This window comes from Tepidicaulis sp., assembly GCF_965222285.1.
Lineage (GTDB): Bacteria > Pseudomonadota > Alphaproteobacteria > Parvibaculales > Parvibaculaceae > Tepidicaulis.
In genome coordinates, this window is sequence record NZ_OZ244942.1 from 3,509,401 (window position 1) to 3,565,381 (window position 55,981).

At 61.7% G+C, this 55,981-nt stretch carries 50 protein-coding genes (1 of these 50 cut by a window edge); 27 read left to right on the plus strand and 23 right to left on the minus strand.

Features of this window, described 5'->3' with window-relative positions; translation table 11 throughout:
• The 4 genes from ACOQOT_RS16845 to dnaK form a co-directional block, all read right to left on the minus strand.
• Positions 1-900 carry the 5' portion of an OprO/OprP family phosphate-selective porin gene (locus ACOQOT_RS16845; RefSeq protein ID WP_420560310.1) on the minus strand. It extends 381 nt beyond the left edge of the window, so the window shows 900 of its 1,281 coding nt (coding positions 1-900); it begins with the start codon at positions 898-900; its stop codon lies beyond the left edge, outside the window.
• A gap of 238 nt (positions 901-1,138) precedes the next feature.
• Positions 1,139-2,467, minus strand: coding sequence for an OprO/OprP family phosphate-selective porin (locus ACOQOT_RS16850; protein ID WP_420560311.1), 1,329 nt, complete (start codon positions 2,465-2,467; stop codon positions 1,139-1,141).
• A gap of 211 nt (positions 2,468-2,678) precedes the next feature.
• The gene (gene dnaJ / locus ACOQOT_RS16855; protein WP_420560312.1) at positions 2,679-3,830 is read right to left on the minus strand and encodes a molecular chaperone DnaJ; all 1,152 of its coding nucleotides are present in this window, start codon (positions 3,828-3,830) and stop codon (positions 2,679-2,681) included.
• A gap of 62 nt (positions 3,831-3,892) precedes the next feature.
• Positions 3,893-5,809: a molecular chaperone DnaK gene (gene dnaK / locus ACOQOT_RS16860; RefSeq protein ID WP_420560313.1), complete on the minus strand. Its 1,917-nt coding sequence runs from the start codon at positions 5,807-5,809 to the stop codon at positions 3,893-3,895.
• A 359-nt stretch (positions 5,810-6,168) separates the two neighbouring features.
• On the opposite strand from dnaK, the gene ACOQOT_RS16865 reads away from it, so the two are divergent.
• A complete protein-coding gene (locus tag ACOQOT_RS16865) occupies positions 6,169-6,885 on the plus strand; it encodes a hypothetical protein (protein WP_420560314.1) in 717 nt (238 codons plus the stop codon).
• 41 nt (positions 6,886-6,926) lie between these two features.
• Here the strand turns inward: ACOQOT_RS16865 and ACOQOT_RS16870 are convergent, their stop codons facing one another.
• Positions 6,927-7,982, minus strand: coding sequence for a sensor histidine kinase (locus tag ACOQOT_RS16870; protein WP_420560315.1), 1,056 nt, complete (start codon positions 7,980-7,982; stop codon positions 6,927-6,929).
• Positions 7,983-8,112: 130 nt separating this feature from the next.
• On the opposite strand from ACOQOT_RS16870, the gene ACOQOT_RS16875 reads away from it, so the two are divergent.
• Positions 8,113-8,772, plus strand: coding sequence for an alpha-ketoglutarate-dependent dioxygenase AlkB family protein (locus tag ACOQOT_RS16875; protein WP_420560316.1), 660 nt, complete (start codon positions 8,113-8,115; stop codon positions 8,770-8,772).
• Between the two features lie 114 nt (positions 8,773-8,886).
• On the opposite strand, the gene ACOQOT_RS16880 is transcribed toward ACOQOT_RS16875, so the two are convergent.
• Positions 8,887-9,132 (minus strand): hypothetical protein, encoded by a 246-nt coding sequence (locus ACOQOT_RS16880; protein ID WP_420560317.1) that lies wholly within the window; start codon positions 9,130-9,132, stop codon positions 8,887-8,889.
• A gap of 168 nt (positions 9,133-9,300) precedes the next feature.
• Between ACOQOT_RS16880 and gcvA the strand changes: the two genes are divergently transcribed.
• Both gcvA and ACOQOT_RS16890 read left to right on the plus strand, forming a co-directional pair.
• Entirely contained in the window at positions 9,301-10,245 is a 945-nt protein-coding gene (gene gcvA / locus ACOQOT_RS16885) for a transcriptional regulator GcvA (protein WP_420560318.1), read from the plus strand.
• 153 nt (positions 10,246-10,398) lie between these two features.
• Complete coding sequence (locus ACOQOT_RS16890) at positions 10,399-11,973, plus strand: sensor histidine kinase (protein ID WP_420560319.1); 1,575 nt, start codon at positions 10,399-10,401, stop codon at positions 11,971-11,973.
• A 23-nt stretch (positions 11,974-11,996) separates the two neighbouring features.
• On the opposite strand, the gene ACOQOT_RS16895 is transcribed toward ACOQOT_RS16890, so the two are convergent.
• From ACOQOT_RS16895 to hrcA, 4 genes are all read right to left on the minus strand, one after another.
• Positions 11,997-12,701 carry an NnrU family protein gene (locus ACOQOT_RS16895; protein WP_420560320.1) on the minus strand — a complete coding sequence of 235 codons (705 nt, stop codon included), beginning with the start codon at positions 12,699-12,701 and terminating at the stop codon, positions 11,997-11,999.
• A gap of 183 nt (positions 12,702-12,884) precedes the next feature.
• Positions 12,885-13,541 (minus strand): TetR/AcrR family transcriptional regulator, encoded by a 657-nt coding sequence (locus tag ACOQOT_RS16900; RefSeq protein ID WP_420560321.1) that lies wholly within the window; start codon positions 13,539-13,541, stop codon positions 12,885-12,887.
• 119 nt (positions 13,542-13,660) lie between these two features.
• Entirely contained in the window at positions 13,661-14,314 is a 654-nt protein-coding gene (gene grpE, locus ACOQOT_RS16905) for a nucleotide exchange factor GrpE (protein ID WP_420560322.1), read from the minus strand.
• Positions 14,315-14,424: 110 nt separating this feature from the next.
• The gene (gene hrcA / locus ACOQOT_RS16910) at positions 14,425-15,516 is read right to left on the minus strand and encodes a heat-inducible transcriptional repressor HrcA (protein ID WP_420560323.1); all 1,092 of its coding nucleotides are present in this window, start codon (positions 15,514-15,516) and stop codon (positions 14,425-14,427) included.
• Positions 15,517-15,708: 192 nt separating this feature from the next.
• Between hrcA and rph the strand changes: the two genes are divergently transcribed.
• The 3 genes from rph to hemW are packed head-to-tail and all read left to right on the plus strand — an operon-like array spanning position 15,709 to position 18,252.
• Positions 15,709-16,428: a ribonuclease PH gene (gene rph / locus ACOQOT_RS16915; RefSeq protein WP_420560324.1), complete on the plus strand. Its 720-nt coding sequence runs from the start codon at positions 15,709-15,711 to the stop codon at positions 16,426-16,428.
• A 41-nt stretch (positions 16,429-16,469) separates the two neighbouring features.
• Positions 16,470-17,084, plus strand: coding sequence for an RdgB/HAM1 family non-canonical purine NTP pyrophosphatase (rdgB, locus tag ACOQOT_RS16920; protein ID WP_420560325.1), 615 nt, complete (start codon positions 16,470-16,472; stop codon positions 17,082-17,084).
• Complete coding sequence (gene hemW / locus ACOQOT_RS16925) at positions 17,059-18,252, plus strand: radical SAM family heme chaperone HemW (protein ID WP_420560326.1); 1,194 nt, start codon at positions 17,059-17,061, stop codon at positions 18,250-18,252. Before rdgB ends, hemW begins: the two co-directional genes overlap by 26 nt.
• A gap of 17 nt (positions 18,253-18,269) precedes the next feature.
• Here hemW and ACOQOT_RS16930 read toward each other — a convergent pair whose 3' ends face one another.
• A complete protein-coding gene (locus ACOQOT_RS16930) occupies positions 18,270-19,643 on the minus strand; it encodes a penicillin-binding protein activator (protein ID WP_420560327.1) in 1,374 nt (457 codons plus the stop codon).
• Between the two features lie 225 nt (positions 19,644-19,868).
• On the opposite strand from ACOQOT_RS16930, the gene rsmI reads away from it, so the two are divergent.
• Complete coding sequence (gene rsmI, locus ACOQOT_RS16935; RefSeq protein ID WP_420560328.1) at positions 19,869-20,744, plus strand: 16S rRNA (cytidine(1402)-2'-O)-methyltransferase; 876 nt, start codon at positions 19,869-19,871, stop codon at positions 20,742-20,744.
• The gene (locus ACOQOT_RS16940) at positions 20,741-21,112 is read left to right on the plus strand and encodes a YraN family protein (protein ID WP_420560329.1); all 372 of its coding nucleotides are present in this window, start codon (positions 20,741-20,743) and stop codon (positions 21,110-21,112) included. The genes rsmI and ACOQOT_RS16940 overlap by 4 nt, the downstream gene beginning before the upstream one ends.
• Positions 21,113-21,121: 9 nt before the next feature.
• Here the strand turns inward: ACOQOT_RS16940 and ACOQOT_RS16945 are convergent, their stop codons facing one another.
• Complete coding sequence (locus ACOQOT_RS16945) at positions 21,122-21,781, minus strand: class I SAM-dependent methyltransferase (protein ID WP_420560330.1); 660 nt, start codon at positions 21,779-21,781, stop codon at positions 21,122-21,124.
• A 134-nt stretch (positions 21,782-21,915) separates the two neighbouring features.
• Here ACOQOT_RS16945 and ACOQOT_RS16950 point away from each other — a divergent pair, with 134 nt between their 5' ends.
• Positions 21,916-22,602, plus strand: a complete 687-nt coding sequence (locus ACOQOT_RS16950; RefSeq protein ID WP_420560331.1) for a DUF4336 domain-containing protein — start codon at positions 21,916-21,918, stop codon at positions 22,600-22,602.
• A 12-nt stretch (positions 22,603-22,614) separates the two neighbouring features.
• On the opposite strand, the gene ACOQOT_RS16955 is transcribed toward ACOQOT_RS16950, so the two are convergent.
• The 3 genes from ACOQOT_RS16955 to ACOQOT_RS16965 form a co-directional block, all read right to left on the minus strand.
• Positions 22,615-23,016: a SirB2 family protein gene (locus ACOQOT_RS16955; protein ID WP_420560332.1), complete on the minus strand. Its 402-nt coding sequence runs from the start codon at positions 23,014-23,016 to the stop codon at positions 22,615-22,617.
• A gap of 47 nt (positions 23,017-23,063) precedes the next feature.
• Positions 23,064-25,358, minus strand: a complete 2,295-nt coding sequence (locus tag ACOQOT_RS16960; protein ID WP_420560333.1) for a nitric-oxide reductase large subunit — start codon at positions 25,356-25,358, stop codon at positions 23,064-23,066.
• Positions 25,359-25,702: 344 nt separating this feature from the next.
• Positions 25,703-26,899, minus strand: a complete 1,197-nt coding sequence (locus tag ACOQOT_RS16965) for an NnrS family protein (protein WP_420560334.1) — start codon at positions 26,897-26,899, stop codon at positions 25,703-25,705.
• A 156-nt stretch (positions 26,900-27,055) separates the two neighbouring features.
• On the opposite strand from ACOQOT_RS16965, the gene ACOQOT_RS16970 reads away from it, so the two are divergent.
• Positions 27,056-27,529 carry a hypothetical protein gene (locus ACOQOT_RS16970; protein ID WP_420560335.1) on the plus strand — a complete coding sequence of 158 codons (474 nt, stop codon included), beginning with the start codon at positions 27,056-27,058 and terminating at the stop codon, positions 27,527-27,529.
• A gap of 6 nt (positions 27,530-27,535) precedes the next feature.
• Here the strand turns inward: ACOQOT_RS16970 and ACOQOT_RS16975 are convergent, their stop codons facing one another.
• The 4 genes from ACOQOT_RS16975 to ACOQOT_RS16990 form a co-directional block, all read right to left on the minus strand.
• Complete coding sequence (locus tag ACOQOT_RS16975) at positions 27,536-27,982, minus strand: bacteriohemerythrin (RefSeq protein ID WP_420560336.1); 447 nt, start codon at positions 27,980-27,982, stop codon at positions 27,536-27,538.
• A gap of 28 nt (positions 27,983-28,010) precedes the next feature.
• Positions 28,011-29,222, minus strand: a complete 1,212-nt coding sequence (locus ACOQOT_RS16980) for an acyl-CoA dehydrogenase family protein (RefSeq protein ID WP_420560337.1) — start codon at positions 29,220-29,222, stop codon at positions 28,011-28,013.
• 112 nt (positions 29,223-29,334) lie between these two features.
• Entirely contained in the window at positions 29,335-30,375 is a 1,041-nt protein-coding gene (gene nirK / locus ACOQOT_RS16985; protein ID WP_420560338.1) for a copper-containing nitrite reductase, read from the minus strand.
• A gap of 239 nt (positions 30,376-30,614) precedes the next feature.
• Entirely contained in the window at positions 30,615-31,052 is a 438-nt protein-coding gene (locus tag ACOQOT_RS16990) for a pseudoazurin (protein WP_420560339.1), read from the minus strand.
• A gap of 160 nt (positions 31,053-31,212) precedes the next feature.
• Between ACOQOT_RS16990 and ACOQOT_RS16995 the strand changes: the two genes are divergently transcribed.
• The 10 genes from ACOQOT_RS16995 (at position 31,213) to ACOQOT_RS17040 (ending at position 40,501) form a co-directional block, all read left to right on the plus strand.
• Positions 31,213-31,929: a Crp/Fnr family transcriptional regulator gene (locus ACOQOT_RS16995; RefSeq protein WP_420560340.1), complete on the plus strand. Its 717-nt coding sequence runs from the start codon at positions 31,213-31,215 to the stop codon at positions 31,927-31,929.
• A gap of 88 nt (positions 31,930-32,017) precedes the next feature.
• Positions 32,018-32,248, plus strand: coding sequence for a DUF1858 domain-containing protein (locus ACOQOT_RS17000; protein WP_420560341.1), 231 nt, complete (start codon positions 32,018-32,020; stop codon positions 32,246-32,248).
• 172 nt (positions 32,249-32,420) lie between these two features.
• Positions 32,421-32,999, plus strand: coding sequence for a BON domain-containing protein (locus ACOQOT_RS17005; RefSeq protein ID WP_420561965.1), 579 nt, complete (start codon positions 32,421-32,423; stop codon positions 32,997-32,999).
• Between the two features lie 86 nt (positions 33,000-33,085).
• Complete coding sequence (locus ACOQOT_RS17010; protein WP_420560342.1) at positions 33,086-33,922, plus strand: SirB1 family protein; 837 nt, start codon at positions 33,086-33,088, stop codon at positions 33,920-33,922.
• 148 nt (positions 33,923-34,070) lie between these two features.
• Positions 34,071-35,009: a glutathione synthase gene (gene gshB / locus ACOQOT_RS17015; protein ID WP_420560343.1), complete on the plus strand. Its 939-nt coding sequence runs from the start codon at positions 34,071-34,073 to the stop codon at positions 35,007-35,009.
• Between the two features lie 46 nt (positions 35,010-35,055).
• Positions 35,056-35,460, plus strand: a complete 405-nt coding sequence (locus tag ACOQOT_RS17020) for a VOC family protein (RefSeq protein ID WP_420560344.1) — start codon at positions 35,056-35,058, stop codon at positions 35,458-35,460.
• Between the two features lie 175 nt (positions 35,461-35,635).
• Positions 35,636-36,187: a hypothetical protein gene (locus ACOQOT_RS17025; protein ID WP_420560345.1), complete on the plus strand. Its 552-nt coding sequence runs from the start codon at positions 35,636-35,638 to the stop codon at positions 36,185-36,187.
• 26 nt (positions 36,188-36,213) lie between these two features.
• Positions 36,214-36,345 carry a hypothetical protein gene (locus ACOQOT_RS17030; protein WP_420560346.1) on the plus strand — a complete coding sequence of 44 codons (132 nt, stop codon included), beginning with the start codon at positions 36,214-36,216 and terminating at the stop codon, positions 36,343-36,345.
• Positions 36,346-36,656: 311 nt separating this feature from the next.
• Complete coding sequence (locus ACOQOT_RS17035) at positions 36,657-38,246, plus strand: YifB family Mg chelatase-like AAA ATPase (RefSeq protein ID WP_420560347.1); 1,590 nt, start codon at positions 36,657-36,659, stop codon at positions 38,244-38,246.
• A 173-nt stretch (positions 38,247-38,419) separates the two neighbouring features.
• A complete protein-coding gene (locus tag ACOQOT_RS17040) occupies positions 38,420-40,501 on the plus strand; it encodes a response regulator (protein ID WP_420560348.1) in 2,082 nt (693 codons plus the stop codon).
• Here ACOQOT_RS17040 and ACOQOT_RS17045 read toward each other — a convergent pair.
• Positions 40,498-40,974 carry a GNAT family N-acetyltransferase gene (locus ACOQOT_RS17045; RefSeq protein WP_420560349.1) on the minus strand — a complete coding sequence of 159 codons (477 nt, stop codon included), beginning with the start codon at positions 40,972-40,974 and terminating at the stop codon, positions 40,498-40,500. The two genes, ACOQOT_RS17040 and ACOQOT_RS17045, sit on opposite strands and share 4 nt — an antisense overlap.
• 58 nt (positions 40,975-41,032) lie before the next feature.
• On the opposite strand from ACOQOT_RS17045, the gene ACOQOT_RS17050 reads away from it, so the two are divergent.
• Together ACOQOT_RS17050 and ACOQOT_RS17055 are read left to right on the plus strand one after the other, a co-directional pair.
• A complete protein-coding gene (locus ACOQOT_RS17050; protein ID WP_420560350.1) occupies positions 41,033-42,421 on the plus strand; it encodes an AmpG family muropeptide MFS transporter in 1,389 nt (462 codons plus the stop codon).
• Positions 42,422-42,572: 151 nt separating this feature from the next.
• On the plus strand, positions 42,573-43,448 hold the full coding sequence (locus ACOQOT_RS17055) for a GNAT family N-acetyltransferase (RefSeq protein WP_420560351.1): 876 nt from the start codon (positions 42,573-42,575) through the stop codon (positions 43,446-43,448).
• A gap of 73 nt (positions 43,449-43,521) precedes the next feature.
• Here ACOQOT_RS17055 and ACOQOT_RS17060 read toward each other — a convergent pair whose 3' ends face one another.
• Together ACOQOT_RS17060 and ACOQOT_RS17065 are read right to left on the minus strand one after the other, a co-directional pair.
• Entirely contained in the window at positions 43,522-43,956 is a 435-nt protein-coding gene (locus tag ACOQOT_RS17060) for a DUF4399 domain-containing protein (RefSeq protein ID WP_420560352.1), read from the minus strand.
• A 100-nt stretch (positions 43,957-44,056) separates the two neighbouring features.
• Positions 44,057-46,339, minus strand: coding sequence for an NADP-dependent malic enzyme (locus ACOQOT_RS17065; RefSeq protein ID WP_420560353.1), 2,283 nt, complete (start codon positions 46,337-46,339; stop codon positions 44,057-44,059).
• Positions 46,340-46,800: 461 nt separating this feature from the next.
• Between ACOQOT_RS17065 and ACOQOT_RS17070 the strand changes: the two genes are divergently transcribed.
• The 3 genes from ACOQOT_RS17070 to ACOQOT_RS17080 all read left to right on the plus strand — a co-directional run bounded on the left by ACOQOT_RS17070 (position 46,801) and on the right by ACOQOT_RS17080 (position 53,583).
• On the plus strand, positions 46,801-47,427 hold the full coding sequence (locus ACOQOT_RS17070) for an NYN domain-containing protein (RefSeq protein WP_420560354.1): 627 nt from the start codon (positions 46,801-46,803) through the stop codon (positions 47,425-47,427).
• 92 nt (positions 47,428-47,519) lie between these two features.
• The gene (gene mutS / locus ACOQOT_RS17075; RefSeq protein ID WP_420560355.1) at positions 47,520-50,273 is read left to right on the plus strand and encodes a DNA mismatch repair protein MutS; all 2,754 of its coding nucleotides are present in this window, start codon (positions 47,520-47,522) and stop codon (positions 50,271-50,273) included.
• A gap of 496 nt (positions 50,274-50,769) precedes the next feature.
• Entirely contained in the window at positions 50,770-53,583 is a 2,814-nt protein-coding gene (locus ACOQOT_RS17080; RefSeq protein ID WP_420560356.1) for a [protein-PII] uridylyltransferase, read from the plus strand.
• A gap of 23 nt (positions 53,584-53,606) precedes the next feature.
• On the opposite strand, the gene ACOQOT_RS17085 is transcribed toward ACOQOT_RS17080, so the two are convergent.
• On the minus strand, positions 53,607-53,972 hold the full coding sequence (locus tag ACOQOT_RS17085; RefSeq protein WP_420560357.1) for a hypothetical protein: 366 nt from the start codon (positions 53,970-53,972) through the stop codon (positions 53,607-53,609).
• A gap of 441 nt (positions 53,973-54,413) precedes the next feature.
• Between ACOQOT_RS17085 and murJ the strand changes: the two genes are divergently transcribed.
• The gene (murJ, locus tag ACOQOT_RS17090) at positions 54,414-55,961 is read left to right on the plus strand and encodes a murein biosynthesis integral membrane protein MurJ (protein WP_420560358.1); all 1,548 of its coding nucleotides are present in this window, start codon (positions 54,414-54,416) and stop codon (positions 55,959-55,961) included.
• Positions 55,962-55,981: the final 20 nt, after the last annotated feature.

The following is a 55,981-nucleotide window of genomic DNA, read 5'->3' on the forward strand; positions in this document are numbered from 1 at the left end:
CGAGAAGGGGCCGAAGACCACGGCGGCTTCCGGGCCGACCTGGATCATCTTGTCCACATTGTTGACGGCGCCGGTATTGATGATGCCGCGGCCATCGTTGAACTCGGGACGCAGGTTGAAGCGCACCGTGTCGTTTTCAACGCCGCGGTAGCTGCCGGCAACACCTAGATGCACGGCGCGGGTCGCTTCGGCGATCGGCGCGTAATGCGTGCGGCCCGTCACGGCCCAGTCGGTCGTCTGGTTGTTGATGCCGCCATTATTGATGCCATCGGTGAAGAAGCCGGCGGCCACGCCCCAATTGTCACCGCCCGTATTGGCGCTGATGCCGATATTGCGGCTCGGCGCGAAAACGTTCGGCAGCGCGCGTTCGATAAAGGTGATGTAGTTGGAGCCGGTCAGTTCTTCGAGCGAATAAGGTTCTTTGTGGTTACCCACGGTCACCGACACGCCGCCCACATCCGTGGCGATATAAGCGTCTTTGATACGGACCTGATCGTTCTCGAGGCCGACCTGGAGTTTATATTTCCAGTCGCCCGCGACCTTGCCCGACACATCCCACCAGAAGCGGCGGATCTCGGCGCCATTGCCGATCTGCGTCACATCGTCATCGACGATCGTCGCATCCAGATGCATACGGCCGCCAAAGCGGATCGACCAATTGCCGTCACGGCTGGAAATCTGGAGTTTCTTGGAATCGAATTTCGGCAGATCGGAAAGATCGGCCGTGCGGGTTTCGAGTTCCTGCAGCCGCGCGTCGCGTTCCACGACCAGGCTTTTGAGTTCGCGCAGCTCGTTTTCGAGCGCATCGATGCGCGAGTTGACGTCATAGCCGGCAAAGGCCGGGCTTGCGAGCATGCTTGCAAGGCCAAGGCCCGCCAGCACAGCGTTCGTTTTCTTCATCTGTCCCATCCCTCGTTTCGGCTTGATGCCGGGAATGTGACAGTTTTGTAACGGGGCGGGTTAAGACCGGCTTAAATCCTCCGTGACCGGAGGACATTTATTTTATGAAGTGAACAACGGTCGTTTCAAAAGTAAGGGCTCGTTAATTTCTGGGCCCAAAGCGCTAGTCATTACTCAATAAAAAACCGCCCGGTCCGAAGACCGGGCGGCAAAGCGACTGACTGCGAGGGGTCGCTTCTTAGAAGTCCACAGCGAGGCGAGCGCCGAGGGAGTGGGCTTCTTCGTCCTGCGTTGCGCCGGTGGGGTGATCCACATCGGCATAGACGTAGTTGACGATGGCGCGGACATTCGGGTTGAAGTAGTGGTTCAAGCCGAGCGTGTAGTCCGTCTGCTCGCCGCGGTCGGCGGCAACCAGGCCATTGTCTTCCAGGTCGAGGTAAGACACACGGGCGAGAATTTCCCAGGCGCCTTCCGTTTTCAGACGGTCGAATTTGCCCGAGCCCGCCTTATAGGTGGAGGCGCGGGATTCGCCGGTCAGGAAGTAGCTCAGGTACACATAGCCGCCATGCAGGTCGATGTCGGAGTTGCCGTTGGTGCGGCCGACCTGCGTCCAGGCATATTCAGCCTGTGCGGAGAAGGGGCCTGCCACGAAGGCGACTTCCGGGTTGATCGACCAGGTGTCGTCCACATTGGCGATCGTGCCGGTGTCCACCAGGCGGTCGGCATTGTGAATGCCGGGACGCTGACGGAAACGGGCCGTGCCGTCCTGATCGCTCAGGTAGTAGCTCGAAAGGCCGAGGTGAAGGAGCGAGCCGCCCTTCTTGTCGAACATCGGCGCAACCGTGGCGCGGGCCACGATGCCGTTGTCTTCTTCGAAGCCATCGTCCGAACCGTCGACGAGATCGCCGGCAAACATGTAAGCAACGCTGACGCCGTAATTGTCGCCGCCGAAGCTCACGCCGCCGCCGAGGTTTTTGCCCGGCGCGAAGACGTTGTTGTTGCCGCGTTCCAGGAACGAGATGAAGCGCGAAGAGGTCTGCTCTTCGAGGCTGTACGGCATTTTGAACTTACCGACGGTGATTTCCGCCGGATCCCAGCCCACGTAAGAGATGTAGGCTTCTTCCAGATCAACGGAATCGCTCGGCGCATCGAAGCCGGCTTCGATCTTATATTCGAAATCGCCGCCGAGCTTGCCCTTCAGGCCGAAACGGGTGCGGCGCAGTTCAACGCCGGCGCCGATGTCATGGCCGTTCTGCAGGTCGTCCTGGTCCGCGATCGACGCGTCGATCTGAATGCGGCCGAAGAGTTCCATCGAGTATTTGCCGTCAGCCGACGTGATCTTCAGCTTCTTGCCGTCGAATTTCGGGAAGTTTTCGATGCCCGTGGTTTTGGCTTCCAGAGCTTCGATTTTCGCATCGCGCGCGTCGACCTGCGACTTGAGTGCGCGAAGTTCGTTTTCAAGTGCATCGATACGCGCGTTCACGTCGTATCCAGCAAAGGAGGCACCGGCGGTGCCAAGAGAAAGCGCAGCAAACGCAACGCCCCCCAGCAGAGCTTTCTTAAACATATCTATCTCCTCGTAAGGCGGAAATTGCCCCGGTCGAGAGGAGGTGTAGGCATCCTGTGTGACGGCGGGCTAACAATCGTGTGACAGCAAGATGACAAGCCCACACTGTTGCCTCAGAAACACATAAAATTTTCCGGGGGAGGAGCTGTAATGAAAGCCGTCCGGAGAAACCGGACGATAGGCAAAGAAAAAGGGCCGCTTGAGGCGGCCCTTAATTGTTTTGCAGTCCGTCGAGGAAGCCTTTGACCTTGGCAAAGAAGCCGGAACTTTCCGGGCTCGTGTCCTCGCTCGAGGCCTCTTGGAATTCTTTGAGCAATTCCTTTTGCCGCTTGGAGAGGTTCATCGGCGTTTCGACGCCCACCTGAATATAAAGATCGCCGAACTGGCGCGCGTGCAGCACCGGCATCCCTTTGCCGCGCAGGCGGAACTGTTTACCGGCCTGGGTGCCTTCGGGGATTTTTACCTTCACCTTGGTGCCTGCAAGCGTCGGCACTTCGATTTCTCCGCCAAGCGCCGCCGTCGTCAGCGAGAGCGGCACATGGCAGAAGAGGTCCGCCCCGTCGCGCTGAAAGAGCTTATGCGGCTGCAGCGAGAGGAAGATGTAAAGATCGCCCGCCGGTCCGCCATGGAGCCCGGCCTCGCCTTCCCCGGCAAGGCGGATACGCGTGCCGTCTTCCACCCCGGCGGGAATATTGACCGCCAGCGTGCGCTCGTTCTGCACCCGGCCCGCCCCGCCGCAATCGGCGCAAGGGTCCTGAATGATCTGGCCGCGGCCATGACATTGCGGGCAGGTGCGCTCGATGGTGAAGAAGCCTTGCTGCGCGCGCACCTTGCCCACGCCCTGACAGGCCGGACAGGTGACGGGGCTGGAGCCTGGCTTGGCGCCCGAGCCCGAGCAGGTCTCGCAGGCCACTTGCGTGGGCACGCGGATTTGCGCCTTCTTGCCCTCGTAAGCTTCCTCGAGCGTGATTTCCATATTGTAGCGCAGGTCCGCGCCGCGCGCCCGGCCGCCATCGCCGCGCCGTCCCCGGCGCCCGCCCATGAACTCGCCGAAGAGATCGTCGAAAATATCCGACATAGAGGACGAGAAATCCGGACCGAAGCCGGGGCCGCCCCGGAAACCGCCGCCCATGCCGTTTTCAAAAGCGGCATGGCCATACTGGTCGTAGGCGGCGCGCTGCTGTTCGTCTTTCAGCACGTCATAAGCTTCGTTCAGCTCCTTGAACTTGTGCTCGGCTTCCGCGTCGCCCGGATTGCGGTCGGGGTGATATTTCTTGGCGAGATTGCGATAGGCTTTTTTCAGCTCATCCGCATTGGCGGACCGCTCGACACCCAGGACTTCGTAATAGTCGCGTTTGGACATTTCATTCACCCGTCAGAAAGGGCGCGCGGGACGGTTGCCCGCCCCGCGCCGCGTCCCCTCCTTTAGGAGGCGTCCTTTTTGTTTTCGTCGTCGACTTCTTCGAAATCGGCATCGACGACGTCATCGCCCTGAGCTTCCTCGGAGCTGTTGTCGCCTTCCGCGCCTTCTTCCGCCTGGCTGGCGGCATAAAGCGCTTCGCCGAGTTTCATGGAAGCCTGCGTCAGCGCCTCGAGCTTGGCGCGAACTTCGTCCATGTCCGTGCCTTCGAGCGCGGTTTTCAGTTCGCCGAGCGCGTCCTGAACCGGGCCCTTCACGTCATCGGAGAGTTTGTCGGCATTGTCCTCGAGGGTTTTTTCCGTGGCATGCACCAGCCCTTCGGCCTGGTTGCGCAGTTCCACTTCCTCGCGCCGCTTCTTGTCTTCGTCGGCATGGGCTTCGGCGTCTTTGACCATCTGTTCGATGTCATCGTCCGAAAGACCGCCGGAGGCCTGGATGCGGATCGACTGTTCCTTGCCGGTCGCCTTGTCTTTGGCGCCGACGGAAACGATGCCGTTGGCGTCGATATCGAAGGTCACCTCGATCTGCGGCACACCGCGCGGGGCCGCCGGAATGCCGACGAGATCGAACTGGCCGAGCAGCTTGTTGTCGGCGGCCATTTCACGTTCGCCCTGGAAGACGCGGATCGTCACGGCCGACTGATTGTCTTCGGCGGTGGAGAAGACCTGGCTCTTCTTCGTCGGGATGGTCGTGTTGCGCTCGATGAGGCGGGTGAAGACACCGCCCAGCGTTTCGATGCCGAGCGAGAGCGGCGTGACGTCGAGCAGCAGCACGTCCTTCACATCGCCCTGCAGCACACCGGCCTGAATGGCCGCGCCCATGGCGACTACTTCGTCCGGGTTCACGCCTTTATGCGGGTCCTTGCCGAAGAAGGTTTTCACCGCTTCGTGCACTTTGGGCATGCGCGTCATGCCGCCCACCATCACCACTTCGTCGATATCGCCGGCGCTCAGGCCCGCATCCGCGAGCGCTTTCTTGCAGGGCTCGATGGTGCGTTTGACGAGGTCTTCGACCAGCGCTTCGAGTTTCGCGCGGGTCAGTTTCATCGTCAGGTGTTTCGGGCCCGACTGGTCGGCGGTGATGAAGGGCAGGTTCACTTCCGTCTGCGTGGCGGAGGAAAGTTCGATCTTGGCTTTTTCCGCCGCTTCCTTCAGGCGCTGCAGCGCCAGCTTGTCGGAGCGCAGATCGATGCCGTTCTCTTTTTTGAATTCGTCGGCAAGATAATCGATGATGCGCATGTCGAAGTCTTCCCCGCCGAGGAACGTGTCCCCGTTGGTGGATTTCACTTCGAAGACGCCGTCGCCGATTTCCAGAACCGAAATGTCGAACGTGCCGCCGCCAAGGTCGTAAACGGCGATCGTCTTGCCGTCTTTCTTGTCGAGGCCGTAAGCAAGGGCGGCTGCGGTCGGCTCGTTAATGATGCGCAAGACTTCAAGGCCCGCGATCTTACCAGCGTCTTTCGTTGCCTGGCGCTGGGCGTCGTTGAAGTAAGCGGGAACGGTGATGACGGCCTGCGTCACTTTTTCGCCGAGCGAGGCTTCGGCGGTCTCTTTCATCTTCTGAAGAATGAAAGCGGAAACTTCCTGCGGCGAATATTTCTCGCCGCGCGCTTCCACCCACGCATCGCCATTGTCGGCTTTGACGATGGCGTAAGGCACCATGTCCTTGTCTTTTTTCGTGGTGGGATCGTCATAGGAGCGGCCGATCAGGCGCTTGATTGCGAAAAGTGTGGCTTCGGGGTTCGTCACCGCCTGGCGTTTCGCCGGCTGGCCGACAAGCCGCTCGCCATCTTCGGTAAAGGCGACCATCGACGGGGTCGTGCGGACGCCTTCGGAATTTTCAATAACCTTGGGCTGCGTACCTTCCATGACCGCGACACACGAATTCGTCGTGCCAAGGTCGATGCCGATAACTTTTCCCATATCTTTCCTCATTGTTTGCGGCAGACCGCCTGGGCCTTCATAGCACCCATGCCGGTCCCCTAAATGGATTTGGAAACGGTTTCAACCGGTTAGGGCGTATATATGGAGGCCAACCGGGCCCCGCAAGGCTCTCGGGCCACAGGTGAGACAATTTAATCACATTGCCGCCTTCCCCCGCCCTTTCCCGGGCAATTCGCAGAGGCCCGATCGAGGAGAGTGAGCGGCTTGGGGCCCCTCATACCTTAAAAGCGCGGGGGCGTTAACGGGCTTTTGGGGTAAATATCCGATTAATCTTTCGGCGTTAGCCTGACCGGCAGATAAATGGGGATGAGCGGCGAAAGACGCGGAGATTTTAAGATATGGCGATTTCCGGACTTGGCGGCGGATCGGTCTTTACGAGACTGGCGCAAAGCGCGCCGGGGCTGAAAGGCAGCGCCCTGCTTTCCAATATCACCAGCGTGACCATCGGCGCCCAGGCGGCCGGCCAGAACGAGCTGATCGTTTCGGGCATCGAAAAGCAGATCCAGCGCCTTCAGGGCTTCAACCCGAATATTTCCGAGCCGCAGTCCCGCCGCCTGGCCGAGGCGCGGGCCGAGATCCAGCAGATCGAGCGGAACCAGAGCCCGGCGGGCCTTTCAGAGCGGCTCGAAAAGCGCCGCATCCAGCTTTTCGAGGAATCCTACAAGATCCTCGGTAAGCGCTATGTGGACATCGATTCCAACCCGAAGCTGAAGGCAATCCAGGACAAGATCGACAAGCTTCTGGAACCGCCGCTGCGCGGGGAAAAACAGGCGCGGCTGGAACGTTTGCGCAAGCTGGAGCAGAACTATCAGCGCCAGTTCTTCCGCAATCCCAAAAACGAGTCGAACATTCGCCAGTTGACGAATACGACGCGGCAGATCGCTTCGCTCGTGCCGCCGCGCCTTTTCAACGAGCTCTCGCCCGCCGAGCGGCGCGAGTATGATGCGCTGGCCAAACAGGGCAACGACATTGCCGGGACGGAAGTGTTCCTCTCCTCCCAGACGCAGATCAAGATCGAGAGCCTGCAGCGCACGATCGGCCGCTTCACCGGCTGACGGTTTTCTCTTTTAGGATGGATAAACAAGCGGCCATCCGGTCACACGTGCCGGATGCGCCCGCCTTGCCGGGTTTCCTGCGCTTCCGCCTGCGGGCTTTTTAGCGGCAGGAGAAGGCGCACGCGCGTGCCTTTGCCCGGCGCGCTTTCAAGGCTCAAATGCCCGCCCATTAGTTCCGTCAGCGAGCGGCAGATGGAAAGCCCGAGCCCGGTGCCGCCATAGGCGCTGGCGGTCTGCGCGCTGGCTTGGCTGAAGGGCGTGAAGACGCGTTCCTGTACCGCCTCGTCCATGCCGATGCCGGTATCGGTGACGGCGAGCGTGAAGGCGTTTTCGCCCTCGCCGCTCTTATCCTCAGCCGGCCCTGCGCTCAGCGTGATGGTGCCGTGCTTGGTGAATTTCAGCGCATTGGAAATCAGATTGTTGAGCACCTGGCCGAGGCGGTGCGGGTCGGTATGGATCTGTTCCGGCGTGCCGGGCGCAAGGCGCAGTTCGAAATGCAGGCCTGCTTCCTCGGCCCGCCCTTCCCAGAAGAGTTTCGTGCGCGCCAGAAAGCGCGGCAGGTTTACCGCGTCCGGGTCGAGCTCCATTTGTCCTGCTTCGAGCTTGGCATGATCGAGCAGATCGTTCAGCGTGCGCAGCATGCCTTCGCCGGTTTCCTTCAGCACCGCCAGATGCTCATCCGGGCTTTCATCGTTGCGCCGCTTCTGTAAAAGCTCGACGAGGCCCAGCATACCCGAGAGCGGCGAGCGGATTTCGTGACTGACGGTCGCAAGCAGTTTCGATTTCGAGGCATCGGCGGCTTCCGCCCGCGCCACCGCTTCGCGCAGGGCGCCATTGGCATCGTAAAGCTGCAGCATGCGCTTGAAGCTCATGCGCCCCAGATGCGGCGTCGTAACTGCCGTCATGGAAAAGGCGAGCCCGACACCGATGAGGATATATTGCAGGGGCGCATCGATCAGCCAGTAGAAGAGACCGGTGACGCTGGTCGCAAAGGCGACGACCATGACCGTCAGCCACAAGGTCGCCTGGGTGATCCCGCGCCGGGTCAGCACCTTGTGCAGAAAGGCGGCGAGCGGGGCATCTTCGAAATCCCGCATCCGCGCGCGCTTATTGTGTGGCCGCTTGTTCTGGTCCAGCATCTTTACTCACTTCGGGCGCTGCTGGCACCCTCATCCCCCAAGAAGCTAGTCTTGCATCAAAAAGTAGTGAGAAAGTTGACAGGCCCCCATGTCCTTAAGCTTTTTGCAAAACTTGGCTGATCTGCCCCAGCCCATTCCGGGCCTGCCGGAGGGGGTGCGTTATTACCCCTCACTTCTGGGGCGCCGCCGCCAGGAGGCGCTGCGAAGCGCGGTGGAAGAAGCCCTCAAAGAGGCACCCTTCTATGAGCCGCGCTTGCCGCGCTCCGGCAAGCCCATGTCCGTGCGTATGAGCAATATGGGCCCGCTCGGCTGGCTGACGGATAAGGAAAAGGGTTACCGCTATGAGCCCCGCCACCCGGTAACGGGCGCGCCCTGGCCGCCTATTCCTGAGCTTTTGCTGGAACTTTGGGCGCGGCTGACCGCCTATCCCGGCCCGCCGGAAGCCTGTCTGATCAATTATTACGGACCCGGATCGAAAATGGGCGCCCATCAGGACCGCGACGAAGTAGCGCTCGATGCGCCGGTTCTCTCGGTATCGCTGGGGGATTCGGCAAGGTTCCGCCTTGGCGGGCTGAAGCGGTCCGACCCTTCCCGCCAGCTTCTCCTCCACTCAGGCGATGTGCTGATCCTGGAAGGGCCCTCGCGGCTGCGTTTTCACGGCATCGACCGGATATTGGGCGGTTCGAGCGGACTTTTGCCCGGCGGCGGGCGGCTCAACCTCACCTTGCGCCGGGTGACGGCGCCTTAAGGGCGCATAAAAAACCCCCGGCCGGGGATTGGGGGAACCGGCCAGGGGTTTCAAAGAACCGGGCAAACGCAAAACGTTGGGGGGCGCCCGGTCTATGGGTGTTCTAAGGACCGCTTACTGGATCAGCGCGGCGACGGCCAGAAGGGCCAGAGCCGCACCGCCCGTACGCAAGGCCAGTTTCGAGGCCGCGTGCGACGTCAGGAAGCGAAGGGCCGTGCCTTGCGGGCGGGCCGTCACATCCCGCATCGCGGCCCGCGCCGGTGCATGCGCGCCCTGGGGCATGCGCTGAACCGGGGTAAGGAAGGTAGCGGTGGCGTAGCTTGCCGCCATTCCATCCATATATCCACGAATTGGGTTCATGATAATCTCCTTTGAGAGTAAAGCACTCTCGTCTCTACGGGGCTTATATGGCGGTTCATTCAAAAAATGACAAACGATCATTTTTCATGATATATGTGAGGTATTTTCACATGTGCGACATCCCGGCGCAGGCTATGGCTGGGGCGTGGTGAAACCCGGAGAAAGATCATGAGCAGACGCTTGCCGCCCCTATCCATGCTGCGCAGCTTCGAAGCGGCGGCCCGTCATCTCAGTTTCAGCCGCGCCGCCGAAGAGCTCTCCGTGACCCATTCCGCCATCAGCCATCAGATCCGGGGGCTGGAGGAATGGCTGGGCTGCGCGCTTTTCCGCCGCTCGGGCCGCGCGGTGCATCTCACCCAGGCGGGCGAGCGCCTGCTCGGCCCGCTGACCCGTGCCTTTGACGGGATGAACGATGCGGTGCGCGCCGTCACCCGCATGGCCGAGGACCGGGCTGTGGTGGTCAGCGTCGAGCCGGCCTTTGCCGCCCGCTGGCTGGTGCTCCGTCTTGACCGCTTCTATCAGCGCCATCCCAATCTGCGCCTGCATCTCGTGCCGACCCCGGAAATGGTGGATCTGACGAAGGGCGATGTGGATGTGGCGATCCGCTATGGGCGCGGCACCTGGCCGGGCCTTAAGTCGGAAAAGATCATGGGCGCCGCTGCCTTTCCCGTGCTCAGTCCGGCGCTGATCGGTGAGGAAACGCCGCTGCAAAGCCCGCATGATCTTTCCCGCTTCACTCTCATTCACGAGGATACGACCGAAGACTGGGCGGCCTGGCTGAAGGCGGCGGGCGCGGAGGACGTGGATGCGGCCCGCGGGCCGATCTTCGATGACGGGCACCTGGCGCTCGAGGCGGCGACGATGGGCCAGGGCGTGGCGCTCGCCGATGAGGCGCTGGCGGCGGCGGCTTTGCAGGACGGGCGTCTCGTGCGGCCCTTCGATCTGATGCTGGAAACGAGCTCCGCTTATTATGTCGTCACCGCGCCTGTCAGCGAGGCCCGCGCCGATGTGAGCGCCTTTTGCGCCTGGCTCCTGGAAGAGGCGCATGGCGGCAAAGCCCCCGTCAACTGGGGCCCCGCCAATAAGGCCCCCGGCAAAGAGAGCGCTGGCTGAAAAAATTTATGGGTTAAGGCCGCGATTTAAGGAAATCCGCCAATAAGCCCCAATAGACCTATGAAAAAACAGGTTATTAACCAGTTTTCTTTGCCTTGCCGTAACCGCTTAGGGGCCAAGATGCCATTCGATTAAAATTTGGCGAGTGGCGCAGTGATCCTAACGGCCATCAAAAACGGGCGGTTCAACCCGGCGCATGACGCGCGCGGGGAGGTGCCCGAGTCCGCGCCCGGCGTAAAGCCGGGAGAGGCCATGCCGCTCGAAACGGACGGCGCGCCGGATACCGCGCGCCAGCAGGTGCCGCCTTTCTTCGCCAAGATGCTGAATATCGTGGCTGCCGCCGCGCTGATCTCGGTCATCCATCAATCCGTCTTCGTCGCCATGACGGGCCGCGCGGGGCTTTTCGAATATATCGCCGTGCCGCTTTTTGCGGTTTTCGTGGCGCCGACCATCTTCTATTTCACCGTCAGTCCGGCGCGCCACAAACACATTCCCCGGGTCATTTTCTGGCTCTATTGGGGGATCATGGCCTATATCGGCGCGGGCTTCCTCAACTCGCTGAGCCAGGGGCTCGGGACCGATTACGGCATTCACTTTGCCGCCTGGGCGGTGATCGCCTATCTGATCGCGGTGGCGACGCAGCCGGTGCGGCGCGCGCAGATGATGTGCTGGAGTGGCTTTGCCTCGCTTTGCGCCATTTCGGTCTTCTTCCTCGTCTATACCGGCGCGGATATTCTCACCGATCCCTTGACCGTGACCTTCGTCAGCATTCTGGGCAGCCAGGCGGCGGCGATCTCGGTGCTTTATGTGCTCTCGGTCTTCCGCCAGGAGCAGCTGGCCGACCGCCAGCGCGCGAAAGTCTGGCAGCATGCCTCCGAAGAAATGATCCGCTATGCCCAGCAGGCCGACCGCGCGCGGCGCGATGCCGAAGAAGCGCGCACCTCGGCGGAAGCGGCGATGCGTATGCGCGACCGCTTCGTTGCCAATATCAGCCATGAGCTGAGAACGCCGCTCAATGCGATCCTCGGCTTTGCCGAAGTGATCGAGCGGGAAACTTATGGGTCCCATTCCGACGACCGCTACGGCGAATATGCCGGCGACATCCGCCGCTCGGGCCGCCACTTGCTCGGCCTCATCAATCAGATCCTCGATTTCTCGCGCATGGAAGCGGGCGAGATCAATCTGAAGCTCGAAAAAGCCGAGGCCCGTGAAGTCGTTTCCGAAAGCCTGCGCCTGATCGCGCCGCTTGCCGAAGCCAAGCCCGATATTTCGGTGCAGTTCGAGCCGGGTCCCTCCATTCCGTTGACCACGGATACGCAGGCGCTGCGCCAGATCGTGACGAACCTCGTCTCCAACGCGATCAAGTTCACCGACCGGGGTTATGTCGATGTGCGCCTGAACGAAGACGGGCCGGACGGGCTGCTGCTCTGCGTCAGCGATACGGGCTGCGGGCTGAGCGAGGATGCGCGCCGGCGCGTCTTTACCCCGTTCTACCGGGTGGCCCGCCAGGGCAATGATGCGGGCGGCACGGGGCTCGGCCTTGCCATCGTCAAATCGCTGGTCGAAGGGCTGGGCGGCACGATCGATGTGGAAAGCCAGCCCGGCCGCGGCTCGACATTCAAGATTCGCCTGCCGCGCAGGATGGGCGAGCGCAGGGATTCGCCGATAGCAAGTGTGCCGGCGGAACCGAGCGAGCCTGTCCCCCAGAACATGATCGTCTATCTTTAAAGCGCGCTGCAGCGCCCTTCCGCTTAGCGCAGGAAGGGCGAAACGCCGAAGACCATTTCATGGGTCATCAGCACCGCCGCCCAAAGCACCACCGCCGCCAGCGGCCGCCACCAGCCGATTTCGCCGAGCGCGAGTTTCGTGCGCCCGCTCAGAATCGCTACGAATGGCAGGTTGGAGGTTTGCCCGGCAAACTTGCGCCAGCTCTCCCCCATTTTCTTCGCCCGCTTCCGGTCGATGGAAAACGTGCCGACGAGCGCGACGGTGAGAAAGGTGCCGAAAAGCGCCTGCGAGGCGCGATCGCCATTCGCTCCCAGATGGAACGCCGCCCAGATGATGACGCTCCAGAGAAAAGGATGGCGGGTGATGCGCACCATGCCTTGCACGGCATCTTCTTTTTCCGCCGCCGCTTCCCCACCCACGGATGTGGGGTTCGGCGTTAAAAGACCGGGCACGCCGATGAGAAAAGCCACCAGCAGGATCAACGCGCCCGAATGGGCAAGCCACAGCGGCGCCTGCCAATAGACCGTGTTGTCCGCGCTGACCACAGCATCGTTGTAGCTCATGGCCAGCCAGACGATGGCGCCGATCGAGGCCAGCGAGAAGAGCGCCATATAGACTTTCTCGCCGATCATATCGGTGATGATCCGGCGCAGCACGGTGCCGGAAATTACCAGATGCAGCCCCATGAAAAGCGCGGCGGCCAGATAAAGCTCGGTCATATCCTGCATGAAAGGTCCTCCTCATCCCCTCGCCCGGCCTTGATCCTCTTCGGCTTTCGGTGCGAATCCGCCGGGTCCGGATCATTCTTCGGGCTGAGGGGCGGGAATTCAAGTCACGGCTTTGCCCATCCCCGCGCAGGCGGGTGTGCAATTGTGCGTCAGACCGGTGGCAGCGAGGCGTTCGGGACTGCCTCAGGCGGAAAGCGCGAGGCCTTTTTTGAGGTATTTGCGGCCCTGTTTCGTGGCAATGCCGGTCAGGATGAAGCGGATCAGCTCGCCCGCCCGTTCCGGCCGCCCGCTGCCGGAGCCCGAGCGCCAGGCAAGGCGCACCGCCCCGTGCAGGGCGGATTGGACGCCGAAAAGCAGCAAATCGTCGGAGCGCGGCTCAATGAGATCAGTGCTGACCCCGGCGCGCAAGATGGCGAGCAGCCGGTCGCGCAATTGCTGCTCGATCATGCCCCAATCGGCGCGCATGGGTACGGGCAAGCGGCGGCGGAAACTGACCCGCCCGCAATATTGCATGAGATTACGCTCTTCGGGCGGCAGGTCCGCAAGTTGCCAGAAGGCGGCGATATAAGCGGCAAGCTGATCGAGCGGCGGCGCGGCATCGTCGATCGCCTCGATCCGCGCCAGAAGGCGCCGGTCGATCTCCATGGCAAGGCGCGCATAAAGCTCGTCCTTGCTCGTCACATGCTTATAGACCGTGCCCTTGCCGATCTGTGCTTTCGCCGCGATCTCGTCGATCGTCACGAGTTCCCAGTCCTCGCGCTGAAAAAGCGCGCGCGCGGCGGTGAGAATAGCGATCTCGCGTTCCTCGAAAAGCGGACGGGCAGGGGCGGTGCGTTCCATAGGGACCTCGCGCAGGACAGATGATAGTGACCAAGGGTCACTCGCGGGGTCCTTTCCTAGCTTGCTTCTATGTCACCTTGATGACGCTGCCGGGAGAATGGCCGGTAAGGCGGGCCGGCTTAGACCGTCGTGTCGACCTTGCCGCCGGCGCCGCCGCCATTGCCGCCTGCCTCGCCCTTGGCAAGGCCGACGCGGGCAGCGCGCAAAAGCCGGTCGCCGATCATGTAGCCGGTCTCCACCACCTGCACGATGGCGCCGTTCGGCAGGCCCGTATTCGGGATCTCGAACATGGCTTCATGGAAGTTGGCGTCGAACTTGTCGCCGGGCTCCGGCGCGATGGGCTTGATGCCATGGCGCTCGAAGGCCGAGTGCAGCGCGCGCTCGGTCATTTCCACGCCTTCGATGATCGCGCTGGCATTGGCGCGTTCTTCTTCGGGCACCGCATCGATGGCGCGGCGCAGATTGTCGGCAACGGACAGGACGTCGCGGGCAAAGCTGGCAGCCCCGTAACGGGCGGCGTCCTGCTTCTCGCGCTCGGCGCGGCGGCGCGTGTTTTCAAGCTCGGCGGCAAGGCGCAAAAGCCGGTCCTTGGTTTCGGCAAGCTCGGCCTCGAGCGCGTCTTTGCCGCCCTCGTCGCCTTCCAGAATGGAGGGGTCCTCATTGACGGCAGCCGCCGCCTCCGCGCCCATCTGGGCACCGGCGTCCGGCGCGCTTTCGCCGTTTTCCTGCGGCGTGTCGTCAGACGGGGTCTTGGCCGGTTTTTCCTCACTCATGGGCTTTAAAGCGTCCTGTTCTTAACGGTTCGAAACGTGTCCGGTGAAAGACGGGCAAGAGATGCGCTTCCTCACCGCCCGTGTCAAGGCATGGGCCTGCCACGCGCCTTTCAGCTTAAGGGTCCGCGGCTGAGCAGGCGGCTGACGACACCGGCCGTATAATCGACCATGGGGATGATGCGCGCGTAATTGAGCCGCGTCGGGCCGATGACGCCGATTACCCCGACGATTTGCCGGTCCTGATCGCGGAACGGTTTGACGACGACGGAAGAGCCGGAAAGGCCGAAGAGTTTCGTTTCCGAGCCGATGAAAAGTTTCACCCCTTCCGCTTCCTCGGCAAGGCCGAGAAGCTGCACGACATCGGTCTTGTTTTCTAGTTCCTCGAAGAGGAGCCGCACACGTTCGAGATCCTCCATCGCGGTGACATCATCGAGAAGGCGCGACTGGCCGGTGACGATAAGCGAGCGGGAGAGCAGCGCATCGGGCCCCGACGCCGGTGCGCCCGCGCCCGACCAGGTGGCAAAGCCTTCTTCGACGATGCGGCTCGTCAGTTCCGAAATCTCCCGCCGGGTCTGCTCGATCTCCGCTTGCAGGCGGCGGCGCGCATCGGCAACGGAAAGGCCGCGCAATTTGGCATTGAGGAAATTCGTCGCTTCCTGCAGCGCGGAAGGCGGCAGGCCCTGGGGCAGATCGATGACGCGGTTTTCCACCGACCCGTCTTCGGTGACCATGACGACCAGCGCGCGGCGCGCATCCATGGGCACGAATTCGACATGCTTGAGGCGGGATTCGGTTTTGGGCGCAAGCACGAGCCCGGCGCAGCGCGAGAGGCCCGAAAGCAGCATCGAAGCTTCGCGCAATGCATCTTCCACGCTGCCCGCGCCCTGATTGGACTGAGTGATCTGGGTTTCGATCTGGCTTTGCTCGTCCTCGGAGAGAATGCCGACCTGCAGGAGCCCGTCGACGAACATGCGAAGCCCCGCATCGGTCGGAATGCGCCCGGCGCTGGTATGCGGGGAAAAGAGCAGGCCGAGGGATTCCAGATCCGACATCACATTGCGGATCGAGGCGGCGGACAGATCGACGCCGAGATGGCGCGAGAGATAGCGCGAGCCCACGGGCTCGCCCGTCTCCAGATAGGTTTCCACAATCCCGCGGAAAATCTCGCGGGAGCGGTCGTTTATGTCCTTGATGGCAACCATCGCGGCGCGCGCTTCCTTCAAAACGGCCCCCGGAAAAGGCGGAAGGCCTTGATCTGACGGCTAAAAATCTAGGCAGCCCGTGGGGCTGCGTCAATTGCCCTGCCCTTATGCGTGCGCTCCTGCTTGACACATAAGCCCGCGCCCGGTCTTGTGCGCCCCTTAAAGTCTCACATCTTGAAAGCAGGAGATGCCATGCGTCCGTCCGGCCGTGCCCCCCATGAAATGCGCCCCGTTATTCTCGAGCCGGGCTATGCGAAAAAAGCCGAAGGCTCCTGTTTCGTGCGCTTCGGCGACACGCATGTGCTGTGCACCGCAAGCCTTGAGGAGCGCACGCCGCCTTGGCTGAAAGGCCAGGGCAAGGGCTGGGTGACGGCGGAATACGGCATGCTGCCCCGCTCCACCAATGAGCGCATGCGCCGGGAAGCCTCGGCGGGCAAGCAGTCGGGCCGCACCCAGGAAATCCAGCGCCTGATCGGGCGGTCCTTGCGCGCGGTGGTGGATATGAAGGCGCTGGGCGAGCGGCAGATCACGGTGGACTGCGACGTCATTCAGGCCGATGGCGGCACGCGCACGGCCTCCGTCACCGGCGGCTGGGTGGCGCTGCAGCAATGCGTCGCCTGGATGATGGAGCGCGGCATGCTCACCGCCTCGCCGATCAAAGACAATGTGGCGGCGATTTCCTGCGGCATTTATGAAGGCACGCCGGTCTGCGATCTGGATTACGCCGAAGATTCCACCGCCGACACGGATGCGAATTTCGTCATGACCGGCACGGGCGGCATCGTGGAAATCCAGGGCACGGCGGAAGGCGAGCCGTTCTCTCAGGACGAACTTTCCGCGCTGATGGGCCTTGCCAAGGATTCCATTGCCGATCTCGTGCGCCTGCAGAACGAGGCCGCCGGGCTGAAGTAAGCGGGCTTGCCTCAAGGAGCGGACCCTTTAAAGGAGCAACTATGAGCGCGCGTCTTTTCACCGACCCGAAGCTTGTCGTGGCGAGCCACAATCAAGGCAAGGTGCGGGAGATTGGGGAATTGCTCTCTCCTTTCGGTATCGAAACGGTATCGGCGGGCGATCTCGGCCTGCCGGAACCGGAAGAAACGGGCGCCACATTCCGCGAAAATGCCGAGCTCAAAGCCCGCGCCGCCGCTGATGCCTCCGGCCTGCCGGCGCTGGCCGATGATAGCGGCCTGGCCGTCCATGCGCTGGGCGGCGATCCCGGCATTTATTCGGCCCGCTGGGCGGGGCCGGAAAAAGACTTCCGCCTTGCCATGGAAAAGGTCGAGCGCGCGCTGGCCGAAAAGGGGGCAAGCGACCGCAGCGCGCATTTCGTCTGCGGGCTCGCGCTTGCCTGGCCGGACGGGCATGTGGAGTATTTCGAAGGCCGCGTCGATGGCCAGCTTGTCTGGCCGCCGCGCGGGGAAAAAGGCTTCGGCTACGATCCGGTCTTTCAGCCCGAGGGTCATGAGATTACCTTCGGGGAGATGGACCCGGCGCGCAAACACGCCATGTCGCACCGGGCCGATGCTTTCAAGCAATTGACGGATGCCTGCTTTGCCGCTGGACGATAGCGCCCGCGCCGCCTCTTCTCCCGCCGAAACCGAAGGCGGTTTCGGGGTCTATATCCATTGGCCTTTCTGCCTGTCGAAATGCCCCTATTGCGACTTCAACAGCCATGTCATGCGGGACGTGCCGGAAGAGGCCTATGTCGATGCTATCATCCGTGAGCTGACATATTTCCGCGCGCTTTCCGGGCCGCGCACGCTTACCTCGCTTTTCTTCGGCGGCGGCACGCCCTCTCTGATGACGCCGCAGACGGTCACAAAGCTCATCGATGCGGTGGCTGGGCTCTGGCACATGCCCCAGGGAACGGAAATTTCCATGGAGGCCAATCCGACCAGCGTCGAAACGGCCTATCTGAAAGGCTATAAGGGCGGCGGCGTGAACCGCATCTCGCTCGGCGTGCAGGCGCTGAGCGACGATGATTTGCGCTTTCTCGGGCGGCTTCATTCGGTGGGCGAGGCGCTTCAGGCGGTCAAACTCGCGCGCGGTGTTTTCGAGCGCGTCTCCTTCGATCTCATCTATGCAAGGCCCGCGCAAACACCGGCCGCCTGGCGGCGCGAGCTTGAAGAAGCCATCTCTTATGCTGCCGATCATCTCTCGCTTTATCAGCTCACCATCGAGCCCGGCACGGCTTTCGAAAAACTCTTTAAGGCAGGCTCGCTCCTGCCCCCCAGCGCGGATGATGCGGCGACGCTTTATGAGGTGACACAAGAGGTGTGCGCCAAGGCGGGTTTCGGGGCGTATGAAGTCTCCAACCACGCAAAGCCCGGCGCCGAATGCCGGCACAATCTCGTTTACTGGCGCTACGGCGATTATGTGGGCGCGGGCCCCGGCGCGCATGGGCGGCTCAGTGTTGAGGGCAAAAAGATCGCGACGGAAACCGAGCGCCTGCCCTCCCGCTGGCAGGCAGAAGTAATGCGCGCGGGCCATGGCCTGACGCGCATGGAAGAAATCGCATCCGCCGAGCAGGGCGATGAACTGATGATGATGGGCCTCAGGCTTTCCGAAGGCGTGCCGCTTGCCCGTTATGAAAAGCTCAGCAGACGGACCATTGAAGAAAAACGCCTCTTGCTGCTTGAAAAAGACGGGCTCATCATCCGGCGCGGCGGCCAGCTTTATGCCACGGCGCGCGGGCGCCTGGTGCTCGACAAGCTGCTCGGCGAATTGCTCGTTTGAGGCTCAAGACCCCGCCGTTAAAAGGCGCGGGGGCGGAAGCTGGCGGGTGCCGGATCGATCAGCACGGGCCCGGAAGACTGGACCTCGAAAACCGCAAGCCCGCGCTCATTCGTGCCGTCGGGCAGGAAGCGGAAAATCCCGTCCACCCCGGCAAAGCCGTCCTCGATCAGCAGTGCCTCGCGGGTGAAATCGTCCTCGCCGGGCGCGCGCGCCAGCGCCGAGGTCAGGCTCACCGCGTCGTAAGAGAGCGAGGCGATGAGCGGCGGCGTTTCTCCGAAATAAGAGCGGTAGCGGGCGGAAAAGGCATCGCGCGCCTCGCGCGGCGGGGCGGCGTACCAGCCCCCCTGCACGGCAGGCTCGAGCCGGGTCGAGGGATCATCCCAAAGCCCTGTGCCGAGGAACTTCACCTTGCGCGGATCGATATCGAAATAGGGAAGAAGCGGCGCGGCGGATTTCAGCTCCGTGCCGCCTGCGGCCAGCAGTACCGCATCGAAGGGCACATCGCCGATCGTGTCCCGCCCCTCAAGGCGTTTGAGAGCGGCGGTATCGCCCGCCTCCTTGAGCCGGGCTTTTTCCGCGCGCAGCGCCGCGCGCCGCTCGTCATAGCGGGCAAGGCGGCGGGCCGGATCGAACATGGCCTGGGCGTCGGCGGGATAAGTTTCCACCCGGTCGATCTGCAGCGCGCGGGCCGAGAGCGCCTGCAGGAACGCGGCGCGCACCCGCTCGCCATACGCCGTTTGCGGCAGGAAGGCCGCGAAGGTCTCGTAAGATTGCAGGCCTGCATAATCGATGATGCGGGTCACGCTGTCTTCGGGCAGGAAAGAAAGAAGATAAGTATTGCCGCCGGCCACATTGCTGTCCGTGGAAAAGGCGATGACGGGCACGCCGCGCGCTTCGGCGAGCGGGGCAACGGCGCTTACCGAATGGGCAAAGAGCGGCCCGAGAATGATTTCCGCCCCCTCGCGCAGCGCTTCTTCGGCGGCCGCTGCCGCGCCTGCCTCCGTGCCGCGCGTGTCCTTCGGCATCAGCAGAATGTCGGCATTGCCGCTTTCAAAAAGCGCCATCTGGCCGGCATTAGCCAGTGCGTCTGCCACGGCGCGCACATTGCTCTGTGAGGCGCCGAGCGGCAAAAGCAGGGCGACGCGCACCGGCTCGCGCCCCTCCATATGAGGCGGGGTGAGGAAAGAGCCCGTGTCGAGTTTCGGCAGATCGGCGGGCGGCGGGGTCACGGCGATGGGCCGCTCGCCGGGCGGCGGCGTCACTTGCACGTCTTTCGGCGTTTGTCCGCAGCCGGAAAGGGCAAGCCCCGTGCCGGCAAGGCCAAGAGAAAGAAAAAGAGAGCTGCTGCGTGCCGCGGAAAGAAGGGCGGAAACTGCCCGGGAAACCATCATCTTGTAAAACCGCCCGAATTACCCGGAGCCGGCATCTGCCGCCGGCCCCTGAACCTGTCCTCAAACTGCATCTGGCGCGCAGCCTAGCGCATTTTCCCGCGAAGGTGGACCCGTTTTGCATAAGGAGCCCCGCTCCCGCGCGCCGGTGATTGCGCTTTTCTCTATTGCCGGGCACTTTGGCGCCTTGATGACGAAAACTGGATTTCTTCCAGGCAAGGATGCTCCGTGACGGATAAGAAAAAGGCACCGGCGCCGCGCGGGGCCCTCACCCCCGGCCTTTATGTCACCGCAACGCCGATCGGCAATGCGGGCGATATCTCCTTGCGCGCGCTCGATGTGCTCGCAAAGGCCGATGCGGTGCTGTGCGAGGACACGCGCGTCACCGGCGGGCTGATGCAGATCCACGGGCTGAAAGTGCAGCTCCTGCCTTACCATGAGCACAATGCCGCCGAAATGCGCCCGCGTATCCTCGCCCGCCTGGCGCGGGGCGAGGCATTGGCGCTCGTCTCCGATGCCGGGATGCCGCTTATTTCCGATCCGGGCTATAAGCTCGTGTGCGCTGTGCAGGAAGAAGGACATGCCGTCACCTGTCTGCCCGGCGCTTCTTCCGTGCTGGCAGGGCTTGTTCTTTCCGGCCTTCCTTCCGACCGGTTTTTCTTTTCAGGTTTCCTGCCGCCGAAAGAAGCCGCGCGCCGCACGGTGCTTGAAGAGCTGAAAAATATTCCCGCCACGCTGATCTTTCTCGAAAGCCCGCGCCGGCTCGCCGCCTGCCTGAAAGATATGGCGGATGTGTTCGGTCCCCGCGAGGCGGCGGTGACGCGCGAGCTCACGAAGAAATTCGAAGAGGTGCGCCGCGCGGGCCTTGCTGAGCTTGCCGCTCATTATGAAGAGGCGGGCGCACCCAAGGGCGAGATCGTGCTGGTGGTCGGCCCGCCGGACAAAATCGGGCCCGAGGCGGGCGATCTCGACACGCTGCTTGCCTCGGCCATGGACGAACTCTCGCTCAAAGAGGCGGTAAAGGAAGTCACCGAAATGACCGGCCTGCCGCGCAAGGAGGTGTACCGGCGCGCGCTCGAGCTGAAAGAGAGCGGGCGGGAATGAGCGAGGCGCGCCGCAAGACGCAGCGACGGGAGGCGCAGCGCCGGGGCGCACGCGCCGAAACGATTGCCCTTTGGTGGCTGTGGGCGAAAGGCTACCGCCTGCTCGCGCGCAATTACCGGCGCGGGGTCGGCGAGGCCGATCTCGTCATGACGCGCGGCAAGCTTCTTGTTTTTGTCGAGGTCAAGCGCCGGGAGGATAAGGCAGCGGCGGGCGAGGCGATCCAGCCGCGCCAGCAGGCCCGCATCGCAAGGGCGGCGGAAGCCTTTATCGCTCAGCATAAGGAGCATTGGGAAAAACATGTCCGCTTCGATGCGGTGCTGATTTCCCCGCGCGCCCTGCCCCGCCATATCGAAGATGCCTGGCGTTAAGCCGCTCTCTTATTGCGGCGCGCGGGCGACGATAAAGGGCCGCGGGTCGTTTTTCTTTGTACCGTGATAAGCGGTTTCCTCGATGCTGAACCCGGCGGCGCGGATCGCCACTGTGAGCGAGGCAGCGGTGAGCGAGGTGACGGCGGGCGCTTTGCCGAAAAGCTGCATCACCGGTATGGCAAGATAAATAAGCGGCCGGAGAAGCGGAGTGACCTCGCCGATACAGGGTGTTTTGGAAATGAAGAGCCCGCCCGGCGCAAGCAGCGCGCGGATATGGGCAAGGGCTCCCGGCAGATCGCCTGCCAGATGAATGTAGTTGAACCCCAGAATAATGTCGTAACAGTCCGGTTCTTCGGCAAGTGTTTCGGCGGTGGCGGTGCGGAAGCTAAGGCGCAAGGCAAGATCGCGGTCCTCGGCATCTGCCAGCTTTTCTTTCGCTATGGCGATCATCTCCCCGGATATATCGGTGCCAAGATAGCTCTCGGCGGCATCCGCCAGGCGCAGTGCCGCCGTACCCGTGCCGCAGCCGAGCTCCAGCACCCGCGCGCCCTTTGGTGTCAGTTCGCGCACGCGAGTGAGCGTTCTGGTAAAAGCTTCTTCATCGGCAATGGCGGAAGCGGCATATTTGCGTGCGGTCTTGTCCCAGAACCGCCGGTCTTTCTCGCTCATTCTTTCTCATCCCCAGTGCGCCCCATTGCGTATAGCGCTTTTCATATAAGTATCTCGCCGTGCTTTCATATGTAAGTATGTGGACATGCTTGCCGCGCAGGTGCACAGCGCGCTTTGCAAAGAAGGGGATGGAGATGCTCGCGCCGATCGGAGAAGAGATATGGACGGCGGAAGGGCCGGAAGTTGAGGTTGCCGGTTTCCATTATCCTCTCCGTATGGCGGTGATCCGCTTAGGCGGCGGGAGCCTTTTCATCTGGTCGCCCGTTGCGCTGGACGAAGGCTTGCGGGAAGACGTGGCGGCCTTGGGCACGGTGCGTTTTCTCGTCGCGCCCAATTCGCTGCACCATCTTTATCTTGCAGAGTGGAAGAGCGCCTTTCCGGAGGCGGAGATCTGGGGACCTGCGCGCCTTGCCGCAAAACGCAAAGACCTTACCTTTGACGGCATCCTGGAAGATGCGCCGCCTGCCGCCTGGGAAGGGGAGATCGACCAGGTGCTCGTCACCGGCAATCTCATTACCGATGAAGCGGTGTTCTTTCATGAAAAAAGCGGCACGGTGATTTTCACCGACCTCTTGCAGCATTTCCCGCCCGGCTGGTTTTCCGGCTGGCGGGCGCTGATCGCAAAGCTCGATCTGATGACGGGCGATGAGCCCCATGTGCCACGCAAATTCCGCCGCGCTTTCATCCGCCGCCGCGCCGCGCGCGAGGCGCTCCGCCGGGTGCTCGCCTGGCCCGCCTCCCAGGTTCTGATGGCCCATGGCGCGCCCGTGCGCACCGGCGCGCGCGCCTTTCTGGAGCGCGCCTTCCGCTGGCTTTTTTAACCGGTGGGATTGTTAGAGAAGCAGCGTGAAAATGCCCAGCGGGTCATGGGCGCGGGCGACGGAGACAATATAAAGATAAAGCGCAAGCGCGCCCAGCCAGCAGCCGAGCCGTGCGCGCGGGGTCTTGGCGTATTTCAGCCCATAGGCGCCGAGCACGATATAGATGACGAGCAGTGCGACCTTCACGGTCAGCCAGTGATCGGCGATAGGATATTGCTGCAGGATGACGGTCAGCATCATCGCGGAGGTGAGCAGCACCGTGTCGACCGTGTAGCTTGTAAAGCGCGCCGGCGCGGCCATCGGCCAGCTTGCTTTAAAAGCGTGCAGCCCCACCCCCCGCAAGAAGAAGATGAGGCCGCTCAAGATGACGGAGCCGATATGCACGGCGCGGATCTCAAAATAAAACTCGATCATTTCAAAATCCTGCCGTGCATACCGTTGTTACGCAACATGCGCGGGGCTTATGCCCGGGCCTTGGTGGTTGCCGCGCGTTCTTCTTCTTCCGTCGGCACGCCCTGATAACGCGGACGCACCCAGAGCCCGATCACGAAGACCACAAGGGCCAGCGCGCCGATGGAGAAGATCGTGTCGCCCGGCACCCGCATCCAGACCAGAAGGTCGACGATGGGCTGCTGCATGAATTCCGCCGAGCGGGCCGACCAATAACCGTTATTGATCGCCTCGATCAGCTGCATCGTGCCGAGCGGCAGGAGCGTGAAGAGCGCCATCATGGCAAGGCCCACATTGAAGCTCCAGAAGGAGACCTTCAGCAGCCCTTCGTTCCAGGCAAGCTCGGGTTTGAGCCCGCGCAGGCAGAAGAGCACGAGGCCGATCCCCAGCATCCCGTAAACCCCGAAGAGCGCCGTGTGCCCATGCAGCGGGGTAAGGTTCAGCCCTTGCATGTAATAGAGCGAGAGCGGTGGGTTGATGAGGAAGCCGAAGAGCCCTGCCCCCACGAGGTTCCAGAAGGAAACCGCGAGGAAGAACATGATCGGCCAGCGGTAGCGTTCCATCCAGGGCGTTGCCTTGCTCAGGCGGAACGTGTGATAGGCCTCGAAGCCGATATAGGCGAGCGGCACCACTTCAAGGGCGGAGAAACTTGCGCCCAGCGCCAGCACCACGGTGGGCGTGCCGGCGAAGTAGAGGTGGTGCAAGGTGCCGAGCACGCCGCCTGCCATGAAGATGATGGTGGCGAAGAGCACGGCGACTGTCGCCGTCTGCAATTTGAGAAGGCCGAGCCGCGTGAAAAGGAAGGCGATCACGGCGGTGGCGAAGACTTCGAAGAACCCTTCCACCCACAGATGGACGAGCCACCAGCGCCAATATTCGACCATCGAGATATGCGTGTTCTCGCCCCAGGCGAGCGCCGCCCCGAAGAAAAGGCCGATGGCGACGGTGGAAAGGAAAAGAAGGCCCGTGATCGAGCGGCCCGGTGCCCCCGGCCGCAGCGCCGGCCAGAGCGCCCGCCCGACAAGTACGAGCCAGAGCACGAGCCCGATAAAGAGGAAGATCTGCCAGAAGCGGCCCATATCCGCATATTCCCAGCCCTGATGGCCGAACCAGAAATTGTTTTCAAGGCCGAGCGTCTGCATCACCGCGAACCATTGCCCGGCAAACGAGCCGACCACGATGATGATGAGGCAGATCCAGAGGAAGTTGACGCCGAGCCGCTGATAGGGCGGCTCATAGCCGGAAATGGCGGGCGCAATGTAAAGCCCGGTGCCGAGCCAGGCGGTTGCGATCCAGAGCACCGCAAGCTGTGTGTGCCAGGTGCGGCTCAGCGAATAGGGCAGCACATTGGCCAGCTCGAAACCGTATTGCACCTGGCCTTCGACCTGATAATGCGCGGTGATGGCGCCGAGCAATATCTGCACGAGAAAGAGCGCGAGCAGCACCCAGAAATATTTCGCCGTGGCGCTCATCGAGGGTGTGACCACTGTGCCGCGCATGGGATCGAAGGGCGGCAGATCGTGCGGCTCTTCTTCACGGCCATGAGAGACGGCGTAATGCCAGCCCAAAAGCCCGATCCCGGCAAGGAGGAAGAGCACTGAGAAGGCCGACCAGACGAAGGAACTGGCGGGCGGGCGGTTTTCGATCAAGGGCTCGCTCGGCCAGTTATTCGTGTAGGTGATCGTGTCACCCGGCCGCTCCGTCCCGGCGGCCCAGGCGGTCCACCAGAAGAAGGCGCCGAGCGCTTTGCGGTGATCGGCATCCGGCACCGTGTCGTCTTTCATCGCATAGGCTTCGCGCAAGGGCTCGAAGGCGGGATCGTTGCCGAAAAGCCGCTCGTAATGACCGGAGACTTTCTCGATGGCGCGGGCGCGTTCCTCGGCAAGCGTGATCGTGCCGGTGGCAGGCTCATAGGTATTGGTGCGGAAGAGCTCTTCGAGGCGGCCTTTGAGCGCAGCCTGACGTTCGGGGGAGAGCGCCGCATAATTTTCCGCGCCTTCTTCCGCCGCCCAGGCATCGAGCACTGCCATGATTTCGCGGTGCAGCCAGTCGGCACTCCAGTCGGGCGCCACATAGCCGCCATGCCCCCAGATCGAGCCGAGCTGCATGCCGCCCATGGATTGCCAGACACGCCGGCCGAGTTCCATATCGGCGCGGGTGTAAATCGTCTCGCCCGAGGTGGAGACCACCTGCTCGGGCATGGGCGGGGCTTTTTGATAAATCTCGCGGCCCATCAGCAAAAGCACGCTGAAACTGGCAACGAGAAGAATGGCGAGGGATATCCAGAGTTTTTTTGTATTGGTCATGGCAAGCGCTCTCTCGTTCCTCTGGCCTTGCGGCCGTTAGATGTCCGTCAGGCCCGTGCGGGCCGGGTGAGATCTGTTGCTGCCGGGTGGTGGTATCGGCGCGTTTTGTCCGACGGCACCAAGCGGTGCGATACGCGGTACGCTTCTGATGAAGGGGAAATGCGGGTAAGGCCGCACGCGCGGGAAAGCCCCGCGCTTTTTGGAAAGAGCGCCGGGGCGCCTTGCGGGAGCGGCCGACATTTCTCCCGATAGGAAAATTGACATAAGTCCTTTCACTCCGTCCAGTGCGGGCGGGGAATTTTCAGGTAGTCCGGCAGAAATATTTGTCCGTGTGCGGTGCAAAATTATCCCGCCTTTCCTTTGCGCGCCGCAGCAAGAAGCGGCGCAAAGAGAATGACGAAACCGCCAAAGCCGCCGATCCAGCCAAGCGCGCTGAAATAGAGCAGTGTTTGCGGCGCATCCGAGATCGACATGAAAAGCCGCGCGGGCGCGGCGGCAATGATGAGAATGTAAACGAGGCTGAGGCCTATGCCCGCGGTCAGGGGGCGGCCCGTATGGCCGAGCGCGGCGCGGCTCATCACCGCCAGCGTCATCACGCCCATCGCGCCGATGGTCCAGGCATGAAGCCCGTCGCCGTAAAAGAGAAAGGCAGGGAAGAAATGCGCGGCGGCAAGCGCGAAGAAACCGAGCGGCACGAAGAAATAACCTGCGTGGAGTACGCTCACCAGCGGCTCGGCAAAGGTACGCTCGCCTGCCCAGCGGGCAAGCCGGAGAAGATGAAAAAGTCCTGCGATCAGGCAAAGCCAGGCAGTCGCCGCCTCAAAAGGAAGTGCGATCCAGCTCAAGAGCGCGATGCCTGCCGCTACCATCGCCGCAATGTCGAACCGGTTGAAGGGCGCGGGGAGCCGTCCCTCCCCCTGCTTCACGAGCCAGTTGCGCGTGAAGCTCGGGATGATGCGCCCGCCGATCAGCATGATGAGAAAGAGAATGGCGCCGGTGCCGAGCCGCGCGCCATACCCGTAAGCCGCGCCGGGCTGCATGGCCTCCACATGATAAAGCACGTTGCCGGCGCCGAGCAGGCAAAGCAGCACGAGGACTTTCAGGTTGCGCCAGTTCTTGCCCGCGATTACTTCCCGCCCGATGACGGCGGCAAGGGCAAAGAGAAAGCTCGCATCGATAAGGGCGGCGACGGGCCCGCCCGTGAACGCGGAAAAAAAGAGCGCGAGACGCCCGGCGAGCCAAAGCAGCACGAGAGCCAGAAGTGGCGCGCCGGTTATGGGCAGATGGCCCGTCCAGTTCGGCACGGCGGTGAGCAGGAACCCGGCAATGACGGCGGGAATATAGCCGTAAAGCATTTCATGGACATGCCAGTCCGCGGGGGCGAGGTGACTGGGAAGCGTCAGGCTGCCGCTCACCATGAGGGTCCAGAGACAAAGTGCGATCACGGCCCAAAGCCCGGCGAAGAGAAAGAACGGCCGGAAGCCGAAGCTGAGCAATGCCGGTCCCTGATAGGCGCGTATCCGCTTGGCTGACGATGTCATGCGCGGCTCCTGAGAACAGGCGGGAAGGCAGGCTGGTGATCCCGTCCGCATAATAGATGCATTTAGTATGCATATTATATGCTTGTCTGCCAGGTACCAATTGCCGCAGGATGAGCGGCGGAAAGTTCCTTAAAGACCAACGGAAGAAATGCGGGAATGTTCGAGCAATTGACCCTAGCGCGGGCGCTGCATGTGCTGGCTCTCGTGCATTGGCTGGGCGGCGTTGCCATGGTGACGCTCGTCATCCTGCCTGCCGTGCGGCGTTTCGCGCGCCCGGAAGACCGGCTACGGCTTTTCGAGGAAGTAGAAGGGCGTTTTTCAGGCCAGGCGAAAATTTCCGTTACGCTTGCCGGGCTCAGCGGTTTTTACATGACCTGGCTTCTGGAGGCCTGGGACCGGTTTCTCGATCCCGCCTTCTGGTGGATGCATGCCATGGTGCTGGTCTGGGCGATCTTCACCTTTGTGCTTTTCATCGGCGAGCCGCTTTTTCTTCACGCCTGGTTCCACCGCAAGGCGGAAGCGGCGCCGGAGGCAACCTTCCGCCTCGTGCACCGGGCGCATGTCGTGCTCTTGACGGCGAGCGCCATCACGATCGGCGCGGCGGTGCTCGGCGCGCATGGGTTTCTTTAAGGGGGCTTAGCGGCCCATCGCGTCCAGCATGTGGGATTTGTAGCGCAGATCGTAATGCAGGAAATGATCGAGCAGCCCATCGCGGATGCGCAGCGCCAGCACGCGCCGTCCCTCATTGGCGCTGGGTGGCAGTGCCGTGAAGGTCTCGAGCATCATGTCGCATTCTTTTTCAAGACGCCGGTGCTCGCGCGCATGGGTCTCGAGCCCGCCATATTTGCGCTTTTCCATCAGTCTTTCTTCGTTTGCGTAATGGGCTTTGTGATGGGTGATGACGGCGGCAAGACGCGCGGTAAGCGCGGCGCGTTCTTCTTCATCGGCGGGCACCTGCTCCAGGCAGTCCATCAGCTCGTTCAGTTCCATGAAAAGCTGCCTGTGCTCTTTATCGAGCTCACGAATCCCTATCTCGAAACTGTCGAGCCAGAGAAGTTTCGGAACGGTGCAGGTCATATCCATTGCATCTCTCTTTCGCGCCGGGGTAGGCTCAAACGGCTTTGCCGAGCCCGAGGACGCTTGCTGCCAGAATGTTACGCTGTACTTCGTTCGTGCCCGAATAAATGCTCGCCGCGCGGGTGGCGAAATATTTCGCGCCCGCATGAGCAAGCGGCGGCGTGGAAGAACTTCGCTCCAGAATTTCTTCCGGGTCGAGCGCTTCGAGCCCTGCGGATCCCGCAAGATCGAGATAAAGCGCGCTCAGCTTTTGATGAAGCTCGGTCGCGAGCAGTTTCATCATCGAGGAATTGAGCGCGCCGGGCTGCTGCGTATTGGCAGCTTCCTCGGCCCGCTCCAATGCGTCGAGCCCGATCTCGGCTTCGGCAAAAGCACCCGCAAAAGCCGCTTCGAGTTTCTCTTTTGCCGCAAGCTCCTTGGCAAGGCGGTAGGTGCGGCGCAGAAGGCCCGTCGTCGTATTGCTCTTGCGGGCATATTGCATGAGCCGCTTGGCAACGAGCCAGCCTTCGTTTTCCTCGCCCACGCGCTCGCTGGCGGGCACGCGCACGTCGGTGAAATGCACTTCGTTGAATTCCGGCTCCCCGGAAAGTGTCTGGATAGGACGAATCTCGATGCCGGGGCTTTTCATATCGATCAGCAGGAAAGTAATGCCTTCCTGCGGCTTGCCGGTGGACGCGGTGCGCACAAGTGCAAACATATGGGTGGCCAGATGTGCGCCCGTCGTCCAGATTTTCGTGCCGTTCAGAATATAAGTATCGCCTTCGCGCACCGCCTTCATCGAAAGTGCGGCAAGGTCCGAGCCTGCGCCTGCTTCCGAATAGCCCTGACACCAAAGATGCGCGCCGCTCAGGATCGGTTCCAGATAGCGCGCGCGCTGCGCCTCGCTGCCCATTTCGATGAGAAGCGGGCCGACATTGCGCAGGCCGCCGGCAAAAAGCACCGGCGCGTCGCGCTCGGCGCATTCACGCTCGAAGAGCATTCGCTGGCGCGCATCCCAGCCCGTGCCGCCATGGGCTTTCGGCCAGGCAGGGGCGATCCAGCCTTTTTCATAAAGACGTTTGTGCCAGAGACGGCAAGCCTCGATGTCGGAATGCGTGCCCGTGGTCGCCCGGCCCGCGGCGCGCAAATCTTCCGTTAACGCCTCATCAAGAAAAGCGCGCACCTCATGCAGAAACACCGCCTCGCCGCTTTGTTTTTCGAGCGCGGCGGCGGGGGCGGCTGTCTTATGGGCGCCGTCAAAGGCCATCTTCAAGGTTCCGTGTTGCAATCCCATAATTGCCAATTTAGGCAAAGCGCGGATTTCCGCCATGACGTGAATCAATAACCCCGGCGGTTTGTACCGCCGGGGTTATCTTTGCTTACTCGGCCATCGCCTGTTTTTGCGGCAGGCTTTCGCGGAAGATCTCGGGATTTTCCTCACCTTCCACATTGATGTGTCCCGCGAGCCCCTTTTCGACCCGGCTCAGCGCATGGTCGACCAGGAGATAGGTGCCCGGTACCTCGAAGCTGAGATCGGTGATCGTCGCCCCGCCCGGCGCCACGGTGACGGTCTGCACATCTTCGGTATGGGCTTTCACGCCGCCCAGGTCATAGACCTTGTCGAAGATCTCGCCGATCACATGGAAGCTGGAGGTCTTGTTCGGGCCGCCCACACCGAAATAGATGCGCGCGGTTTCGCCGACTTTCGCCTGCAAGGGCTTGTCCTTGATCAGGCCGCCCACCTTGCCGTTGAAGACATAGTGCGTGGGAAGCTCGTCGATCAGCCGTTCATAGCTTTCCGTCAGCTCGCCCTTCGTGCCGATAGGCTCGACCGTGTAAAGCTCGCCCTGCATCACATAGAACTCGCGGTCGACTGCCGGCAGCCCTTCTTCCGGTTCCACCAGGATCATCCCATACATGCCGTTGGCGATATGCTGGGCAACGGTCGGTGTTGCGCAGTGATAGACATAAAGGCCGGGCTTCATGGCTTTGAAGGAGAAGGATTTCGTCTCGCCGGGCATGGCAAGCGTTGCGTGCGCGCCGCCGCCGGGGCCGGTGACGGCATGGAAGTCCACATTGTGCTGCAGCCAGCTTTCTTCATTGTTGGTCAGCGTCACTTCCACCGTGTCGCCCACCCGCGCGCGGATCATCGGGCCGGGCACCTGATTGTTGAAGGTCCAGAAGCGGTAGTCGCTCCCGTCATTCAGCTTCGCGACGCGTTCGATTGTCTCCAGCGTGACCTGAATGGTTGCAGGTTCGGTGCGGGCGATGGGGGCGGGCACTTCGGCAGGATCGCGCGTGATGCTCACCTCTTCGGCGTTTGCCATCCCCGCCCATCCGGTCATACCCGTCAGGATCAGAGCGGCTCCGGTGCCAAGCAATGTTTTGCCAAGCGGTATTTTTCCAAGCAGCGGTTTCATCGTTTCAACTCCTCATCTAGCTCGGTCATACAGCTGGCGGCGGCTCATTTACCGGGTCGTCGTCGCTGATTGAGGCCACTATGAGGAAAGATTGGAGAGGCTTGTTTGCGCCCCGACAAAGAGCCGTAGCATTGAGGGGCGGTGCGTCATTTTGTCCGTAAACAGATAAAGAAACGGCCCGCCGGGAGAAGCGGGCCGTTGAGCCTTCATTAAGCAGGAGGAGATGCTTGACGAAGGAGTTAGTTTTTCAGTGCGGCAAAAAGCGCCTCGAAGCGGTCTGCGGCCCTGCCGCGCTGTTTAACGGCTTCGGCTTCGGCGAGATTGGCGGAGGGATCGCCTACCACGACAAGTCCGACCATGCCCATGCCGTAATGGGGCATGCAGTCATAGCCATAGACGCCTTCCTTCTCGAAGGTAACGGCGATCTCTTTGCCGATGCCGCCTTTGAAAGGTTCGGCGCCTTCCGGCAGCATGCCGGGGCGCGACTGCGCGTTATGGCCGGGATTGGTGGGCACGAAGCGCACCGTGTCGCCGGGCGCGACTTTCACCAGCGCCGGTTCGAAGACCATCATGCCGGCCTCGCCCTTGTTGAGCATTTTTACTTCCACCTCGGCGGCTTGCGCGGGGGCGGTGAGCGCCAGAATGGCCATGGCGGCGCGGAAAGCGGTTTTCATCATCTAAATTCTCCTTTGCACGGCAGGCAGCGGTTGAATGCGGCCCCGACTTGAGGCGAAGATAGAAAGCCTTGGTTCTTCCGTCTTTGCGGGCGGACAAAGAACCGGCAGATTGCCGGGCACCGCAAAATTCGCGGAGCCTTCACTGGGGAGAGGCGTGCTTATGCCCACGCAGGAAAAACAGCTCGATCCGGCGCTGCTCGATGCGGTGGATGTGTTCGGTAATCTCGATCCTGCCGGCAAGGATGAGGCGCTTGCCGCGGCTCATTGGCGCAAGCTTGAAACGGGCGAGCGCGCGTTCGAGCAGGATCAGGAAGCCGATGCTTTTTATGTGCTCTCCGCCGGGCGGCTGAAAGTCACGCAAGTTACGCCCGAGGGACAGGAAATCATCATCCGCTATATCGGCCCGAAGGAAATGTTCGGCTGCGTTGCTGTTTGCGGCGGGCTGACTTATCCGGGCACCGCAACGGCTGTAACGGACTCCTGGGCGCTCGGCTGGACGCGCGCCACTATCGGCGAGCTGGCGCAGACCTATCCCGGCATTGCGCTCAACGCCATGCGCACCATGGGCGGGCGCTTGCAGGACACCCAGTCGCGCCTGCGCGAAATGCAGACGGAGCGCGTGGAGCGGCGCATCGCCCATGGCATTGCCCGGCTCGTGGCGCAGGCGGGCCGGCGCGTGGAGGGCGGCATTCTGATCGACTTTCCCGTTTCCCGGCAGGATATTGCCGAGCTGACGGGCACGACGCTGCATACCGTCTCGCGCACGCTTTCCGCCTGGCAGGAACGCGGCGTCGTCGAGCTGGGCCGCCAGAAACTGACCGTGCGCGACCCGCATGCGCTTGTCGTCATTGCCGAAGACCTGCCGCTTAAAGAGTGATTCCCACCGAAGCTTGCGCGCGCGCAAAGACGCCCGCTCCTGCCCGCCTCATACTGCTATGGCTTTCTGGGGAGGAAGGAGTGCTCTCATGGACGGACATCTCAAGGAAACGGAGTTTCAGGACGCGGGGCTGACCGCGCAAAGTATCGTGGGCGAGGTGATGCGGCTGCATCCGGCCACCCTGCCCGTTTTTCTGCACCGGCACATGCACTGTCCCGGCTGCCCCATGGCGCCGTTCATGACGCTGGCCGAGGCGGCGGAAAATTACCGCACCGATCTCAATGCCCTGCTCGCCGAGCTGAATGCCGCCTGCCGTTAGCCTCTCTCCCAACTCCCGCCGCAATTTGCACTATGCTACGGTTGCCGGGGCCGCAAGGCTTCGGACTGGGGATGATTCGCGGGCAATTTAGCGGAGTGTGAAGCAGGCAATGGCAGGAAGCGGGCACGCATTTTCTTCTCCCTCATTTTTTCTTCGGGCAGCGCTGTTGGCGGTGCTGGGTTTCGGCCTTGCCGGCTGCACGGTGACGGGCACGGTGATCGGTGCGGGCGCGGCGGCCGGCATCGGCGCCTCACAGGAGCGCGGGCTGGAAGCGGCCGCCGATGATCTTTCCATTCAGGTCGAGATTAACCGCCGTCTGCTTGCCGAAGACGACAAGCTCTTTTCCCGTGTCTCGACGCAGGTGAGCGAAGGGCGCGTGCTGCTCACCGGCGTCGTGGATAAGCCGGAAGAGCGGGTGGAGGCCGTGCGCATTGCCTGGAGCGTCAAGGCCGTGCGCGAAGTGATCAGCGAAATCCGCATCGAGGAAGGCGCGGGCCTTGTGCAGGCGGCAAAAGACACGCTGATTTCCTCCAAGCTGCGCTCGCAGATCATGCGCGATACCGACATCGTAGCGATCAATTACTCCATCGAAACGGTGCGCGGCTGGGTCTATCTGATGGGCATTGCGCAAAATCAGCGCGAGCTGACCCGCGTGATTAACCATGCCCGTGATATCTCGGGTGTGCGCAACATCATAAGCCATGTACAATTGAAAGACGATCCGGACCGGCGCGCGGCGCTTGAAGAGTAGATCAGGGTAAATGCCCGTTCGGCCGGAGCAGAGGTAGAACGAGTAAAGCGGTGCGCCCCGGCGTGCCCGCGCTAAGGGAGCAGGCCATGCATCGGGGCGAACTCAGGCAGGCATTGCTGGATTGGGGGCAGGAGCCCCGCGCCGATCTTCTGGCCGATGCCGCCCTTTGGCTGGGCGCGCTCGACCGGCCCGATGCCGACCTGGCCGCTTGCGAGCGCCATTTGCGCGACATTGCCGCCGCCGCCAAGGCCCGCTTCATGGGCCAGAGCTTTTCCGCCCGTGAGGGGGTGGAGGCGCTTTCGGAAATTCTCGGGCGCGGCTTTCATTATGAAGGCGACCGCGAGCAATATGACGCCCCGGAAAACGCCAATCTTGTGGATGTCATTACCCGCCGCAAGGGCCTGCCCGTGGCGCTCGGCATTCTGTATCTTCATGCGGGCCATGCCGCGGGCCTCGATATAACGGGGCTGAATTTCCCGGCGCATTTTGTCCTGCGCCTCGAAGCGGCAGGGGAAATGGCGATCCTCGATCCCTTCAATAAAGGCGCGGAAATGAGTGCCCGCGAGCTGCGCCTTCTGCTGGAACAGGCCATGGGCCCCGGCGCCCGGCTCGACCCCGATTACTATCAGCCGGTCACGCCGCGCCTGGTTTTGTTACGGCTCCAGAACAATCTCCTCACCCGCGCTCTCCAGGCCGGGGATGAGGAAAAAGGCGCCGAATATCTCGCCCGCATGAGCTGGATCGCGCCCGATGAGGCCGCCATCCGCTACGACCTCGGCAAACTCCACACCCGCCTTGCCCGCTACGGCGATGCGCTGGAGGATTTCCGCCAGACGATCGATCTTGCCCGCGCCCAGGACAATTGGACGCTCGCCACCGAGGCCGCGCAAATCCTCGAGCGGCTGCGCAAGAAGCTGAACTGAGCCGGTTCTTTGTTTCCGCCGGATTTTGCCCCGCCGGAATTTGTGAGCGCCCAAGCGCCTTGCATCCGGGCGCGCCCGTCGCCATCTTGTGCGCCACTGCATTCCGGCAAACCGCCCGCGCGGCTGAACGAAAAGAAGGCGACGGATCATGGGCTTGAAGACAGCCATCCAGATGGACCCCATTGCGGGGATCGACATTAACGGCGATTCCACCTTCGCCCTGGCGTTGGAAGCGCAGGCCCGCGGCCATCAGCTCTTCTATTACGAACCCCATCAGCTTTCCATGCGCGACGGGCGGGTTTATGCCCGCATGAGCCCGCTTTCCGTGAAACGGGAAAAGGGCGCGCATTTCACCCTCGGCGAATTTTCCCCGCGCGACCTCACCGACATGGACGTGGTGCTGATGCGCCAGGACCCGCCCTTCGATATGAATTACATTTCCGCGACCCATCTTCTGGAGCGCGTGCACCCCAAGACGCTGGTCGTCAACAATCCGCGCGAGGTGCGCAACGCGCCGGAAAAGCTCTTCGTGACGGAATTTCCGGGCGTCATGCCGCCCACGCTCATCACCCTCGATCAGGCCGAAATCCGCGCCTTCCGCGATGAGTTCAAGGACATTATCGTCAAGCCGCTTTACGGCAATGGCGGGGCGGGCGTCTTCCGCCTGTCCGAAGGCGATGAAAACCTCGCCTCGCTCTTGGAGCTTTTCGGCAATCTCTCCAACGAACCGCTCATCGCCCAGCAATATCTGCCCGATGTGCGCAAGGGCGACAAACGCATCATCCTGGTGGACGGTAAACCTGTCGGCGCCATCAACCGCGTGCCGGCCAAGGGCGAATCCCGCTCCAATATGCATGTGGGCGGGCGGCCGGAAAAAGCGGGCCTGACGAAGCGCGAACAGGAACTGTGCGAAATCATCGGCCCGGAATTGAAACGGCGCGGGCTGATCTTCGTTGGTATCGATGTGATCGGCGACTATCTCACAGAGATCAACGTGACGAGCCCGACCGGCATTCAGGAGATCGACCGTTTCGACGGTTCCAACCTTGCCGGTCTTGTCTGGGACGCGATCGAGGAAAAGCGCTGAGCCTCTTGGCGCTCCCGCGTCTTCATTCAGGAGAAAGGAGGAAGCCATGCCGCCGCCTTTCAAACCCTTGCGTCTTGATCATGTCGTGCTGCGTGTGCGCGACATGGAAAAGACGCTGACTTTCTACCGCGATGTGATCGGCGCCGAGCTTGAGCGCGAGATCCCGGAAATCGGGATGAAGCAATTGCGCGCCGGCGCCTCGATCATCGATCTCGTTCCCGCCGCAGCGGGCGCGGAAGCGGTGCCGGAAAGCGCGCAGAACATGGACCATCTCTGCCTGCGCATCGAGCCTTGGAGCGAAAGTGTCCTGGCCGCGCATTTTTCCCATTTCAGCGTGCCGGTGGAAGGCGAAGGCATCCGCTACGGCGCCGAAGGCAACGGCCCCTCGATCTATGTCCGCGACCCGGAAGGTAATGTCGTGGAACTGAAAGGCCCGCCGCTGGAGGGGTGAGACTGTTCCCTTACGTTTTTGCTTTGGGCTATCTTTCTGAACAAAAGAATTTAGTTTTAGGGGTTCGCCGCAGCTGAACGTCTAGCGCACACAAATTCTTGAATAAAATGAGTTTTTAATCTAATTGCATAGCAGGGTGATACGGCCCATTTAAGATAAAAAGGTGAGGACGCCAGTGTCGCGGTTTTCTAAAGGGAGTGAGACTTTTTTAGAGTTGGCAACGCCTGAAAGTTTTGGCCAGTTGAAAGATGAATGGGCTAGCCAAGCCATCAAATATGATGATGACAGTTATGCTGAGGCGTATTTGCAGCACGCGGAAAGCATCATTGCCAAGCCGTGTGAAGGGCGACCGAGGGGTACGTTTTATGGGATTTTTATCCTAAAAGACTCTGCGTCAAATTGTCTCGGAATGGCCCATTTCAATAGAGCACAGTTGCCAAAAACGGCAGGTTGGACGTTGCGTACTGTTTGGGTGCAGCTTGCCCCTAAGTATGATTACGAAGAGCTGACGGAACAGGAAGCTGCAGATATCGTTGCTGGTTTACTCTTTTCTGCGATTAAACTTTGTCGGGAAGGCGAATTGAAATCAGATCACCTAAAAGTTCATTTGCAAAATTCTGGTGATCGTCAACTTGCGATGGGGTTGGCTCGTGCTCTAGAAAATGATTCGCCGGAAACGAAAGTTTCTGTTAGGGGAAACTGGCTACACTTCGACAACGTAGCCTGAAAGTGGCCGTAAGGGAGATTGGTGGGATGACCTATGAGCAAATGCAGAAAGCTGCTTTAGTGGCTGTAAGGGTGATGGGCCCAGCTCTAAAGAGTGTCTCTTGGTTCAAGCGTAATTGGCAAGAACCTGTGACTGAAGAAGAGAAAAAAGCAGCATAATCTCCCTAAACCCCGCTTCGGCGGGGTTTTCTATTTAGCATTCCGGTTTGCAAGGCCTCAGTACAAAACTTTGAATTTTTGCGCCGCACTACATCGCTCAGTTGTGGACGCATAACTGAGCGTAGTGCTAGCTATCTTTCTACTTGGTCGGTTGGGGCACTACACTGCTATGCGCCCGATGCGTGTGCGCAGCCCGGCGCACACGTTCATGTTCCCAAAATGTTCTTGTTTGGCGCGGCCTGCTTCGCTAGCCTGGGCAAAACGGGGAATTTGCCAAGCGCGCGTTTGGAGCGCGCGGGAGCGGAGCAGCCATGGTCGCGCATGTGGAAACGGTGGCCTTTTGGGGGCTGGACGCAAGGCCGGTCGATGTGCAGGTGCAGATGGGCCCGGGCCTGCCCGCCTTCACGATTGTCGGCCTGCCGGACAAGGCGGTGGGGGAAAGCCGCGAGCGGGTGCGCGCCGCCCTTGCCGCGCTTGGCCTGGGTCTCCCGCCCAAACGCATTATCGTCAATCTCGCCCCGGCGGACCTGCCCAAGGAAGGCTCGCATTTCGACCTGCCCATCGCGCTTGGCCTTCTGGCGGCGATGGATGTCATCGGCGCCGAGGATCTTTCCCGTTTCGTTGCGATCGGGGAGCTGGCGCTTGACGGCGCGCTGACCCCGGTGACGGGGGCGCTGCCCGCCGCTGTCGCCGCCAACGGAAGGGGCAAGGGCCTGATCTGCCCCCATGGCTGCGGCTCCGAAGCGGCCTGGGCTGGTTTCGGATCCGAAACGGCAGGCGTGCTTGCGCCCAAAAACCTCATTCAGCTCATCAATCATTTTAAGGGCAGCCAGTCCCTTTCCGAGCCCGTGCCGTTGAAGGCGGAAGACGCGGCAGGCCCCCTTCCCGACATGAAGGATATCAAGGGCCAGGAAAGCGCCAAGCGGGCGCTGGAAGTGGCGGCGGCCGGCGGGCACAACATGCTGATGGTCGGCCCGCCCGGCTCCGGCAAATCCATGCTGGCCGCGCGCCTGCCCGGCATTCTGCCCCCGCTCGGCGCCCGTGAGATGCTGGACACCTCCATGATCGCCTCGATGGCGGGCCAGCTTGCAGGCGGGCGTCTGACGCGGCGGCGCCCTTACCGCGCGCCCCACCATTCCGCTTCCATGGCGGCCCTTATCGGCGGCGGCCACCGGGCAAAGCCGGGCGAGGTCTCGCTTGCTCATGGGGGCGTGCTCTTTCTCGATGAGCTGCCCGAGTTTTCCCGCCAGGTACTCGATTCGCTCCGCCAGCCCATCGAGACGGGCGAGGCCGTCGTCGCCCGCGCCAATGCCCATATCACCTATCCGGCCAGGTTCCAGCTCATCGCGGCGATGAACCCCTGCCGCTGCGGCCATGCCGGGGACATGAGCCAGGCCTGCGCCAGGGTGCCGCGCTGCGTGGGCGACTATCAGGCCAAACTTTCCGGCCCGCTGATGGACCGGATCGACATTCATGTAGATGTGCCTGCCGTCTCCGCCGCCGATCTGGCGCTGCCGCCCCCTGCCGAAAGCTCCGCCGATATTGCCCAGCGCATCGCCCGTGCCCGGCAAATCCAGGCAAAGCGCTACGGCGATGTGACTGTAGGTCACGAAAGTGGTGAGAGTGAGGGGCGCACGCTCCTTCAGGCAGGCACGTTTCTCAATGCCCAGGCCGAGGGCGAGCTTCTGGAAAAAGTGGCAAGCCCCGATGAAGCGGGCCGGGCGCTTTTAAGCGAGGCGGCGGAGGCCATGAAACTCACTGCCCGCGGCTATCACCGGGTGCTGCGCGTCGCCCGCACCCTTGCCGATCTCGAAGGCACGGCCTCCGTCGGCCGCCTCCATATCGCCGAGGCGCTTTCCTACCGCCAGCTTGCCGCAGGAAGGCTCGGGGCCGCCGCCTGACGGGCCGGAAGAGGCCAAAACCCGCACAATACGGGGCATTTTAAGCCCTTTGTAACTTCTCCGGGCGAGGCTGGAGGGACCGCTGAAGAGCCGGGCGCGCTGCGCCGCGGCTCCGGGCGGCGTGGCAGACCCTGCTTGAGCTATATGCGGGGGCGTAAAGGGGAACGCAGTTCATGATGGGCGCGGATATGCTGCTCGGCCTGATGGCCGGCACCGGGATGATCGGGGCGGGGGCGGCCTCGGTTTTCGGTCTGCTTTATCTGCAGGAACGCCGCAAGGCGGCGCGTCAGCGCGCGGCTTTCGAGGCGCGCTTCGAAACATTGTCCGACCGCAACTGGGAACTGAAAGAAAGCGAAGAGCGCTACCGCACGCTGATCGATGCGCAGGGCGATGTGATTTTCAGAAAAGACCTGCGCGGCTTTACGACCTATGCCAATGACGTTTTCTGCCAGACTTTCGGCGTGCCGCGCGATGAGGTGATCGGTTCGGTCTTTATTCCCGATGTGCCTGAAGGTGAAATCCCCGCCTATTTCGGTGACTTCGCAGGCCTGGCTTTGCCGCCTTACCGGGTGCGATACGACCAGCATGTCGTCACCACGCGCGGCCCGCGCTGGTTTGCCTGGGAGGAGTTTGCCATCCGCGATGAAGACGGGCGGCTTGCGGAAATTCAGACCATGGGCCGGGACATTACCGACCGCAAGCTCGTCGAGCAGCAGCTCGGCGAGGCGCTGGAAGAAGCCCAGCGCGCCAACAAGGCCAAGAGCCTTTTCCTTGCGACCATGAGCCATGAAATCCGTACACCGATGAATGCCGTGCTCGGCATGACGCAGCTTCTGCTCGACACCGAGCTGGTGCCCGCCCAGCGCTCTTATGCCGAGGCGGTGCGCGACTCCGGCCGCTCGCTGCTCGCCATCATCAACGACATTCTCGATTATTCGAAAATCGAGGCGGGCAAGATCCATCTCGATAACGAGCCCTTCAGCCCGCATGAATTCATCGAAAGCGTGACGGAACTTCTGGCCGCCCGCGCTTTTGAAAAAGACATCGACATCGCTTCCATCGTCGATCCGGATGTGCCGCGCATTCTCAAGGGCGATGAAATCCGCCTGCGCCAGATCATCATGAACCTGGCCGGCAATGCGGTGAAGTTCACCGAACAAGGCGGTGTGCTCATTCATGTGTCGCTCGCCGATGACATGCCGGCGGCGGACGGGCGCGCGCGGCTGAAAGTGCTGATTGAAGATACAGGCATCGGCATGAGCGAGGAAGATGCCGCGCGCATCTTCGATGAATTCTCGCAGGCCGATTCCAGCCTTGCCCGCCGCTTCGAAGGCACGGGCCTTGGCCTTGCCATTTCCAAACGTCTTGTCGAGGCGATGGGCGGCGAGATTTCGGTCGTGAGCGAAAAGGGCGTGGGCTCGACTTTCGCTTTCACGCTCGAATGCGATGTGGAAGAGGCGGCGCTGCCTTCGGCCCGCGATCTTGACGGGCGGCGCGCGCTTGTCGCCGTTTCATCGCCGATGACCTCGCGCGCCTTGCAGCATCTTCTGGAAAATATGGGCGCCGACGTCGCGCAAGGCTTTGCCGCCATGGAAGACGGCCCCGCCGACATTGCCTTCATTTGCGAGCGCAATGCCGAGGCACGGCGCGAAGAGATCACCAGACTTCTGGAAGAAGCGGGTACGCGCACGCTCGTCATCGTGGCGCCGGGCACGGCAGCGCCTGAAGCGTTTGACGGCTATCTCGTGCGCCCGGTGCGCCAGTCCTCCTTTAAGCGCCGCTTGCTGGCGGGCGAGGTGGAGACGGTACAAGAAGTGTCCGCCGCCGTGTCTGAGGCCAGCGCCGAAAAGAGCGACGGGCTGAGCGTGCTTGTTGCCGAGGATAATGAGCTGAACGCCATTCTCACCCGCACGCTTTTGGAGCGCCAGGGTCACAAGGTCAGAATGGTGGAGAATGGTGCGGAAGTCGTCGAGGCGCTGAAGGGCGAGCCCGGCGGCTATTTCGATCTTGTGCTGATGGATTTGCATATGCCCGAAGTGGATGGCTTCGAGGCAACGAAACGCATCCGCGCGCTCGGCCCTGAATGGTCCGATGTGCCCATCATCGCGCTTACCGCCAATGCGATGGTCGAGGACCGGCAGGCCTGTCTCGATGCGGGCATGGACGATTATCTCTCCAAACCCGTCATGCCCGAAGAATTGCAGGCCGCGCTTTCGCAATGGGCGGGCCGGCGCTCGGCTTACGCTGCCGCTTAAAGCGTAAGGTAAAGCCGCGGCAGCTTACGCCCCGGAATGGAAGCGGAAGGCGAGGCGGCAAAGACCTTGAACCCCATCTTCTCGTAAAAAACGCGCGCATTAGGATCGGCATCGACCTCGAGCCGGTTCATCCCGCGTGTCTTCGCCTCGCGTGCAAGGTCCGCCATCAAGGCGCGCCCGATACCCGCGCCCATATGGCCGGGCAGAACGAACATGTCTTCCACTTCCCCCACCCCCGGCGCCTCGCTCGCAACGAGCGAATAAAATCCGGCAGGTTCCCCCGCCCGTTCGGCAATGACGATATGCTCGGCTTTGACCCGGCCCGCATCGAAGCTGAGTTCGGCGCGGCACGCTTCCATGAAAGCGTCGTCATAACCCCAATGAGCTTTGGCGGTGAAGGCGATGGCGGAGAGGGTTTTGCAATCCGCCTCCCCTGCCCGTCTCAGGCAAAGTTCTGCTATTTTGCCCATCATCTTTCCTCGCGGTTTTGACGCCGGGCACGTATGGTAGCCCCGCTTTCGGGGGAAGAATATGGACGAGCTGCAAAAACCTGCCCGGCCCAGCCGCTTTGCAGCAAACTGGCTGCGGGCCTGGAGCGTTTATACAGAGCCGCGCGTGCTCGTTATTCTGGTGCTCGGCTTTTCCGCCGGGGTGCCGCTGGCGCTCACCCATTCCACGCTCAATCTTTGGCTGCGCGAGGCGGGCGTCGATATCGGCACGATCGGCCTCTTCGCGCTGGTCGGCATTCCTTATGTGCTGAAATTCATCTGGGCGCCCGCCGTCGATGCGCTGCCCTTCCCGCTTTTGACGCGGTTTTTCGGGCGCCGCCGCGGCTGGCTGCTCGGCTGTCAGCTGCTGCTCGTCCTTGCCATTACGGCCATGGGGTTGGTGGACCCTGCCGCCGCCCCCGTTGTCATGGCGCTTGCCGCGCTGGGGGTGACGTTCGTTTCGGCCACGCAGGATATCGTCATCGATGCCTTCCGCATCGAAAGCCTCGATGAAAACCAATATGCGGCGGGCATGGCGAATTACGTTGCCGCTTACCGTATCGCGCTTCTCGCCTCCGGTGCAGGCACGGTGGAAATCGTCTCGGCCTTGCAAGGCGCCGGTGTCTCGCAGGACTGGGTCTGGAGCGCGGGCTACGGCGCCATGGCCGCGCTTATCGCGCTTTGCATGATCGCCGTGCTTTTGGCGCGCGAGCCGGAAGGCAATGCGGAAGTTCAGGCGCGCCAGGCGCATATGAGCGCGAAGGAGCGCTTTGAAGATGCGGTGATCCGTCCCTTCACCGAGTTCGCGCAAAAGCCCGACTGGGTTTCGCTGCTGCTTTTCGTGCTGCTTTTCAAACTGGGTGATGCCTTGGCGGGCACCTTGATGGGGCCCTTTGCGCTCGATATCGGTTTTGAAAAAGAAACCTATACGCGCATCGCCAATGGCGTGGGTTTCCCCATGGTGCTGGTCGGCGGCTTTCTCGGCGGGGCGATGATGAAGTTCCTGCCCATGACCCGCAGCCTCTGGATCGCGGGTATTTTGCAGCTTCTCTCCAATCTTGCCTTCGTGGTGTTGGCGCTGGCGGGCGATGATGCGCTGGTGCTGGCAGGCGCGGTGGCGGTCGAGCAGGTGACGGGCGGGCTCGGCACGGTTGTCTTCGTCGCCTTCCTTTCGCATCTTTGTCAGGCCCGCGATGTGACGGCGACGCAGTTCGCGCTGTTGACGGCGCTGGCGGCGACGGGGCGCACCGTCTTTTCGGCGGGCGCAGGCTACATGGTGGCGCTCAGCGGCTGGGCGGTCTTCTTCTCGCTCACTGCGCTTGCCGCCCTGCCCGGCCTTCTTTTCCTGGCCTGGTTGCAGCGGCGCGGCGCCATCGAATCGGCCTCCAGGGCTGCAGAGAGCGGGGAATTAAAAGTAGAATCAGGACCTTAAGTGTGACATCACAGGGTCACAATTCGGGTTCAAGAAGGGACAGGCTCCTTGCACGCTTAGCCTAGTTAATGAAAGGATAGTGCAAATGACGGGCAGTCTCACTACGATCACCGCCGAAAGAACAGCCCCTGGAGTTGGTATGGGTTCGGGCATGGCACGGTCAAAAGAGGCGGTATCTGGGCAGGGCACGCAGCTATCCCAGACAGACGCAAGCGCAAGCGCGGCGACCTTTGGTCGGCGCGGGGCGCTGGAAGTGCGTCTGGCACAGACGCCCGAAGAGATCGATGCGGCCCAGGCGCTGCGCTATCACGTTTTCTACGAAGAAATGTCCGCGACCCCGGACCCCACGGCGCTGGCGACCCGCCGCGACATGGACCGGTTCGACGATATTTGCGACCACCTTCTGGTGATCGACCACAAGCTGGCCGAAGGCTGGGAAGGTGACGGCGTGCCCCCGCAAGCGGTGGTCGGCTGTTATCGCCTGCTGCGCCAGGAGGTGGCCGATGCCCATGGCGGCTTTTATACGGCCGGCGAATACGACATCGAGCCGCTGCTCGCCCGCGCCCGTAAGGAAGGCCTGCGCTTTTTGGAGCTCGGCCGTTCCTGCGTGCTGCCTGCCTACCGCAACAAGCCGACGGTGGAACTGCTCTGGCACGGCATCGGTCATTACATCGCCATGCATGGGCTCGATGTGATGTTCGGCTGCGCGAGTTTCGAAACGACGGACCCGGACGAGCTTGCCCTGCCCCTCTCCTATCTTTATCACGAGTTCCTGACGCCGGATGAGTGGTATGTGCGCGCGCTCGACGATCAGTATGTGGAAATGAACCGCATGACGCGCGAAGAGATCGATCTGCGCGGCGCCTTGCGCGCCCTGCCGCCCATGATCAAGGGTTATATCCGCGCGGGCTGCTATATTGGCGACGGCGCGGTGGTGGACAGCCAGTTCGGCACCACCGATGTGCTGATCCTCTTCCCGGTCTCGCGCATCAACGACCGCTATTTCACGAAATTCGCGAACAAGTAATCCGCGCGCCATTGCGCAAATGAAAAAGCGGCCTCGAAAGGCCGCCTTTTGCATGTCTGCGCGCCGTCCCGGTCTATTCGACCGTGATGGTGATCTGCTCGGAAGCGACGGGAGGGTTATGCGGAATATGGTTCATGTCGCCGAGCAGCAATTGCAGCGTATGCGTGCCCGGTTCCAGCTCGATTTTCGTTTCCGTCTGGCCGCCGCCGAAATGCACATGGTTCTCGTCGGCGGGAATGGAATAATCCAGCGCCTCGCCTTCCAGCATCGGTGTATCGACAAGCAAGTGGTGATGGCCGGTATGGTCCTTGTCGATCCCGGCAGGCGCAACGCCCATGCCTTTCAGACCGAATTGCACGGTAACGGGGCTTGAAACCGTCGCGCCGTCTTCCGGCGCAATGAAATAAACTTCCGCCCCTTCGGGCGCCGGCGTTTCACCGGCAAGCGCGCCGCCGGCAAGAGCCGGGGCAAGCGCGAATGAAAGCGCGAGAATGGATGCAAACCGCATGGGGGCCTCCGCTTATGATGTGGTGTCACGAGAGCGGATACTATGAAGGCGCTGCCGGGCTCTGGCAACGCCTTCACGGGGAATTCCTTGTCGAAGCGCCTTAGCGCACGAGGCGTGAGGTGCTGTCGAGATCGTATGCAGCGAAAGCGGCCATGTTGACGAGGTCGGAAACCGTCGCGCCCAGATTGACGATCTGCACGGGCCGGGAAAGGCCGGTCAGAAGCGGACCGATCACTTCGGCCCCGCCCAGTGATTGCAGCATCTTTGTCGAGATGGAAGCGGAATGAATGGCCGGCATGATCAGCACATTGGCGGGGCCCGAAAGGCGGCAGAACGGATAAAGCGCCATCGCCTCTTTACTGAGCGCCACATCGGCGGCCATTTCCCCGTCATATTCGAAATCGGCGCCGCGCTTGTCGAGAATTTCCGTCGCCTCGCGCATCAGCGTCGAGCGCTCGCCCGAAGGATGGCCGAAGGTGGAATAGGCAAGCATGGCAACGCGCGGTTCTTGGCCGAGGCGGCGGTTCACTTCGGCCGCCTGCATCGCGATATCGGCAAGCTCTTCGGCGCTTGGCATGTCGTGCACATTCGTGTCGGCGACAAGCACGGTGCGCCCGCGCACGATGATCATGGAAATGCCCATGACACGCGAGCCCGGCAAGGGATCGATGACGCGCAGCACTTCAGAAAGCGCGACGGCATAATTGCGCGTTGCCCCCGTCACCATCGCATCGGCATCGCCGTGTTCGACCATGCAGGCGCCGAAGATGTTGCGGTCGTTGTTCACCATGCGCAGACAGTCGCGCTGCAGATAGCCGCGCCGCTGCAAACGCTTATAGAGGAAATCGGCGTAAGTATCCGCGCGGTGCGAAACGCGCGAGTTGACGATTTCGAGCGCCGTGCCGGAGTCCAATCCGATGGAGCGCATCGTCTCGCGGATACGCTCTTCCCGGCCGATCAGGATCGGATGGCCGAGCTCGAGATCGCGGAAGGTGAGCGCCGCGCGGATGACGCGTTCCTCTTCGCCTTCGGCAAAGACCACGCGTTTCGGATCGCGTTTGACATGCTCGTAGATCACCTGCAGCGAGCCTTGCGTCGGATCGAGGCGGGCGGAGAGCTTGTTCTTATACCCGTCCATATCGACGATCGGCATGCGCGCAACGCCGGTATCCATCGCAGCTTTTGCAACGGCGGAAGGGATCTCGCGAATGAGGCGCGGATCGAAGGGCACGGGGATAATGTAGCTTGCGCCGAAACGCGGGCGCTCGCCCTGATAAGCGGCGGCTACTTCATCGGGCACGTCTTCGCGCGCAAGTTTCGCAAGCGCTTCGGCGGCGGCGATCTTCATCGCTTCGTTGATCGTCGTTGCGCGCACATCGAGTGCGCCGCGGAAGATGTAAGGAAAGCCGAGAACGTTGTTGACCTGGTTCGGATAGTCCGAGCGGCCCGTCGCCATGATCGCATCGTCGCGCACTTCGGCGACTTCTTCCGGCGTGATTTCCGGGTCCGGGTTCGCCATTGCAAAAATGATCGGCTTGTCGGCCATGGAGGCGACCATTTCAGGGGTCAGCGCGCCTTGCACGGAAAGCCCCAGAAAAACATCCGCGCCTTTTACCGCTTCTTCGAGCGTGCGCTTGTCGGTCGGCACCGCATGGGCCGACTTCCACTGGTTCATGCCTTCTTCGCGGCCCTGATAGATGACGCCTTTCGTATCGCAGAGGATAGCCTGATCGTGCGGCAGGCCCATCGCCTTGATGAGCTCGAGGCAGGCAATGCCCGCCGAGCCCGCGCCGTTGACGACGACGGTAATGTCCTTGATGTCCTTGCCCGTCAGATAAAGCGCGTTGATGAGACCGGCGGCGGAAATGATCGCCGTGCCATGCTGGTCGTCATGGAAGACGGGAATGTTCATGCATTCGCGCAGGCGTTCTTCGATGATGAAGCAGTCCGGCGCCTTGATGTCTTCCAGGTTGATGCCGCCGAACGAAGGCCCCAGATAGCGCACGGAATTGATGAAGGCGTCGACATCTTCCGTTTCGATTTCAAGATCGATGGAATCGACATCGGCAAAGCGCTTGAAGAGCACCGCCTTGCCTTCCATCACGGGCTTGGAGGCAAGCGCGCCCAGATTGCCGAGACCGAGAATGGCCGTGCCGTTGGAGATCACCGCGACCATGTTGCCTTTGGAGGTGTAGTCGTAGGCGGTGTCCGGGTTCTCGGCGATGGCGCGCACCGGCGCGGCGACGCCCGGCGAATAGGCGAGCGAGAGATCCCGCTGCGTGGCCATGGGCTTGGTGGCGTTGATTTCCAGCTTGCCGGGCTTGCCCCGGGCGTGGAAACGCAGCGCTTCTTCGTCGGTAAATGCTTTTTTGTTTCTCGTCATGGCCAATCTGCGCAACTTTTGAAATGATCGGGCGCGGCGTTCTTAACGCATATTGCTCTGCCCCGCTACCCCCCGCCCGCTCTTTTTTACGGAAACGCCCGGTGCTTCTTGAGGAAAGACAATGCCTGAAAGGGTTAACGGCTGGGTTAAGGGGCGACATTGGGAAGGAGTTTTATGGTGAAATTTCGGGCTTTCTAAGTGTGCCTCTTGGGCTATACTCTGCCAATTAATTGAACAGCGCGTGTGCGCTAAAAGGCGACACCGAGTCGGCAAAAACTTTTAAAATCAATACGTTAAAACTATGTATCGAGCGGACTCGGTTTATGGAAAATGTCAAGAATAAATTTGACAAAGAAGACCGGCTGATTATATTTACAACATACCCGCTAGCGGCGTGCCGTTAGCTCAAGGGCCGTTTGGGGCGAAAGTCTCGACGGCCTTTGTCGTTTGGGAGGGGGAACTTGCGAGTCTATGTCTATGTAGACGGCTTCAATTTGTATTATCGTGCTCTCAAAGGCACCCAATACAAATGGCTAAACCTTCAAAAACTCTCTGAAGAACTATTACGTCCTCAAGATCAGCTTGAGTCGATTAGATATTTTACTGCTAGAGTGAGTTCCCGGGCAGGTGATCCCGATGCGCCGCGGCGTCAACAAATACTCTTTAGTGCACTGTCAACTCTCCCGTCCCTTCGTTTGCATTATGGAAAGTTTCTATCAAAGACAAAACGCAGGCCGGTCGTTGGTTCGAATCCGCGTCAGTTTGTTGAAATTCATGACACAGAAGAGAAGGGGTCTGATGTGAATTTGGCCGTCCACCTTGTAAATGATGGATGGCATGGGCGATATGATTTAGCGCTGCTCCTGTCCCAAGATACCGATTTGATTGAGCCGGTTCGAATTGTAACTAGCGAACTAGGGCTAAAAGTGGGTTTGGTTTGGTTAGATGGTGGGCAGCCTAATGCTGAATTGAAGAATGTAGCGTCATTCGTTCGACATGTTCGCAAATCCCATCTGGCGAGATCACAATTTCCGGACCCGCTTGTGGCATCTAATGGTAGGACAATTCGTAAGCCAAAGGGGTGGTGAAGGTTATCAACCCAATTTGATCGACAGTTTCTGATATCTCGGACCTTTAAGAAGAATCTGCTAGATTGCGCCCCTTCATTCCGAGGGTAAGCATGGCGGCGGTCGAGAAAAACGAGGGGACGGAAAAGCGCGCGGGCACGGCGGGAGCCGCCGGCGCCGCCGGCAGCGAGCCGGTGAAAGCCGTCACGCCCATGATGGCGCAATATCTGGAGATCAAGAAGGATAACCCGGGCGCCCTCCTCTTCTACCGCATGGGCGATTTCTACGAGCTCTTCTTCGAGGACGCGGTGAAAGCCGCTGAAGCGCTGGACATTACGCTTACGAAACGAGGCAAGCATTTAGGGGAAGATATCCCCATGTGCGGCGTCCCGGTCCATTCCGCCGATGCCTATCTCGAGCGCCTCATCCGCCTTTCCTTCAAAGTGGCGATCTGCGAGCAGACCGAAGATCCGGCGGAAGCGAAAAAGCGCGGAGCGAAATCCGTCGTCCGCCGCGAGGTGGTGCGCCTCGTTACCCCCGGCACCTTGACCGAGGACACGCTGCTCGATGCCCGCCGGCACAATTATCTTGCCGCGCTGTCACGGCTCGGGGCGAGCGACAAGCTCAGTCTTGCTTGGGCGGATATTTCGACGGGCGATTTCCGCGTGACCAGCATCGCCCCCGGCGAGCTTGGCGCCGAGCTTGCCCGGCTCGAGGCGGGCGAGCTTCTCCTGCCCGACCCGCTTTTCACCGACCCGGCGCTTGCCGAAACCTTGCGCCAGACGCGCGCCGCGCTGACCCCGCTCGATCCTTCCCTTTTCGACAGCACGCGGGCCGAGCGGCGGCTCAAAGAGCTGTTGGAGGTAAGCGCGCTGGACGGTTTCGGCCATTTCAGCCGGGGCGAGCTTTCGGCCGCCGGCGCGCTGATCGATTATCTGGAACTGACCCAGGTCGGCAAGATGCCGCGCCTCAAAGCCCCGCGTCCGGCGCGCAGCGGCGCTTTTCTCGCCATGGATGCGGCAACGCGCGCCAATCTGGAGCTGACCCGCACGCTGTCGGGTGAGGCGCGCGGCAGCCTGCTTTCCGTGATCGACCGCACGGTGACGGGCGCGGGCGCAAGGCTGCTCGCCGAACGGCTGAAGGCGCCGCTGACCGATCCTGCCGCGATCATTGCCCGGCTCGATGCGGTAAGCTGGTTTCTGGAGGCCCGGGAGCTGAGATCGCGCCTGCGCGCCGAGCTTAAATCCGTGCCGGACATGGCAAGAGCGCTCTCGCGCGTGACTGCCGGTCGCGGCGGGCCGCGCGATCTTGCCGCCGCAAGAGACGGGCTGGCTGGGGCGCATAGGATCGCCGCGCTTTTGGCGTCTGCCTCGCAGGCCCTGCCGGAGGAAATCGCCCGTGAGCGCGCGGCGCTGGAAGGGCGGGCGGCGGCTCTTCAGGACAGGCTGACGGCGGCGCTCAGCCCCGATCTCCCGCTTCTCGCGCGGGATGGCGGCTTTGTCGCCAAAGGCTTTTCCGCCCCGCTCGATGAATGCCGGGTGCTGCGCGATGAAAGCCGCCGCGTCATTGCGGGCCTGCAATCGAAATATGCCGAAGAGACGGGCATCGGCGCGCTCAAGATCAAGCACAATAACGTGCTGGGCTATTATATCGAGGTCTCGCCGCGCCACGCCGACCCGCTCATGACCGGCGTTCATAAGGACGCCTATATTCACCGCCAGACGCTGGCGAATGCCGTGCGCTTTACCACGGTCGAGCTCTCCGACATTGCCTCGCGCATTACCGAGGCGGCGGGCCGCGCCATCGCCCTTGAGATGGAGCTCTTCTCGGAGCTTTCCGAGGCGGTGAAGGAAGAAGCGGCGGCGATTTCGCAGGCCGCCGAAGCGCTGGCCCGGCTCGATGTGGCCGCCGCCCTTGCCGATCTGGCCGAAGAGCGGCGCTACACGCGCCCAAGGATCGATGACAGTCTTGCCTTTGAAGTGACCGGCGGCCGCCACCCTGTCGTGGAAGCAGCGCTGGAAAAGGCAGGTGAGGGGCCTTTTGTGCCGAATGACGCCGATCTTTCCGGCGATAAGGGGGAGGCGCGCCGGCTCTGGCTTCTGACCGGCCCCAACATGGCCGGTAAATCCACCTTCCTGCGCCAGAACGCGCTCATCGCCATTCTGGCCCAAATGGGTTCCTACGTGCCCGCCTCTGCTGCCCATATCGGGGTGGTGGACCGGCTCTTTTCCCGCGTCGGGGCGGCGGACGATCTGGCGCGCGGGCGCTCCACCTTCATGGTGGAAATGGTGGAGACGGCGGCCATTCTCAATCAGGCCGGGCCCCGCTCGCTCGTCATTCTGGATGAGATCGGCCGCGGCACGGCGACTTTTGACGGGCTCTCCATCGCCTGGGCGGCGGTCGAGCATCTGCATGAGGAAAACCGCTGCCGGGCGCTTTTTGCCACCCATTATCACGAGCTCACCGCCCTTGCCGAAAAGCTGCCTTTCCTTGCCAATGCGACGATGAAGGTGAAGGAATGGCAGGGGGATGTGGTCTTCCTGCATGAAGTGGGGCCGGGGGCCGCCGACCGCTCCTACGGCATTCAGGTCGCCAAGCTTGCCGGCCTGCCGCCTGCCGTCATCGCCCGGGCAAATGACGTGCTGCATGTGCTGGAAAGCGGGGCGGAAACACGCGGCGCGGGCCGCATTGTGGATGATTTGCCGCTTTTCTCCGCCGCGCCGCGGCCAGCGGATTCGCGCGGGGCGAAGAAAGGCGCGCTGGAAGAGGCCTTTGAGGCTGTCAATCCGGACGAGCTCAGCCCGAAAGAAGCGCTGGATCTGCTTTATGAGCTAAAAGCGCAAAAACTCGCCGAAAACGGCGAATAAGCCGCTTTTTGGACGCAAAAACGTGTCAAAAGGGGATTTTTGCCGCACTTGTGGATAAGTCCGTGGACGGACTATGCGCGTGCTGTGCCCCGGTGACTCGCTGAAAGCGCAAGCCGGCCCGTGATTGCGATTCACATCTGGCGAAGAAAGGGCATGGGGGAGGCGGAAAACCTCTGCGCCGCGTTAAGCCATTTACTCACACGGCAGGCTGCCCGGATTTTAGGCGGACCGGGCTGGGTGCGCCCAAGTTTTCGCCATTGTTACGATACCGGAACGATAAATCCGGCGAAAAAAGCGCGTATTTCTGCGCCCTTACCGTAAGGCTGCTTTTGGCGCGGGGCTTGCGAAGCGCATAAAGGCTGCTTGCCTCGTAAGGCTGCCTCTCTCTCCTCCCTCGCGCCAGCGGCCTCGCAAAGCCGCTGGCGTGCTATACATAAGAAAGAACCGCCCTTGAAGGCGGTCTGACAAACGGACCATCCGACCACCCGGAGCTTTCATGTCCCCCAAAGCCGCAAAAGCTGCAGCGAAACCTGCCGACAAACCTGCCGCGCCCAGCGCTATCTCGGACCGTGAGGCGCTGACCGCCGAGCTTATCGGCTTTGCCGATCAGGGCGGCGATGAAATGGCGGTGCGCCGGCAGGTGGTGGACCGGCTTCGGGGTGAGCTGAAAGCGGGCAGGGCGCTTTGCCGCGAGCGCCTGGAAGGCGGGACCTATAAGGGCCGGGCCTGCGCGAGCGCGCTGGCCGAGCTCATGGATAGCGTCATTATCTCGCTTTATGACTTTGCTACGGCCCGGGTCTTTCCCGTCGCCAATCCGTCGGAGGCCGAGCGTCTTGCCGTCGTGGCCGTGGGCGGCTATGGCCGGGGCACCATGGCGCCGGGCTCCGACGTCGATCTTCTCTTTTTGCTGCCGTACAAGCAGACCCCCTGGGGCGAGAGCCTTGTCGAATACATGCTCTACATCCTTTGGGACCTCGGGCTCAAAGTCGGCCATGCCACGCGCTCGGTCGATGAAAGCGTGCGCCTTTCCAAGGAAGACATGACGATCCGCACCTCCATTCTCGAGGCGCGTTTTCTGATCGGCGAGCATAAGCTCTTCGAGGAACTGGAAGAGCGCTTCTTTAAAGACGTCGCCAAAGGCACGGCGGTGGAATTCGTCGAGGCGAAATTGGCCGAGCAGGACGAGCGCCATGAACGTTCCGGGCGCTCGCGCTATCTCGTCGAACCCAATGTGAAGGACGGCAAGGGCGGCCAGCGCGACATCCACACCATGTTCTGGATCGCCAAATATATCTATCAGCTCAAAAGCCCGAACGAGCTGGCCAAGGTCGGTATTTTCACGCGCCAGGAATTCAATGCGCTCGTGCGCGCGGATGATTTTCTCTGGGCCGTGCGCTGCATGCTGCATTTCCTCACGGGCCGGGCGGAAGAGCGCATCACGTTCGACATTCAGCCGGAACTTTCCCGCGTCCTCGGCTATCAGGGGCATGGCGGCCTGAAAGGCGTCGAGCGCTTCATGAAGCACTATTTTCTCGTCGCAAAAGATGTGGGCGATCTCACCCGCATTCTCTGCACGGTGCTCGAAGAGCAGGAGCAGAAGAAGAAGCCGGGCATCGGCCGCTTCATGCAGGCGCTGCGCCGCAAGAAGGACATTCAGGGCTTTGCGGTGGATAGGGGCCGGCTCACCGTCACCTCGGAGGATTTCTTCGAAAAAGACCCGGTCAATCTCATCCGGCTTTTTCATGTCGCTCAAGAACATGGGCTGCTCATTCACCCCGACGCGCTCAAACTCGTCACCCGCTCGCTGAAACTCGTGAAGGCCGAACTGCGCGCCGATGAAGAAGCGAACCGGCTCTTCCTTGAAATCCTTTCAAGCCGCAAGGACCCGGAGCGCACCTTGCGCAAGATGAACGAGGTGGGCCTGCTCGGGAAATTCGTCACCGATTTCGGCCGCATCGTCGCGCTGATGCAGTTCAACATGTATCACCATTATACGGCGGACGAGCACTTGCTGCGGGCCATCGGTATTCTCTCCGAGATCGAGCGCGGGGAGCTTGCGGACGAACATCCGCTTGCCGCCGAGCTTTTTCAAAAGATCAATAACCGCAATGTGCTCTATGCGGCGATGTTCCTGCATGACATCGCCAAGGGCCGCCCGGAAGATCATTCGGAAGCCGGCGCGAAGATCGCCAAGAAGCTTTGCCCGCGTCTCGGCATGGGGCCCGGCGAAACGGAAACCGTCGCCTGGCTCGTCGAGAACCATCTCGTCATGTCCGATGTCGCCCAGAAGCGCGATCTTTCCGACCCCAAGACCTTGAAGGATTTCGCCGAGCTGGTGCAAAGCCCGGAGCGCTTGAAGCTTTTGGAAATCCTGACCGAGGCCGACATTCGCGCCGTGGGGCCGGGCACCTGGAACGGCTGGAAGAGCCAGCTTCTGCGCCAGCTTTATTATGAAACCGACGCGGTGATGGGCGGCGAGCAGCAGATCAACCGCAAGCAGCGCATCGACCAATCCAAGGCGGAACTCGAAAAGGCTCTTGGCGACTGGCCGAAAACACGCCGGGAAAAATATTTTCGCCGCCACCCGGATTCTTATTGGCTCTCTTTCGATACCGCCACGCATCTGCGCCATGCGCAAATGATCCATGAGGCCGCCGATAACGGTCTTGCCGTTTTCGCCCGGCCCGATCCGAAAAGCGATGCGACGGAGGTTACGCTTTATGCGCAGGACCATCCGGGTCTCTTCTCCCGCTTTGCCGGGGCGTGCGCTGCGGCGGGAACGGAAATTCTCGAAGCGAAGATTTTCACGACCCGCGACGGCATGGCGCTCGACACGCTTTGGGTGCATGACGCGGAGATGGGTGCGATTTCAGAGCCGCGCCGTCTCAAAAGCCTGGAAGAGACGATCCGCAAGGTGCTCTCCGGCGACATTCTCGCACCCGATGCGATCGAAAGCCGCTACAAGCGCCAAAAGCGGGTGGAAGCCTTCTCCATCAGCCCGCAAGTCTATATCGATAATCAGGGGTCGGACGAGTTTACCCTGATCGAGGTGAACGGTCTCGACAGGCCGGGGCTCCTTCATGCGCTTACCCGCACGATCTTCCATCTCGGCCTCACCATCGGCTCGGCCCAGGTCGCAACTTTCGGTGAGCGCGCGGTCGACGTTTTCTATGTGAAGGATCTCGTCGGCCACAAGGTGACAAATGCCAATAAGCTGAAAGCCGTCGAGCGCCATCTCATCGAAGCTTTGGAAGACCCGATGAAAAAAGCCCGTCCGCAAAAACAGAAAGACAAGCAAAGCGCTGCTTAGGCTTTGCTGTCTTTCGTTTTCCCTTACATAACCGGCCCGTAAAGCGGCGGCAGGCCGAAGGCCACATAGGCCTCGGTGCCCGCGCGCACGAAGGCGCTCACCAGCCAGTTGCAGGCGAAAACGCCGCCCGTCCAGAGCGCGGCGGTGAGAAGGGCAGGGCGCCTTGCGCGCTCTTCGCCCGTGTCGAAGTAAAGCGCGGCGAGCCCGGCAACGAGGCTCACTTCAAAGGCGGTCAAAAGGCACAGCGCGCGGATGAAGAAGGCAAGCTCGGCGGGCGCGGGCGCCTCGAAGCGCCGGGCGGTGTAAAGATAAAGCGCAAGACCCAGCCCCGTGGCGGCGGTCCGGTTATAGGCGGTCGGGTTTTGGGCAGGCGGCGGCGTAATCATCATAACCTCTGTCAGAGCTGCAGCTCCGGCAGAGGCACAAAAAAAGCCCCTACCGGATGGATGGGGCTTGGCGGACGGATTTTCTCAGGCGTTTCAGCACGTCGAAACCTTCCTCCAGCCACATCGCGCGGTACCGCGGGTGATCGAATATGTGGGTTTCTTGTGCATGAGCGTGGGAATAGCCGGACCTGGATAAGAGGTCAATGCGCAGGCCGAGACTTTTCGTTCACGATGGACGCGCGGCGCGTCTTTATGCGCCTGCTGTGCCTGCCCGGTCACAGGACAATCTGTTAGATGGGCTGTTAGGTAAGGCCAAGGATAGTGCCTCCGGGCACGGTCATGTGCCTACCGCAAAACTGTTATCCCAATTCTGGCGCCAAATCCGAATCCGGCTATGCTGCGCGCAAAGCCATCAACGGCCCATCGAAGGGAAGAAGACCTGTCATGAACCTGGCCCGCGCGGCCGCCACAGTTGGCGGCATGACCATGATCTCCCGCGTGTTGGGGTTCGTCCGGGATATCTTGATCGCAGGCTTCCTCGGCACGGGGCCGGTGGCGGATGCGTTTTTCGCCGCCTTCAAGTTTCCCAATCTCTTCCGCCGCCTTTTTGCCGAAGGCGCGTTCAATTCCGCCTTCGTGCCGCTCTTCGCCAAAAGGCTGGAAGGGGAGGGGCCGGACGCTGCCCGCCGTTTCGGGGAAGAGGCGCTGGCGGTGCTCCTGACGGCGCTGGTTCTCTTAACGGCGCTGGCCGAAATCGCCATGCCCTGGCTCATGTATGTGATCGCGCCGGGCTTTGCCGCCGATCCCGACAAGTTCGACATGGCGGTGCTCTTTACCCGCATCGCTTTTCCCTATCTCCTGTTCATGTCGCTCGTGGCGCTTTTCTCGGCGGTCTTGAACTCGCTCGGCCGTTTCATGGCCGCTGCCGCCGCGCCGATCCTCCTTAACATCGTGCTGGTCGGCGCCATTCTCATCGGCGCGCCTTATACGGACAATCCGGGCTATGTGCTCTCCTGGGGCGTGGCCATTGCGGGCATCGCGCAATTTCTCATGCTGCTTTGGGCGGCAAAGCGCGCGGGCATGGCGCTCCATTTGCGCTGGCCCCGGCTGACCCCCGGTGTGCGCCGTCTTGTCCGCCTTGGCGTGCCCGGTGTCGTTTCGGGCGGCATTACCCAATTCAACCTGATGGTCGGCACCATCATCGCTTCGCTGCAGGCGGGCGCCATTTCCTGGCTCTATTACGCCGACCGTATTTATCAGCTCCCCCTCGGCGTGGTGGGCATCGCCATCGGCATCGTGCTTCTGCCCGATCTTTCCCGCCGCCTGCGCGCCGAAGACGGGCCGGGGGCGATGAATGTGCAAAACCGGGCGCTCGAATTCGCCATGCTGCTCACGCTGCCCGCTGCTGCCGCTCTTGCGGTGATCGCCGGGCCCATCATTCAGGTGCTTTTCGAGCGCGGCGCGTTTGACGCCGCCGACACCGAGGCAACGGCGCTGGCGCTCGGGGCTTATGCATTCGGCCTGCCCGCCTTCGTGCTCATCAAAGTGTTCTCCCCCGGCTTTTTCGCCCGCGAGGATACGGTGACGCCCATGCGCTATGCCGCGATCGGCATCGGCGTGAATATCGCAGGCTCGCTCGCGCTCTTTTATCTCATCGGCTTTGTCGGCATTGCGCTCGCCACCACGCTCTCGGCCTGGGTGAATGCAGGGCTTTTGGGGTGGCGCTTGCGCGCGCTCGGTCATTTTAAGGCCGATGCCCGGCTGAAAAAGCGCCTGCCGCTTTTGGCGCTGGCCTGCGCACTGATGAGCGGCGCGCTTTATTTCGGCGCGGGGCTCGCCGCGCCTTATCTCACGGGGCCCTTGCCGGTGAAGGTGCTGGCACTCGGCGCGCTCGTTGCGGGCGGGGCAGGGCTCTTTGCGGCGTTCTGCCAGCTCACCGGCGCCATGACCTGGGGCGAGTTCCGCCGGGGCTTTCAGCGCCGGGCCGCTTGAGGAAGGCCGCATCTCTTGCC

What these genes read in the sequence shown, in the direction of transcription:
- gshB (WP_420560343.1), top strand. Translation starts at nt 34,071, where the DNA reads ATGGGCTTGAAGACAGCCATCCAGATGGACCCCATTGCGGGGATCGAC.
- mutS (WP_420560355.1), top strand. Translation starts at nt 47,520, where the DNA reads ATGGCGGCGGTCGAGAAAAACGAGGGGACGGAAAAGCGCGCGGGCACG.
- ACOQOT_RS17035 (WP_420560347.1), top strand. Translation starts at nt 36,657, where the DNA reads ATGGTCGCGCATGTGGAAACGGTGGCCTTTTGGGGGCTGGACGCAAGG.
- rdgB (WP_420560325.1), top strand. Translation starts at nt 16,470, where the DNA reads ATGAGCGCGCGTCTTTTCACCGACCCGAAGCTTGTCGTGGCGAGCCAC.
- ACOQOT_RS17050 (WP_420560350.1), top strand. Translation starts at nt 41,033, where the DNA reads ATGGACGAGCTGCAAAAACCTGCCCGGCCCAGCCGCTTTGCAGCAAAC.
- ACOQOT_RS17085 (WP_420560357.1), bottom strand. Translation starts at nt 53,972, where the DNA reads ATGATGATTACGCCGCCGCCTGCCCAAAACCCGACCGCCTATAACCGG.
- ACOQOT_RS16955 (WP_420560332.1), bottom strand. Translation starts at nt 23,016, where the DNA reads ATGATCGAGTTTTATTTTGAGATCCGCGCCGTGCATATCGGCTCCGTC.
- ACOQOT_RS16965 (WP_420560334.1), bottom strand. Translation starts at nt 26,899, where the DNA reads ATGACATCGTCAGCCAAGCGGATACGCGCCTATCAGGGACCGGCATTG.
- ACOQOT_RS17040 (WP_420560348.1), top strand. Translation starts at nt 38,420, where the DNA reads ATGATGGGCGCGGATATGCTGCTCGGCCTGATGGCCGGCACCGGGATG.
- ACOQOT_RS17065 (WP_420560353.1), bottom strand. Translation starts at nt 46,339, where the DNA reads ATGACGAGAAACAAAAAAGCATTTACCGACGAAGAAGCGCTGCGTTTC.
- ACOQOT_RS16945 (WP_420560330.1), bottom strand. Translation starts at nt 21,781, where the DNA reads ATGAGCGAGAAAGACCGGCGGTTCTGGGACAAGACCGCACGCAAATAT.
- ACOQOT_RS16970 (WP_420560335.1), top strand. Translation starts at nt 27,056, where the DNA reads ATGTTCGAGCAATTGACCCTAGCGCGGGCGCTGCATGTGCTGGCTCTC.
- ACOQOT_RS17060 (WP_420560352.1), bottom strand. Translation starts at nt 43,956, where the DNA reads ATGCGGTTTGCATCCATTCTCGCGCTTTCATTCGCGCTTGCCCCGGCT.
- ACOQOT_RS17030 (WP_420560346.1), top strand. Translation starts at nt 36,214, where the DNA reads ATGACCTATGAGCAAATGCAGAAAGCTGCTTTAGTGGCTGTAAGGGTG.
- dnaJ (WP_420560312.1), bottom strand. Translation starts at nt 3,830, where the DNA reads ATGTCCAAACGCGACTATTACGAAGTCCTGGGTGTCGAGCGGTCCGCC.
- dnaK (WP_420560313.1), bottom strand. Translation starts at nt 5,809, where the DNA reads ATGGGAAAAGTTATCGGCATCGACCTTGGCACGACGAATTCGTGTGTC.
- rph (WP_420560324.1), top strand. Translation starts at nt 15,709, where the DNA reads ATGCGTCCGTCCGGCCGTGCCCCCCATGAAATGCGCCCCGTTATTCTC.
- ACOQOT_RS16930 (WP_420560327.1), bottom strand. Translation starts at nt 19,643, where the DNA reads ATGATGGTTTCCCGGGCAGTTTCCGCCCTTCTTTCCGCGGCACGCAGC.
- hrcA (WP_420560323.1), bottom strand. Translation starts at nt 15,516, where the DNA reads ATGGTTGCCATCAAGGACATAAACGACCGCTCCCGCGAGATTTTCCGC.
- grpE (WP_420560322.1), bottom strand. Translation starts at nt 14,314, where the DNA reads ATGAGTGAGGAAAAACCGGCCAAGACCCCGTCTGACGACACGCCGCAG.
- ACOQOT_RS16870 (WP_420560315.1), bottom strand. Translation starts at nt 7,982, where the DNA reads ATGCGGGATTTCGAAGATGCCCCGCTCGCCGCCTTTCTGCACAAGGTG.
- ACOQOT_RS16995 (WP_420560340.1), top strand. Translation starts at nt 31,213, where the DNA reads ATGCCCACGCAGGAAAAACAGCTCGATCCGGCGCTGCTCGATGCGGTG.
- ACOQOT_RS16895 (WP_420560320.1), bottom strand. Translation starts at nt 12,701, where the DNA reads ATGCAGGATATGACCGAGCTTTATCTGGCCGCCGCGCTTTTCATGGGG.
- ACOQOT_RS16950 (WP_420560331.1), top strand. Translation starts at nt 21,916, where the DNA reads ATGCTCGCGCCGATCGGAGAAGAGATATGGACGGCGGAAGGGCCGGAA.
- gcvA (WP_420560318.1), top strand. Translation starts at nt 9,301, where the DNA reads ATGAGCAGACGCTTGCCGCCCCTATCCATGCTGCGCAGCTTCGAAGCG.
- ACOQOT_RS16880 (WP_420560317.1), bottom strand. Translation starts at nt 9,132, where the DNA reads ATGAACCCAATTCGTGGATATATGGATGGAATGGCGGCAAGCTACGCC.
- ACOQOT_RS17080 (WP_420560356.1), top strand. Translation starts at nt 50,770, where the DNA reads ATGTCCCCCAAAGCCGCAAAAGCTGCAGCGAAACCTGCCGACAAACCT.
- ACOQOT_RS16940 (WP_420560329.1), top strand. Translation starts at nt 20,741, where the DNA reads ATGAGCGAGGCGCGCCGCAAGACGCAGCGACGGGAGGCGCAGCGCCGG.
- ACOQOT_RS17045 (WP_420560349.1), bottom strand. Translation starts at nt 40,974, where the DNA reads ATGATGGGCAAAATAGCAGAACTTTGCCTGAGACGGGCAGGGGAGGCG.
- nirK (WP_420560338.1), bottom strand. Translation starts at nt 30,375, where the DNA reads ATGAAACCGCTGCTTGGAAAAATACCGCTTGGCAAAACATTGCTTGGC.
- ACOQOT_RS17000 (WP_420560341.1), top strand. Translation starts at nt 32,018, where the DNA reads ATGGACGGACATCTCAAGGAAACGGAGTTTCAGGACGCGGGGCTGACC.
- ACOQOT_RS17055 (WP_420560351.1), top strand. Translation starts at nt 42,573, where the DNA reads ATGGCACGGTCAAAAGAGGCGGTATCTGGGCAGGGCACGCAGCTATCC.
- ACOQOT_RS16875 (WP_420560316.1), top strand. Translation starts at nt 8,113, where the DNA reads ATGTCCTTAAGCTTTTTGCAAAACTTGGCTGATCTGCCCCAGCCCATT.
- hemW (WP_420560326.1), top strand. Translation starts at nt 17,059, where the DNA reads ATGCCTGCTTTGCCGCTGGACGATAGCGCCCGCGCCGCCTCTTCTCCC.
- ACOQOT_RS16900 (WP_420560321.1), bottom strand. Translation starts at nt 13,541, where the DNA reads ATGGAACGCACCGCCCCTGCCCGTCCGCTTTTCGAGGAACGCGAGATC.
- ACOQOT_RS16980 (WP_420560337.1), bottom strand. Translation starts at nt 29,222, where the DNA reads ATGGCCTTTGACGGCGCCCATAAGACAGCCGCCCCCGCCGCCGCGCTC.
- ACOQOT_RS16850 (WP_420560311.1), bottom strand. Translation starts at nt 2,467, where the DNA reads ATGTTTAAGAAAGCTCTGCTGGGGGGCGTTGCGTTTGCTGCGCTTTCT.
- ACOQOT_RS16865 (WP_420560314.1), top strand. Translation starts at nt 6,169, where the DNA reads ATGGCGATTTCCGGACTTGGCGGCGGATCGGTCTTTACGAGACTGGCG.
- ACOQOT_RS16975 (WP_420560336.1), bottom strand. Translation starts at nt 27,982, where the DNA reads ATGGATATGACCTGCACCGTTCCGAAACTTCTCTGGCTCGACAGTTTC.
- ACOQOT_RS17020 (WP_420560344.1), top strand. Translation starts at nt 35,056, where the DNA reads ATGCCGCCGCCTTTCAAACCCTTGCGTCTTGATCATGTCGTGCTGCGT.
- murJ (WP_420560358.1), top strand. Translation starts at nt 54,414, where the DNA reads ATGAACCTGGCCCGCGCGGCCGCCACAGTTGGCGGCATGACCATGATC.
- ACOQOT_RS16960 (WP_420560333.1), bottom strand. Translation starts at nt 25,358, where the DNA reads ATGACCAATACAAAAAAACTCTGGATATCCCTCGCCATTCTTCTCGTT.
- ACOQOT_RS17010 (WP_420560342.1), top strand. Translation starts at nt 33,086, where the DNA reads ATGCATCGGGGCGAACTCAGGCAGGCATTGCTGGATTGGGGGCAGGAG.
- ACOQOT_RS16990 (WP_420560339.1), bottom strand. Translation starts at nt 31,052, where the DNA reads ATGATGAAAACCGCTTTCCGCGCCGCCATGGCCATTCTGGCGCTCACC.